Origin of the sequence: Mycobacterium sp. (assembly GCF_050700595.1) — a bacterium.
Taxonomy (GTDB): Bacteria; Actinomycetota; Actinomycetes; order Mycobacteriales; family Mycobacteriaceae; genus Mycobacterium.
On the sequence record NZ_JBOHHI010000105.1, the window covers coordinates 1 to 55,807 of the forward strand.

The window sequence follows — 55,807 nt, forward strand, 5'->3', positions numbered from 1 at the left end:
CCTCATAGGCGTCGAGGATCTCCTGCTTGCCCGGCGGCACCAACACATCAGCCATGGCGACCGTGACTCCGCTTCGGGTGGCCCAGTAGAAGCCGGCGTCCTTGAGCTTGTCCACGGTCTGGGCGACCACGATCATCGGGTAGCGCTCGGCCAGGTCGTTGATGATCGCGGCCTGTACCTTCTTGTGCATCTGCTCATTGACGAACGAGTAGCTCATCGGCAGCAGCTCGTTGAACATCACCCGGCCCAGGGTGGTAGCAGCTCTCCAGGAATCACCGGGCCGCCAACCGTTTTGGCCGAACAGCTCGGTCTCGATTTCCACCGGCGGGCGCAGCTGGGAAAGACGCACCCTGATCTTGGCCCGAACCGACAACACACCGCGGTCGGCGGCCATGATCGCCTCGGCCGGCGACGCGTACACACCCGACTCCGGGCGGTCCTTGGCAGCCGGCCGGTATTCGCCGGTGTCGCCTTCGATCTCGGTGGTCAGGAAGTAGAGCCCGGTCACCATGTCCAGTCGCGGCATGGCCAGCGGACGACCCGACGCCGGCGACAGGATGTTGTTACTGGACAGCATCAGGATGCGGGCCTCGGCCTGCGCCTCGGCGCTCAAAGGCAGGTGCACCGCCATCTGGTCGCCGTCGAAGTCGGCGTTGAACGCCTCACACACCAGCGGGTGCAGCTGAATAGCCTTACCTTCCACCAGCATTGGCTCGAAAGCCTGGATACCCAGCCGGTGCAGGGTGGGTGCGCGGTTGAGCAGCACCGGGTGCTCGGCGATGACCTCTTCGAGCACGTCCCACACCTGCGGACGCTGGCGCTCCACCATTCGCTTGGCGCTCTTGATGTTCTGCGCGTGGTTGAGGTCGACGAGCCGCTTCATCACGAACGGCTTGAACAGCTCCAGCGCCATCAGCTTGGGCAGGCCACACTGGTGCAGCTTGAGCTGCGGGCCGATCACGATGACCGAACGGCCCGAGTAGTCGACGCGCTTACCCAGCAGGTTCTGCCGGAACCGGCCCTGCTTGCCCTTGAGCAGATCGGAAAGCGACTTGAGCGGCCGGTTGCCCGGTCCGGTGACCGGGCGACCGCGGCGGCCGTTGTCGAACAGCGCGTCCACCGCCTCCTGCAGCATCCGCTTCTCGTTGTTGACGATGATCTCGGGCGCACCGAGGTCGATCAGCCTCTTGAGCCGGTTGTTGCGGTTGATCACCCGGCGGTACAGGTCGTTGAGGTCGCTGGTGGCGAAGCGGCCACCGTCGAGTTGCACCATCGGCCGCAGTTCCGGCGGAATCACCGGCACGGCGCCGAGCACCATGCCCATCGGCGAGTTGCCGGACTGCTGGAACGCCGCAACCACCTTGAGCCGCTTGAGGGCGCGAAGCTTCTTCTGCCCCTTGCCACTTCGGATGACCTCGCGCAGCGCGTCGGCCTCGGCCTCGATGTCGAAGGTCTCGATGAGCTTCTGGATCGACTCCGCACCCATCGCGCCGGTGAAGTACTCGCCGTATCGGTCGACCAGCTCGCGATAGAGGTTCTCGTCGACGATCAGCTGCTTGGGGGCCAGCTTGGTGAAGGTGTTCCAGATCTCGTCCAGCCGTTCCAGCTCACGCTGGGCACGGTCGCGGGTCTGCCGCATCTCGCGCTCGCCGCCGTCGCGCACCTTGCGCTTGGCATCGGCTTTCGCGCCTTCGGCCTCCAGCTCGGCCAGGTCGGCCTCCAGCTTCTGGGCGCGGGCCTCCAGGTCCGCATCGCGCTGGTCCTCGACCGCCTTGCGCTCCACGGTCATCTCGGCCTCGAGCGTGGAAAGCTCGTTGTGCCGCAGCTCCTCGTCGACGCCGGTGATGACGTAGGCGGCGAAGTAGATGATCTTCTCGAGGTCCTTCGGCGCCAGGTCGAGCAGGTAGCCCAACCGCGACGGCACGCCCTTGAAGTACCAGATGTGGGTGACCGGTGCGGCCAGCTCGATGTGGCCCATCCGCTCGCGACGCACCTTGGCCCGCGTCACCTCGACGCCGCAGCGCTCACAGATGATGCCCTTGAAGCGGACCCGCTTGTATTTGCCGCAATAGCACTCCCAGTCGCGAGTCGGTCCGAAGATCTTCTCGCAGAACAGACCGTCCTTCTCCGGCTTCAGCGTGCGGTAGTTGATGGTCTCCGGCTTCTTGACCTCGCCGAACGACCACCGCCGAATGTCGTCGGCGGTGGCCAGGCCGATGCGGAGTTCATCGAAGAAGTTGACGTCTAACACGTAACTCCCTTTCGGATTGCGGGACTAGAAATCAATCAGCCTAGATCTTCTACGGACGCGGATTCGTTGCGGGACAAGTTGATTCCCAGATTCGCGGCCGCGCGCTCCAGATCCTCGTCGTCGCCGTCGCGCATCTCGATCGCCGCGCCGTCACTCGACAGCACCTCGACGTTGAGGCACAGCGACTGCAGCTCCTTGAGCAGCACCTTGAACGACTCGGGAATGCCCGGCTCGGGGATGTTCTCGCCCTTGACGATCGCCTCGTAAACCTTGACCCGCCCGACGGTGTCGTCGGACTTGATCGTCAGCAGCTCCTGCAGCGTGTAGGCCGCGCCGTAGGCCTGCATGGCCCAGCACTCCATCTCGCCGAACCGCTGGCCACCGAACTGCGCCTTACCGCCCAGCGGCTGCTGGGTGATCATCGAGTACGGGCCGGTGGAGCGGGCGTGGATCTTGTCGTCGACCAGGTGGTGCAGCTTCATGATGTACATGTAGCCGGTCGTCACCGGGTACGGGAACGGCTCACCGGACCGGCCGTCGAACAGCACCGCCTTGCCGTCGCCGTCGACCAGCACATCGCCGTCGCGGTTGGGCAGCGTCGAGGACAGCAGACCCTGCAGCTCCTCCTCCCGAGCGCCGTCGAACACCGGGGTCGAGACGATCTTGTTCGGCTCGGCGTCCAACAGCTCGTCGGGCAACCGCGCCGCCCAGTCCGGGACACCCTTGGACCTCTCGATCTTCCAGCCGCTGTGGGCGCACCAGCCCAGATGGGTTTCCAGGATCTGGCCGATGTTCATGCGTCGCGGCACCCCGTGGGTGTTCAGGATGATGTCCACCGGGGTGCCGTCCGGCAGGAACGGCATGTCCTCGACCGCCAGGATCTTGCCGATCACACCCTTGTTGCCGTGCCGCCCGGCCAGCTTGTCGCCGTCGGAGATCTTGCGCTTCTGGGCGACGTAGACGCGGACCAGCTCGTTGACGCCGGCCGGCAGCTCGTCGTCGTCCTCGCGGGAGAACACCCGGATGCCGATCACCTTGCCGGATTCGCCGTGCGGCACCTTCAGCGACGTGTCGCGGACCTCACGGGCCTTCTCCCCGAAGATCGCCCGCAGCAGCCGCTCCTCCGGAGTCAGCTCGGTTTCCCCCTTCGGGGTGACCTTGCCGACCAGGATGTCGCCGTCACGGACCTCGGCACCGATACGCACGATGCCGCGCTCGTCGAGGTCGGCCAGCACCTCGTCGGAGACGTTCGGGATGTCCCGGGTGATCTCCTCGGCACCCAGCTTGGTGTCGCGGGCGTCGACCTCGTGCTCCTCGAGGTGAATCGAGGTGAGGATGTCCTCCTCGAGGAGGCGGTTGGACAGGATGATCGCGTCATCGTAGTTGTGCCCCTCCCACGGCATGATCGCCACCAGCAGGTTCTTGCCCAGCGCCATCTCGCCGTCGGCGGTGCACGGGCCGTCGGCGATCACCTGGCCGGCCTCCACCCGCGCTCCGGTGTCCACGATCGGGCGCTGGTTGGCGCAGGTGCCGTGGTTGGACCGGGCGAACTTGCGCATCCGGTAGGTATGCCGGGTGCCGTCGTCGGCCATCACCGTGATGAAGTCGGCCGACACCTCCTCGATGACACCGCCCTTGTCGGCGACGACGACGTCACCGGCGTCGATCGCGGCGCGCAACTCCATGCCCGTGCCCACCAACGGCGCCTCGCTGCGCACCAGCGGAACCGCCTGGCGTTGCATGTTGGCGCCCATCAGGGCTCGGTTGGCGTCGTCGTGCTCGAGGAACGGGATCATCGCGGTCGCCACCGACACCATCTGGCGCGGCGAGACGTCCATGTACTCCACCTCGGCGGAGGACACGTACTCGACCTCGCCGGCCTTGCGGCGGACCAGCACGCGGGCCTCGGTGAATCGGCGGTCGTCGTCGATCGGCGAGTTGGCCTGCGCGACGACGTGACGGTCCTCCTCGTCGGCGGTCAGGTACTCGATCTCGTCGGTGACCACGCCGTCGACCACCTTGCGATACGGCGTCTCGATGAACCCGAAGGGGTTGACCCGCGCGTACACCGACAGCGACCCGATCAGACCGATGTTCGGTCCTTCCGGGGTCTCGATCGGGCACATCCGGCCGTAGTGGCTCGGGTGGACGTCGCGGACCTCCAGCCCGGCCCGCTCCCGGGACAGACCACCCGGGCCCAGCGCGGAGAGCCGCCGCTTGTGGGTCAGGCCCGACAGCGGGTTGTTCTGGTCCATGAACTGCGACAGCTGGCTGGTGCCGAAGAACTCCTTGATCGCGGCGACCACCGGCCGGATATTGATCAGCGTCTGCGGCGTGATCGCCTCGACGTCCTGCGTGGTCATCCGCTCGCGGACCACCCGCTCCATCCGGGACATGCCGACCCGGATCTGGTTCTGGATCAACTCTCCGACCGTGCGCAGCCTGCGGTTGCCGAAGTGGTCGATGTCGTCGGTTTCCACCGGCACCTCGACGCCGCCCGGAACGGTCATCGTGGTCTGACCCTCGTGCAGGCGCACCAGGTACTCGATGGTGGCGACGATGTCCTCTTCGGTCAGCGTGGTCGTCGTGATCGGGTTATCGCTGCCTTTCGCGCTCAGGCCAAGCTTCTTGGTGATCTTGTAACGACCGACTCGGGCCAGGTCGTAGCGCTTCTCCTTGAAGAACAGGTTCTCCAGCAGGGTCTGCGCGGACTCCTTGGTGGGCGGCTCGCCCGGGCGCAGCTTGCGGTAGATGTCCAGCAGCGCCTCGTCGGTGCCGAGGGTGTTGTCCTTCTCCAGCGTCGACATCATGATCTCGGAGAAGCCGAACCGCTCGGTGATCTGCTCGCCGGTCCAACCCAGCGCCTTGAGCAGCACGGTGACGGGCTGGCGGCGCTTGCGGTCGATGCGCACACCCACGGTGTCGCGCTTGTCGACGTCGAACTCCAGCCACGCGCCGCGGCTGGGGATCACCTTGACCGAATGCAGCGTCTTCTCGGTCGACTTGTCGATCGTCTCGTCGAAGTAGACCCCGGGCGAGCGCACCAGCTGGCTGACCACCACCCGCTCGGTCCCGTTGATGATGAACGTGCCTTTTTCGGTCATCATCGGGAAGTCGCCCATGAACACCGTCTGGCTCTTGATCTCGCCGGTGTTGTTGTTGATGAACTCGGCCGTGACGAACAGCGGGGCCGCGTACGTCATGTCCTTGTCTTTGCACTCGTCGACCGGCGCCTTGACCTCGTCGAACCGCGGGTCGGAGAACGACAGCGACATCGAGCCGGAGAAGTCCTCGATCGGCGACAGCTCGGAGAGCACCTCTTCCAGACCGCCGACCGGCTTGCGGTCCCCTCGCCGCTCGCCACGGGCGGCGGCGGCCTCGCGCCAGCGCGGCGCGCCGATCAGCCACTCGAACGACTCGGTCTGCACGTCGAGCAGCCCCGGAACCTCCAGCGGTTCGTGCAGCTTGGCGAATGAAATTCGGTTAGGTGCTCCGGGAACAGAGTTGTAGGAAGAAGCTTGAGTCTTTGAGGGATTTTTCTTGCTCTGGCGGGAGACTGCCAAGATGCATCCTTCCAGCACCTCGTGCGGCTGACTGGTTATAGGACCTGTTCGCCGCGATCACTTTGTCGGTTCGGCTGGCGGACGATCTGTCCGCATCTCACGCACGCAGCTAGCTCGCTGAGGGGAAAGCGAGTCAGGCCAGGACCACGGTGTCAAATGGCGGGTGAGATGGGCAGGAAGTAGCCAGCGCAACGTCCAACAATAGCGCACGACTGCGCATTCCTCAACTACCGTGCACAAACTATCGGCGCTGGCCGGCGTCTTGACCTTCCCGTGCACGCATACTGCCCAACAGATTGACCTGTTCGAGGCCGTCCGTCAAGGGTTGACGCGCCAACTTGTCAGCGAAGCTCCCTTCCACCTGCCGCCGGTGTCAGTAGTTCCGCCGGGTGGGGATCGACGCGGTGGTTGACTCGTCCTCGCGCCGGTGGCCGCCGCCGACCTCATCGCCGAACTCGTGCCCAGCGAACTTGCCGGTGCCCTCCAGCGAGTCGAGGATCGCCGCCTGGGCGTTCTTCGGCAGCAGGTGCAGATTCTCCCGGACCCGGGCCTGACGACGGGCGACCGCCTTGCGCTCCGGCATACCCGGGGTGACGGTGATCTGCGGCGGCACGCCCTCGATGTCCTCGACACCGCCGTCGAGGTGGCCGGCGTCCAGGTGGGCCTGCTCCTCGGCCATCGTGGCCTCGTCCTTTTCCTCGGACATCCCGATCGGACCGATCCGCCGCCCGTTGAGGAATTGCCGCACGACCGGCTCGTCGCTGGTCAGCAGCACTTCACGCGGGCCGAACATCACCAGCTTGCGACGGAACAGCATGCCCATGTTGTCCGGCACCGTGCGGGCGATGTTGATGTTGTGCGTGACGATCAGGATGGTGGCGTCGATCTGCGCGTTGATGTCGAGAATCAGCTGGCTCAGATAGGCGGTGCGGACCGGATCCAGACCCGAGTCGGGCTCGTCGCAGAGGATGATCTGCGGGTCGAGCACCAGCGAGCGGGCCAGCCCGGCGCGTTTGCGCATACCGCCGGAGATCTCACCGGGGAACTTCTTCTCATCCCCGCCCAGGCCGACCAGGTTCAGCTTCTCCATGACGATGTCACGGATTTCGCCTTCCTTTTTCTTGGTGTGCTCGCGCAGCGGGAACGCCGTGTTGTCGTAGAGGTTCATCGATCCGAACAGCGCGCCGTCCTGGAACATCACCCCGAACAGGGTGCGGATCTCATAGAGCTCCTTGGCTGTGCACTCGGTGATGTCGGTGCCCTCGACGACGATCGAGCCGCGTTCCGGGCGCAGCAAGCCGATCAACGACTTCAAAAACACCGACTTGCCGGTACCCGACGGCCCCAGCAACACACTGACCTCGCCCGGCGGGATGTCCATTGCGACGTCTTCCCAGATTCGCTGGGACCCGAAGGACTTACTCAGCCCCTCAACCTGGATACCGATACCCATGCGAAGTCCTTCCGACGTTGCTCCCCTGCGCTGTGGTTTGAGTCACTTTAGCTTACCCAGGCAGCAGACGACACACCTATCGATCGCTAGCGCTGCGGCGACCAGTTGCCGTGAAAACCCATCGGGACCCGTTGCGGCAGGTGCACGGTGGCCATCGACTCCAGTGTTGCGGCATCGAGCAACAGCAGTTGGCCCTCGTCACGGCCGCGGTGATAGCCATAGCCGATCAACGTGCCGTCGTCCTCGGCGCCGGCCGTGGGGGCCGGGATGAACGACATCTCGCCGATCAGCAACTCGGGGTCGAGTGTGGCCGTGGCGGTGGATCCGGTCGCGTAGTCGTGCTTGTAAAGCGCGGTGCGCATCGCGGATGCCCCCGCGTCCAGGAATCCGCCGTCGATACCGACGGTGTAGCCGAACCGGTGCCTGCCGCCGAGCAGGGACTCGTTGATCCGGGGGAATTCCTGGGGCCGGTCGTCGCGGCGTTCGCCGCTCACCGCGCCGGTGGTCAGGTTGATCGTCCAGCGGTCCAGGGTGGGTCGGCTGTCGCCGGGGCCGCGGCGGTCACGGTCGAACATGCGGGAGTAGCGCACCACGTCGAGCACCATGACCTCGGCGCCATCGCGTGTTTCGGTGTAGGCGTTGAGCGGGTGGTAGACGTAGCACGGTTCGATGTCGAACCATCTGATGTCTGCGGCTGCGCCCTCGCGGGGCATGACACCGATGCGCGCCGGGTATTTGGGATTCCAGGCGTATGGCATCTTGTTGAGCGGCTGGCGGTTCCGATTGATCATTGCCGTGACCGGGCTGAGCATCCGGACCCGTCCGATCACCGACTGCAGCGCCAGCCGGGCCGGGCCGCTCAGCCAGCGCGGCACGGTCGTCGGCAGTACCTGGACCGGGTCGAAGGTGACCGGCAGGTCGTAGATCACCACATACTTCTCGGTCAGCGAGAAGTCGTGCATCATCGGCGACCCCGACACCTTGATGTCGACCGTGCGACGGGCCCGTCCCCCGGTGTCGATCACCGAGTACTGCACGCTGCGTCCGCGGGCGAACGAGTACGACACCGCGTGCAGCTCGCCGGTGGCCGGATCACGGTGCGGGTGGGCGGTGTAGCCGCCGGTCAGGGTGCCGTCGAAGTCACACGGGCCGACGGTGTCGAGGTCGTCGGTGAGCCGGTAGTTAGCGCCGCCGCCCTCGACCAGTGCCAGCGTCTGGCCGGCATGGCTCAGCACGTTGGTGTTGGGACCGACCGACAGCATGCCGGCGCGCGGGTCCAGCCCGCTGGGTGCGGGTTCGCCCCGCGCGGCGCAGACGTGCGGGGTGCGGACCCAGCGGTTGCGATACCAGCGGGCCTGCCCGTCGCGCAGCGCGACGCCGTGCACCATCGCGTCGCCGGTGAACCAGTGGTAGGTGGCCGGGTCTACCTCGGCAGCCGGGTTGGGTCCGTTGCGCAGGTAGCGCCCATCGAGGTGCTCGGGGATGTGCCCGGTGACCGGCAGGTCAGTCGCGGTCAGCTCGGCATCCACCGGCGCCAGGAAACCGTCGAGATAGGGGTTCGCCGATCGGGTGGTGGCGGTAGTGGTCATTGCCAACTCCTATAACATTGATATTACGATGTTATGGGAGCCTACGCCCTGTGTGCCAAGATGGCAACGATGACTTCCTCGCAGACCGAACGCAGCGTGCGCGACGAACTGGTGCACGCGGCCGTGAGCCTGCTCAACAGCGACGGGCCCGACGCGTTGCAGACCCGCAAGATCGCCAGCGCGGCCGGAACCTCGACGATGGCGGTGTACACCCATTTCGGCGGGATGCAGGCGTTGATCGCCGCGGTGGCCGAGGAGGGCCTGCGGCAGTTCGACGCCGCGCTCGCGGTTTCGCAAACCGACGATCCGGTCGCCGACTTATTCGCAGTCGGTACCGCCTACCGACGCTATGGCATCGAACGCCCACACATGTACCGGCTGATGTTCGGCAGCACCAGCGCACACGGCATCAACGCGCCCGCGCACAACATGCTCACGCTGAGCCTGGCGGAGATCAGCGAGCGTTACCCCAGCTTCGCGCACGTGGTGCGGGCCGTGCACCGGTCGATGCTGGCGGGCCGCATCACGGCGGGATCGGCCGAAGATGACGCCGCAGTGGTGGCCGTCGCCGCCCGGTTCTGGGCGGCGATCCACGGGTTCGTGATGCTGGAGTTGGCCGGCTACTACGGTGACGACGGCGCGGCCGTCGGACCGGTACTCGGCTCGATGACGACGAACCTGCTTGTCGCGCTGGGTGATTCGCCCGAGCGGGTGTACCGGTCGCTTCGCTTGACTACTTGACCGTGACGGTGGCGCCGGCAGCTTCGAGTTTGGTCTTGGCCTCCTGGGCGGCCTCCTTGGCGACCTTCTCCAGCAGCGGCTTGGGCGCGCCGTCGACCAGATCCTTGGCCTCCTTGAGGCCCAGGCCCGAGACGATCTCGCGCACGACCTTGATGACGCCGATCTTCTTGTCGCCGGCGGCTTCGAGAATGACGTCGAACTCGGACTGCTCTTCGGCAGCCTCCGCCGCAGCGGGAGCAGCCCCCGGCGCAGCGGGCGCGACGGCAACCGGGGCGGCGGCGGTGACCTCGAAGGTCTCCTCGAACTTCTTGACGAACTCGGAGAGCTCCAACAAGGTCAGGTCCTTGAAGGCGTCGAGCAGCTCGTCGGTAGACAGCTTGGCCATGTGTGTGTCCTTCCTCGGGGTGGGGTACGGGGTTACTCGGCGGTTTCGGTTACCGGAGCTTCAGCGGCCTTCTTCTCCTGCAGCGCGGCAGCCAGGCGGGCCACCTGCGACGCGGGCGCGTTGAACAATGCGGCAGCATTGGCGAGGTTGGCCTTCATCGCGCCGGCCAGCTTGGCCAGCAGCACCTCGCGCGACTCCAGGTCGGCGATCCGCTCGACCTCGGCGACGCTGAGCGGGTGGCCATCCATGTAGCCGCCCTTGATGACCAGCGCCTTGTTGCCCTTGGCGAAGGTCTTGATGGCCTTGGCGGCATCAACGGTCTCACCGGTGACGAACGCGATCGCGGTCGGGCCGATGAACAACTCGTCGAGACCCTCGATGCCCGCCTTCGCCGCGGCCCGTTTGACCAGCGTGTTCTTGGCGATCGCGTAGGTGGCCGATCCGGCCAGCGAGCGGCGCAAGTCGGCCAGGTTGGCCACCGTCAGGCCGCGGTACTCGGTGATCACGGTCGCAGTGGACGCCTTGAACTGCTCGGCGATGTCTGCAACGGCGGTGGCCTTGTCAGCCCTGCCCATGCATACCTCCTTGGAGTCTCGGCCCGGGAACGACGAACGCCCCGACGCAGGAAGCGGTCGGGGCGTGCCAAAGCTGCCTCGTCCTCCTGCGTGGGCCGCCGGGTGTTCCCGGACCTTCGACCGATTGCTCGGTGACCGACGGTCTTCGGTGGATCGGCAACCACAATAGCGTGGCGCTGGTTATCAGCAGCCGCCACCCTCGTCGAGTGGCCAGTTGTGTCACGCAAAAAGCTCTGGAGCGTGTCATAAGTGGCCGGTCGCGGAGAGTTCGGCCAGCCTTGCCGCCCCGATCAAACCGGCGTTGCCGCCGAGTTCGGCGGGCACAGCACGCACGCCGCAAATGAAATCCAACCCGGCGTATCCCGCCAACGCCGCGCGCAGTGGGTCGAACAACACCGGGCCGGACTTGGCGACTCCCCCGCCGATCACCGCGAGGTCCAGGTCGCAGACCGCCGCCACCGAGGCGATCATCGCGGCCAGTGCGGTGGCGCCGCGGCCGAATGCCCGCACGGCTATCGCGTCACCGGCGGAGGCCGCCTGCGCCAGCGCCCTCGCGTCGGCCCCGGTCCAGCCGTTGGCCTGCGCCCACCGCGTCATCGACGGGCCGGACGCCACGGTCTCCACGCAGCCCCGGCCGCCGCAGACGCACGGTGAGCCGTCCGGCTCGGCGACCACGTGCCCGACGTGCCCGGCGTTGCCGGTCCGCCCGTGATAGGGGGTGCCGTCGAGCACCAGCCCACCGCCCACGCCGGTGGACACCACAATGCCGACCAAAAAGCGGACGCCGCGTCCGGCGCCGCGCCAGTGCTCGCCCAGCGCCATGCACAGCCCGTCGCCGCCGAGCCGCACCGGCACACCGGGCACGGCTGCGGCGACCCGGTCGCGCAGCGGGAAACCGCGCCAGCCCGCGATGTTGATCGGGCTCACCGTGCCGGCCCCGACGTCGATCGGGCCGGCCGACGCGATCCCGACCGCCTCGGCCGCACCGCCGGCAACATCCAGCGTCTGGGTGATCATCGCGTGAACCGCGTCCCATACCTGGTCTTTCGGCGTCGGCCGCCTTGTGACATGTACCAGCGTGCCGGCGGAGTCGACCAGGCCGGCGGCGATTTTCGTGCCGCCGATGTCGAGGGACAGGGTGAGCATGGCTTTAGTGCCGATGGGTGTTGTCGGGTTGACGTGGGTCGCCGGGGTGTTCGTAGCCGGGCGCCAGCCGCACCTGCGCGGCGCGGCGCACGTCTATCCACACCCGGAAAGCCCGGCGCCGCGCGGCGGCCCGCAGGTGCTCGGCGATCATCGAACGCACCTGCTCCAACGGCGGCGCGGCGAAGGCGGCACCGCGCCAGCCGTTCCGGCCCGGCGGCACCGTGGCGAACCGCAGCGGGTTGCGGGCGTGGTAATCGGCGACATCGTCGTCACTGACGTCGATCGCGGCGGTCACCCGGGCGAACAGGGCGCGGGCCAACTCCTGGCCCAGCACCGCGGCGGCCATACTGCCGAGCTCCAGTCGGGCCGTCACATCGGGCAGCAGCTCCGCCTCGCTCGGTGCGTCCGCAGCGGTCACTTTCAGCGCGTCCGCCTCGACGGCGATCACCCGCTCGGTCACGATCAGCTGGGTCAGCCAGCGGCGTAGCTGCCGTCCCTCGCTGGTACCTGCCCGCGGCAGCGCGGCTGCCAGCGGGCCGTCGCGCAGCCGCGCCTCGCGCGCGTCGACCTCGCTGATCGGGACCGCGATACCGCCGACGGTCGCGGCGATCATCGGACTGTGACCTGGACCGCAGGTGAATACACCAGGCTGCCGGCGCAGCCGACCCGGACCAACGCCCACCATTGGCCGGGCTCCAGCCAGGGGGGCGGGGCCACGTCGAAGCCGAGCTCGACCGTGCGGCGTGCGGGCAGCACCGCGCCCAGCGCGGCCGGACCGATCCACTCCCAGGTTCCCCACGGGCTGATCAGGTGGGCCTCCAGTGCCAGCTCGGCGCAGGCGGTGGTGCCGACCGTGACCGTCAACCTCGCCGAGTCACCGGCAGCGACCGCGACGTCGGCCGGGTCATCGACGAGATACAGCAGCCCCCGGTCGTGGGGCGCGCCGACCGACACGATGCACACGTCTTCGATCACCTGTCGCCAGGCGGGTGGCACCTTGCCGCTGAGTTGCAACTGGGCTCGGATCGGGTAAAGACCGGGCTCGGCGGGTGGCATCGTGACAATGACGTCGGCCTCCAGGTGTTCGCCGGGCGGCAGCTCGAACGGCAGCTCGGCGGGTCTGGCAGTCCACCCGTCGGGGCACACCAGCGCGACAACACCGACCAACGGCGTATCGCTAGCGTCGCTCGCCGCAGTCAAGCGCAGCACCACCTCAGTGCCGACGGCGTCTACGTGCTGGGGGTGCAGGTAGGCGACCGCCGGTAGCCCGCCCAACGGCGCGGGGCCGCGGTTGTGCAGCCAATACCGGGCGTACAGCGGCTGGGCGGCCTCGGCTTCCGATGCCAGCAGACCGCCGTCCAGGACGCGGGGCATGTCGAGCCGGGCCAGCACGGTGGCGATCTGGTAGCCGTGCAGCGTGCTGACCCGCGGACGTGCCACCGGCCGTTCGAGCAGATCCGCCGGCACAAGCTCCGACACGGTGCCCAGCGGAGAGCGCACCACGACGTCGGTGTCGGCGCCGTGCGGTTCGACCAGCCGGATGGCCACGGCATGCGGGTCGACCGGCCGGGCGCGGCCGCGTGCCAACGGGTTGCCGGCCGGCTTGAGGGCGCCGACCTGCACCGCAGGATCCACCTGTAGCAGCGATCCGGCCGCCGGCAGCCCAGCGCCCTTTCCGGGCGCGCAGAGCAGCGGGTGGGAGAACTCCGCGCTGCGCGCCGGGATCCGCGCCGGCCGCCAGTCGCCGGCGCCGGCGACCAGCGCGTAGTCGAATCCGTGGGTCCAGTGCTGCAGTTGGAAGTTCGACCCGTCGGGCGCGGCGCGGCGCGGCTCGTCGATCCAGGTGCCCGATGGCCAGCCGGTGCACGACCGCATCAGCGCGGAATGCAGCGTTCCGTCGGTGTCGACGGCGAAACTCGGCACCCCGCGGTTGAGCAGCGCAACCGTGTATGGCTCGTAGCGCCCCAGCCCCGACGCCGCCTGCTGGGTGACGACGATCTCGGCGTCCGCGAGGTCGTCGGCCACCGCCGCGATCGCCGGCACGAGGTCGACCTCGTCGCGGCCGGCGATCACCAGCACCGGCAGCGCCCGCGGGTCACGCAGGTCGGCGCCCGGCACCCAGGCCGACGCCAACGGTACTGCCGCCGGCACCCACACCCGGGCTCGCCCGGTCGCGGTGAGCTGGCGGTCCAGCTCGCTGCTGTAGTCCGGGTCGGCGGCCGCCAGCACGGCTTTGGTGAACGCGTTGTCGCCCGGCCCGCCCAGGGCGATCCGGGTGTCCGGCAGGTTGGAGTCGACGCCCAGATGTCCGTAGCGGGGCTTGTCGGCGCTGCTGCAGGTCGCGGTGACCCCGGCACGCACCAGCGCGACCATCAGGCGGCGCGCCAGCTCGCCCGATGCCGTCTCGGACGGTGTCACCACCTCGGCCACCGACACCGCAGCCACGGCATTGCCGACCCGGACCCGCGCTGCGGACGACAGCCCGAACCAGCCGTACGCCGGGTTGTCCAGCGTCCACGGGTGTTGCCCGCTGTCCACCGACCGCCCGGTGCGCGGGTCGTGCAGCAACGCGAAACCGCGCCCGACGACGGCGTCGCCGACCTCGCTGACCGGCATGGCGCCCGGCACCGGGCAGGGCCAGCGCAGCCGCAGCAGCCGGTCCTCGCCGGTGAACTCGTCGATGACGGTGCGGCAGTCCACCCGCGCGACGCCGTGCCACAGCGTCAGCGTCTGGGTGTAGCGCAGCAGTGTGTCGATCCGGCCGCGCACGACCAGCCGCTGTCCCAGCGGGCACTGGTACGCCTGCATGTCGGCGCGGGTTTCCGACGAGCAGACGACCGGCCCCTTGGGCAGCAGGTGCCACGGGCCCTCACCGCCGGTCGGGTGGGCCGGGTATTCCTGGTAGACGGCCAGCTCGTTGCCGACCTTGCCGTCGGCGATCAGCTCACGGCCGTCCTGCCGCAGCGAGCACACCCCGCCGCCGCGGGCCGGGTCGACCGTCAGCCGGTAATGCTCGTTGGCGATCTGCGACCCGGGCACCGGTTCCCAGCCGGCCGGTTCGCCGGCACCGGCCAGCCGGTAGGCCCGCCAACCCAGCGATGGCACGTCGCGCGCCAGGAACGTCACCGACCGGCCGTCGTGCTCCACATACGGCGCCTCGACGCCGTCGGCATCCAAGATCCGCGCGCCGGTGTCTAGCCGAGCGGTTACCACGTCGGTTCGGCTGTGCGCCAACGGATTCCACACCACCACGTCGCCGGGGACGGCACGGGACAACAGCGCCAGCGCGTTGTCCCGGACGGTGTGGCCCAACTCCCACGCGTCGCGCCAGCCGGTCAGCAGGTCGAGATAGACCTGATCGGATTCCGAGCCGGTGATGCCGTCGTGGTGCGCGCCGTACGCCAATTGCACCCACGCCTTGGCCAGCGCCGCCTGCGGGTAGTCCGCACCGGCCAATACCCCGGCGAACACCGCGAAGCGTTCCGCGTCCAGCACGGCGTTCTCGGCGGCCCGGTTGGCCTGCTTGGTGTCGATGTACGACACGTCCTTGCCGGTGTAGACCGGGTTCATGTCCCGGGTTTGCGGCGACGGCCTCAGCCCGCGGGCACCGAGTTCGGCGCGCACCGCGGCGAAGAACTCGCACGGCAGCGCACACACGAACTTCGGCCAGGTGTAGCGCGCACCCCAGTCCCGGTGAATCTCGGTCACCCACTTGTTCGGCGGCGTGTAGTCGGCGCCGACCGGCAATAGCACGTTGCGGGTCAGCGCGACCTTGCACAGCTCCTCGAACAGCCGGTACGTGGCCTGCTCGGCCTCGGCAAGCGACGCCGCGTCGTCCATCCCCCAGCCGGCCCCGTAATGGGCGGGCATGTAGTGCGTGAGCAGGCCGCGCCCGGACGGGGCGATCCACTCGAACTCGCTGCAGAACTGCATGCCGGCCACGCCGCCCTCGCTGTGCATCGGCCCCCACTGGTGGTGCGGCCCGCGGGCCCACGAACTCGACGTCAGCCCGGCGTCGGCGGCCATCCCCGGAAACTGCGGGTCGTGGCCGAACACGTCGAGCTGCCAGGCGGTCGCCGGGTCAGCGCCGAGTATGTCACGTTGGAAACCCATGCCGTGCACCAGGTTTCGGATGGTTGTCTCCGGGCTGGTGAGGTTGGTGTTGGGCTCGTTGTAGGTGCCGCCCATCACCTCCACCCGGCCTTCGGCGATGAAGCGGCGCAGATCGGCGCGGTCCTCGGGATGGGTGTCCCAGTACGGCTTGAGGTAGTCGACTTCGGCCAGCACGAATTTGTACTCGGGTTCGCGGCGGGCCATCTCCAGATGCGCGTGAACCAGCTCGAAGCCATTCCGGCACCTGCTGGGCGGGTCCGCCTGCCACATGCTGGTGTAGGCGCCCTGGGTGTTCCACCACACCGGGTCGTAGTGGAAATGGCTGATCATGAACATCGTCCAGCCGGGTTCGGCGACGGTGAACGGGAAGAGCATCGAGGCGCTTTCGGCGTGCACGTTCGCGGTGCGTCGCTGCCCGGTCACCGGGTGGTCGACGACAACCGGGATCTCGACGACGTCCTGGGCATCGTTGACGGTTGCTTGCCCCGTGAGGCCTTGACCGTCGATGCGAAGCAGCGTCGGCTCGGCGCAGCCGCTGACGGTGACCCGGGCCAGCTGCAGCGGTGCGTCCGGCGGGCCGACGAAAAGTTCCGTCGACTCCGCGGAGATCACCTGCATGTCCGCACCTTACGACCGGGACGGTCAGCGTCGCATGGTAAGGACTACCCATGCCCGCCCTCGCCCCGCCCGTGACCGATGAACGCAACGCCCTGCGCGAATTCCTGGCCTATCACCAGAGCGCGTACTTCGCGGTGGCCTACGGTCTCACCGACGAGCAGGCCCGGTCGACGCCGTCGGTCAGCGCATTGTCGATCGGCGGGCTGGTCAAGCACGCCACCGGCGTACAGCGCACCTGGATGGCGCGGGTCGCGGCAGCCCCCGACGCACCGCCGAAGGACACCCGGCCGTTCGAGGAGATCGCCAAGGAGTTCGGCGACCAGCACGTGATGCGCCCCGACGAGACGCTGACCGGGCTGCTGCGCGGGTTCGAGGAGCAGAACGCGAAATCACTGCGACTGGTGGACACGGCGGACCTGGACGCCGTCGTACCGGTACCCGACGACATTCCGTGGTTCCCGCAGAACATCAAGGCCTGGTCGGTGCGCTGGGTGATCCTGCACGTGATCAACGAGCTGGCCCGCCACGCCGGCCACGCCGACATCATCCGGGAAACCATCGACGGCGCCACCATGTACGAGCTGATCGCCGGCCTGGAGAACTGGGAGCCGCGGCCATGGGTCACGCCGTGGAAAAAACCCTGACCCGCAACGGCATCGCGCGCCGCCAAACCCCGGAAGGCGCCGTCGAGATCTATTACGAGGACCTCGGCGACCCGGCCGATCCGCCGGTGCTGCTGATCATGGGGCTGGCCGCCCAGTTGCCGATGTGGCCGGACGGCTTCTGCGCGCAACTGGTCGACGCCGGCCACCGGGTGATCCGGTTCGACCACCGCGACACCGGCCTGTCGGCCAAGATGCACGGCCTGCGCGCCGACGGCTCGGTCTACCGGCGCGCATGGCGCTACCTGCTGGGCAAGACCAGTGCGGTGCCCTACACGCTGCTCGACATGGCACACGACAGCACCACGCTGCTCGACCATCTCGGCATCGCCCGGGCACACGTGGTCGGCGCGTCGATGGGCGGCATGATCGCGCAGATCCTGGCCGCCACCGAGCCGGACCGGGTGGCGTCGCTGGGCATCATCATGTCCACCACCGGCAGGCGGTTCTTCGCGTCGCCGCCGGCGTGGCCGGTGATCCGACTGGCGTTTCGCGCGCCGGCCAGGGACGCCCCGCTCGAGGAGAAGCTGGCCTTCGAGGCGCGCAACGTCGCGGTGCTCAACGGCCCCAACTTCCTGCCATCCGAGCGCGACCTGCGCAAGCGTGTGCAAGAACTCGCCGAGCGGTGCAGCTATCCGCCCGGGCGGCGGCGCCAGGTCGACGCGGTGCTGGGCACCGGCAGCCTGCTGGCCTACAGCAGGGCGATCACCGCGCCGACGGTGGTGCTGCACGGTTCGGCGGACCCGATGCTGCGGCCGCGCAACGGCCGGGCGGTCGCCGCCGCCATCGGCGGTGCGCGGTTCGTCGTGGTCGACGGGATGGGGCATGACCTGCCCGAACCGGTGTGGCGCCCGATCGTCGAAACGCTCCGGGAGAACTTTGGCACACTGCAGTGATGAGTTCCAACGATCATCGTCGGGTCGCCAAGCTCGATCGGGTGCCGTTGCCGGTCGAGGCGGCCCGCATCGGCGTCACGGGTTGGCAGCTCACCCGCGCCGCTGCCCGCGTCCTCACCAAGCTGCCCGCGCGCGGTCCCTGGCAGCAGAAGGTGATCAGGGAAATCCCGCAGGCCTTCACCGACCTGGGTCCCACCTACGTCAAATTCGGGCAGATCATCGCCTCGAGCCCGGGCGCGTTCGGCGAACCGCTGTCCCGGGAATTTCGCGGCCTGCTCGACCGGGTGCCACCGGCCAACAAGGACGACGTGCACAAACTAATCGTCGAAGAACTCGGCGCCGAGCCGGCACAGTTGTTCGCCAGCTTCGACGAGGAGCCGTTCGCGTCGGCGTCGGTCGCCCAGGTGCACTACGCGACCCTGCGCAGCGGCGAGGAGGTCGTCGTCAAGATCCAGCGGCCGGGTATTCGCCGCCGGGTCGCCGCCGACCTGCAGATCCTCAAGCGGTTCGCCCAGGCCGTCGAACTGGCCAAATTGGGCCGTCGGCTCTCCGCCCAGGACGTCGTCGCCGACTTCTCCGACAACCTGGCCGAAGAGCTGAACTTCCGCCTCGAGGCGCAGTCGATGGAGGCGTGGGTTTCGCACCTGCACGCTTCCCCGCTGGGCCACAACATCCGGGTGCCAGAGGTGTACTGGGACTTCACCACCGAGCGGGTGCTGACGATGGAGCGGGTGCACGGCATCCGCATCGACGACGCCGCCGCGATCCGCAAGGCCGGGTTCGACGGTGTCGAGTTGGTCAAGGCGCTGCTGTTCAGTGTGTTCGAGGGCGGGCTGCGGCACGGTTTGTTCCACGGCGACCTGCACGCCGGCAACCTGTACGTCGATGAGGCGGGCCGAATCGTGTTCTTCGACTTCGGGATCATGGGCCGCGTCGATCCGCGCACCCGTTGGCTGCTGCGGGAGCTGGTCTATGCGCTACTGGTCAAGAAGGACCATGCGGCGGCGGGCAAGATCGTCGTGCTGATGGGCGCGGTCGGCACCATGAAGCCCGAGGCGCAGGCGGCCAAGGACCTGGAAAAGTTCGCCACCCCGCTCACCATGCAATCGCTCGGCGACATGTCCTACGCCGACATCGGCCGGCAGCTCTCCACGCTCGCCGACGTCTACGACGTCAAGCTGCCCCGCGAGCTGGTGTTGATCGGCAAGCAGTTCCTGTACGTGGAGCGCTACATGAAGCTGTTGGCACCGCGTTGGCAGATGATGTCCGACCCGCAGCTCACCGGCTACTTCGCCAACTTCATGGTCGAGGTCAGCCGTGAGCATCAGACCGACGTCGGGGTCTAGGTGCCGTGGAAATCCGAAGCGGCACAGCATGTTCGGGTGAGATTGAGCTTTACTACGAGGACATGGGTGCCCCGAACGACCCGGCGGTGCTGCTGATCATGGGACTGGGCGCGCAGCTGCTGCTGTGGCGCACCGCGTTCTGCGAGAAGCTCGTCGCCGAAGGTCTGCGCGTCATCCGATACGACAACCGCGACGTCGGGCTGTCCAGCAAGACCGAACGCCGTAAAGCCGCCGGCGCGCTGATCCCCCGGATGCTCAGGTTCTGGCTGGGAATGCCCGGCAGGTCGGCCTACACCCTGGAGGACATGGCCGACGACGCCGCGGCGGTGCTCGACCACCTCGGGATCGAGCGGGCGCATATCGTCGGTGCCTCGATGGGCGGCATGATCGCCCAGATCGTCGGAGCACGGTTCAGTGAGCGGACGCGGTCGCTGGCGGTGATCTTCTCCAGCAATAACCGGCGGTTCCTGCCGCCTCCGGGCCGGCGCCAGCTGCTGGCGCTGCTCAACGGGCCGCCGCCGGGGTCACCTCGGGAGGTGATCGTCGACAACGCCGTGCGGGTCACCCGGATCATCGGCAGCCCGGCCTACCCGGCGCCGGAGGAACGGATCCGCAAAGAGGCGATCGAGAGCTACGAACGCAGCTACTACCCGTGGGGCATACCCCGGCATTTCAGCGCGGTCTTGGCCAGCGGCAGCCTGGTCCGCTACGACCGGCGGATCACCGCGCCCACCGTGGTCCTGCACGGTTTGGCCGACAAGTTGATGCGGCCCTCGGGCGGGTGTGCGGTGGCACGGGCCATCCGCGGGGCGCGGTGGGTGACCTTCGACGGCATGGGCCATGAGCTGCCCGAGCAGCTGTGGGACCAAGTGATCAGGGAGTTGACAGCCACGTTCGCCAGGGCCTGACGCACGTCTGATATACGTGGGAAACATGGCGGAGCTGAAGCCGAACTACGAATTGCTGCAGTCGATTTACGACATTTCGAATAAGTTCTTCGAGCTGTTCTTGGGTCCCACGATGGGCTACACCTGCGGGTACTTCGAACGCGACGACATGACCACCGACGAGGCCCAAAACGCCAAGTTCGACCTGGCGCTGGATAAGCTCGATTTGCAGCCCGGGATGACGCTGGTCGACATCGGCTGCGGCTGGGGCGGCGGCATGCAGCGGGCGCTGGAGAACGACGACGTCAACGTCATCGGCCTGACGCTCAGCGAGCGTCAGCGCGAGTACGCCCTGGCCAAACTCGGCAAGGTCCCGACGACACGCACTGTCGAGGTACGACTGCAGGGTTGGGAGGAGTTCGACGAGAAGGTCGACCGCATCGTGTCGATCGGCGCGTTCGAGCACTTCCGTCACGAACGTTATCCCGATTTCTTCGAGATGGCCTACCGCGCGTTACCTGACGACGGATCGATGCTGCTGCACACCATCACCGCCATCACCCAGGAAGAATGCCAAAAACGGGGTTTGCCGCTGACGCTCGGGATGGCCCGTTTCGTCAGATTCATTTGCACCGAGATTTTCCCGGGCGGGCAGCTGCCGACGGTGGCCATGGTCGAGGAACAGGCCGCCAAGGCCGGTTTCAGCCTGACCAGAAAACAGGAGATCGGGCCGAACTACGTGCGGACCCTGCAGCTGTGGGCGGACGCGTTGGAGGCGCACCGGGAGGAGGCCATCGCGGCGCAGTCGCAGGAGATCTACGACCGCTACATCAGGTACCTCACCGGCTGTCCGGGCCTGTTCCGCGACGGGTACACCAGCGTCCACCAGTTCACCCTGCAGAAGTAGCGCCGTCGCCGACGCGTCGATTCGGCTGTCAGACACTGATCGTCTAGCATTACTGGGCGAATAGGGGAGGCGCAGACCGATATGACCGAGAAGCTCGAGCCGTATTTTAACGACGTGCAGGCGCATTACGACCTGTCCGACGACTTCTTCCGGCAGTTCCTCGATCCGACGCAGACCTACAGCTGCGCCTACTTCGAACGCGACGACATGACGCTGGAAGAGGCGCAGATCGCCAAGGTCGATCTTGCCCTGGGCAAACTGGGCCTGCAGCCCGGCATGACGCTGCTCGACATCGGCTGCGGCTGGGGCGCCACCATGCGACGTGCGGTCGAGCGCTACGACGTCAACGTCATCGGCCTGACTCTGTCCAACAACCAGGCCGCCCACGTGCAGAAGCTGTTCGACCAGATGGATACTCCGCGCAGCAGGCGGATACTGCGGGAGGGCTGGGAGCAGTTCGATGAACCCGTCGACCGGATCGTGTCGATCGGGGCGTTCGAACACTTCGGCCACGAACGCTACGACGGCTTCTTCAAGATGGCCTACGCCGCCCTGCCCGACGACGGGGTGATGTTGCTGCACACGATCACCGGCTTGACCGGGCCGCAAATGGTCGAGCGCGGCCTGCCGTTGACCTTTGAGCTGGCCCGTTTCACGAAGTTCATCCTCACCGAGATCTTCCCGGGTGGCCGGCTGCCGTCGATCGAGAAGGTGCAGGACCACTCATCGGAGGCGGGCTTCACGCTGACTCGCCGGCAGTCACTGCAGCCGCACTACGTCAGGACGCTCGATCACTGGGCCGCGGCGCTGGAGGCAAACAAAGACAACGCCATCGAAATCCAATCCGAAGAGGTCTACGAGCGTTACATGCACTACCTCACCGGCTGCGCGAAGAGATTTCGGAGCGGCTACATCGACGTCAACCAGTTCACACTGACAAAGTAATTTTCGGCAACGTCAATCAGCGCGTGTGCCAAACAGGGCCGTTCGAGGCCAGGTATTGTGCTTTCACCGATCGTGACTTGTGCGGACATCGCTGCACGCGGAGCTGCGTGCGGCGCTCACCAGGAAGGGCGACGAGAACAGATGCCTGACAAGCCGACTACTCCGACGAAGACCCGCCCCGAAGACATCCAGGCCCATTACGACCTGTCCGACGACTTCTTCGGCCTGTTCCAGGACGCGACCAGGACCTACAGCTGCGCCTATTTCGAACGCGACGACATGACGCTCGAAGAAGCCCAGATCGCCAAGGTCGACCTGAACCTGGACAAGCTGGACCTCAGGCCGGGCATGACGCTGCTGGACATCGGCTGCGGCTGGGGCACCACGATGAAGCGTGCCATCGAGCGCTACGACGTCAACGTCATCGGCCTGACCCTGTCGAAAAACCAGCAGGCCCGCACCCAGCAGGTGCTAGACGGCCTCGACACCAACCGCTCACGCCAGGTGCTGCTGCGCGGCTGGGAGGACTTCAGCGACCCCGTGGACCGGATCGTGTCCATCGAAGCGTTCGAGCACTTCGGCCACGAGAACTACGACCATTACTTCAAGAACTGCTTCAACATCATGCCCGACGATGGGCGGATGACCGTGCAGAGCAGCGTGAGCTTTCACCCGTATGACATGCATGCCCGCGGCATGAAGATCACCTTCGAAACCGCGCGGTTCATCAAGTTCATCGTCACCGAGATCTTCCCGGGCGGTCGGCTGCCGTCCACCGACATGATGGTGGAGCGCGGCGAGAAGGCCGGTTTCATTGTCCCCGAACCGCTTTCGCTGCGTGACCATTACGTCAGGACGCTGCGGATCTGGGGCGACGCGTTGGAGGCCAACCACGACAAGGCCGTCGAATTCACCTCCGAAGAGGTCTACCAGCGTTACATGAAGTACTTGCGCGGCTGCGAGCATTACTTCGATTACGGGCTGCTCGACGTCAGCCTGGTCACCTACCTCAAGCCGGCGGCCGCCTAACTGTCGGATCGGGGTCGCCTCGTTCGTCGAAGAGGTAGAGAGTGGAACACCGGGTTCCGCTCACGACCGGAGGTGACCACAATGCAGTACTTCGCCCTGTTGATCAGCCAGGAACGCGACCTCACACCCGACGAGGGTGCCGCGGTGATGACGGCCTACCAAAACTTCCACGCCAGGGCCGGTTCGGCCATCCGGGCGGGTGACGCGTTGTTGCCGGCGGCCGGCGCGGTGCGCATCACCGGCGGCCCGGACGCACCGATCGTCACCGACGGCCCGTTCGCCGAGTCGGCGGAAGTCGCCGGTGGGTATTACGTCTTCGAAGCCGACAACCTCGACGATGCGCTGGCGCTGGCCCGCGACATTCCCGCCGCCACGCATGGCGCAGTGGAAGTCTGGCCGATGGCCGCCCCAGGGGCGCAGAGCGAACCGCTGGAGGGCACCAACTGGATCGCCCTGCTGCTGGAGCCGCCAGACCGGCCAGTGCCGCCCGGCACCCCGGAGTGGGAGGCGATGGTGGCCCTGCACCAGACGTTCTTCGCCGGGGCAGGCCAACACATCAAGGCCGGCGCGGGCCTGCACCCGCCGTCCACGGCGACCACGGTGAAGGTGCGCGACGGTGAGGTGATCATCACCGACGGGCCCTACGTCGAAGGCGCCGAGGTTGCCAACGGTTTCTATGTGCTGTCCGCCACCGACCGCGACGAAGCCGTCAAGCTCGCGTCGCAGATACCGGCGTCCGTGGTGGAGTTGCGACAGTTGGCCGGAGTGTCAGGGCTGTAAGCCCGCAATGGCCGACCTGGACGGCGTCTTCCGTCGGGAATGGGGCCCGGCCGTCGCCACGCTCGCGCGGTGGTCCGGCGACCTGTCCGTTGCCGAGGACGCCGTCCAGGAAGCCTTCGCCGAGGGGCTGCGGGTGTGGCGGCGCGACGGCCTGCCGGACAATCCCGCTGCGTGGCTGCTGACCGTGGCACGCAACCGCGCCCGGGACCGGTTGCGCCGCGAATCAATCCGTCCCGGAAAGGAATTGGCCGCCGTGATCGACGACGTCCGGGCACGCACCGATCACACCGAGCCGTACCCGGTCCGCGACGACGAACTGCGGATGATGTTCACCTGCGCGCATCCGGCACTCGACCGGACCTCCCAGCTGGCACTCACGCTGCGGCTGGTGTCCGGACTTACCGTCGCCGAGATCGCCCGGGCGGTGTTGCAGACCGAGACCGCGATCGGTCAGCGAATCACCCGGGCCAAGAACAAGATTCGGCACGCCCGGATTCCGCTGCGGGTACCGCCGGCCGAGCTGCTGCCCGAGCGCACCCCACACGTGCTGGCCTGCATCTACTCGGTCTTCACCGAGGGGTACTGGTCGACAGCGGGTCCGTCGGCGATCCGGGACGAACTGTGCGACGAGGGTGTCCGACTGGCCGGCGAGCTATGCACGCTGATGCCCGACGAGCGTGAGGCGCAGGCGTTGGCCGCCCTGGTGCTGCTACACGATTCGCGGCGAGCGGCCCGGATCGACGCGGCCGGGGCGCTGGTGCCGCTGGAGGAACAGGACCGCCATCGCTGGGACCGCGGCCGCATCGCCCGCGGCCTGGACCGACTGCGGCTGGCCGCCGGCTCGACCGGCCCATATCTGCCGCAGGCGGTGATCGCGGCACTGCACGCGACTGCGCCATCGTGGGAACAGACCGACTGGGCGGCGATCTGCGCGGCATATGACCGGTTGCTGGTGATCGCCGACTCCCCCGTGGTGCGGGCGAATCGGGCGCTGGCGGTGGGCTTTCGCGACGGCCCCGGCGCCGGCCTGGCCGCGCTGCAGGAGGCGGGCGACGATCCGCGGGTAGCGCGTCTGGTGCCGGCCATCCGCGCGGATCTGCTACGCCGCGACGGCCGACCCGCTGAAGCGTTGAGCTGGTATCGAAAGGCGTTGGCCGCCAGCGGCTCCGAACCGGCCCGGGTATTCCTGCAGCGCAGGATAGCTGAATGTATTTGACCGCGAAGGTGCAACTACCGACGTGTTTCCCGACGAGAACAACCGTCGCCAGTTGCACTCTCGCGAGCTTAAGATTCCGCGGTGAAGTTGCGGGTGATTGACGGGTCGACCGGAATGCCCGGTCCGGTCGTCGTCGAGACGGTGACCTTCCTCAGGTAGCGGCCCTTTGACGCCGACGGCTTGAGCCGCAGCACCTCGTCGATCGCGGCGCCGTAGTTCTCCGCCAGGCTCTTCTCGTCAAACGACGCCTTGCCGATCACGAAGTGCAGGTTGGCCTGCTTGTCGATCCGGAAGTTGATCTTGCCGCCTTTGATGTCGGCGATGGCCTTGGTGACGTCGGGTGTGACGGTGCCGGTCTTGGGGTTGGGCATCAGGCCGCGCGGCCCCAGGATCCGGGCGATACGCCCGACCTTGGCCATCTGGTCCGGAGTGGCGATCGCGGCGTCGAAGTCCAAGAACCCGCCCTGGATTTTCTCGATCAGGTCGTCGCTGCCGACCACGTCGGCGCCGGCGGCGGTCGCCTGCTCGGCTTTCTCCCCCACCGCGAACACCGCCACCCGGGCGGTTTTACCGGTGCCGTTAGGCAGGTTGACCGTGCCGCGGACCATCTGGTCGGCCTTGCGTGGGTCTACACCGAGCCGGATCGCCACCTCGACAGTTGCGTCCTGCTTGGTCGACGACGTCTCTTTGGCCAGCTTGGCCGCCTGCAGTGGGGTGTAGAGGCTGGTGCGGTTCACCTTTTCGGCGGCGGCGCGATATACCTTGCTGTTCTTGCTCATCGGCTATCCAATCTCGTGGTTGGTTGTGGTTGCGAAACGGACCGAAGCTGGTCCTCCCACCGGTCAAGAGCTACTCGACCGTGATGCCCATCGACCGGGCGGTGCCGGCGATGATCTTCGCGCCGGCCTCGATGTCGTTGGCGTTGAGGTCGGCCTTCTTTGTCTCGGCGATCTCGCGGAGCTGGTTCCAGGTCACCTTGGCGACCTTGTCCTTGTGCGGCTCGGCCGAGCCCTTGCCCACGCCGGCCGCCTTCAGCAGCAGCCTGGCGGCGGGCGGCGTCTTGAGGGTGAACGTGAAGCTGCGGTCCTCGTAGACGGTGATCTCCACCGGGATGACGTTGCCGCGCTGGTTCTCCGTAGCGGCGTTGTATGCCTTGCAGAACTCCATGATGTTGACGCCGTGCTGGCCCAGCGCAGGGCCGACCGGCGGCGCGGGGTTGGCCTGCCCGGCCTCGATCTGCAGCTTGATCAGCCCGGCGACCTTCTTCTTCTTCGGGGCCATGAAATGGTGGTCCTTTCGTGCGTTAGATCTTGGAGACCTGGTTAAAGGTCAGTTCCACAGGTGTTTCGCGGCCGAAGATGGACACCAGCACCTTGAGCTTTTGTTGTTCGACGTTGACCTCGTTGATCGATGCCGGCAGCGTGGCGAACGGCCCGTCCATCACGGTGACCGATTCGCCGACCTCGTAGTCGACTTCCACCCGCGGGCGTTCCAGCCCGCCCTCGGCGGCGGTGGTGGCAGCGGCGGCTGCCCCCTTGGCGGGCTTCTTCGCGGCCCCCTGCGGCAGCAGGAACTTCACCACGTCGTTGAGCGACAGCGGCGACGGACGCGATGTCGCGCCGACGAACCCGGTCACCCCCGGGGTGTTGCGCACCGCCGACCAGGAGTCGTCGGTCAGGTCCATCCGCACCAGGATGTAGCCGGGCAACACCTTGCGATTGACCTGCTTGCGTTGGCCGTTCTTGATTTCGGTGACCTCTTCGGTGGGCACCTCCACCTGGAAGATGTAGTCGCCGACGTCGAGATTCTGCACGCGGGTCTCAAGGTTGGCTTTGACCTTGTTCTCGTATCCGGCGTAGGAGTGGATCACATACCAGTCGCCCGGTTTGGTGCGCAGTTCCACTTTCAGCGCGGCGGCCGGGTCGAGCTCTTCGGGGGCAGCGGCTGACTCTTCGGCAGCCACCGCCTCCGGGCCGGCCTCTGCGCCGGCCTCTTCCGGGTCGACCGCTTCACCCACGGGCATATCGCCGTCGGAGGTAGTCACGGTTGTTTGTCCTCTCTATACCGTCTGCTCAGCCGAACACCAGCAACACCAGCTTGGCCAGGCCCAGGTCGGACAGGCCAATCAACGCCACCATGAACACCAGGAACGCCAGCACCACCGACGTGTAGGTGATCATCTGCTTGCGGTTCGGCCAGATCACCTTGCGCAACTCGGCAACGACCTGCTTGAGGTAGTTGTAGAGGTAGACGATCGGGTTGGGGCCGGGTGACTTCTTGGCCTGCTTGGCCTTCTTGGCCCTTTTGACCTTGACATCCGCGGCGCCTTCGGCGGCCGTCGAGCCGGTGTCGTCGTCGGTGTCCACGCGCTGGCGTGACCGCTTGCCGGTCGGGCGTTGCGGTCGGGTCACCACCGCCGTGCGGCCGCCGCGCTGCTCCTCGGTGTCGTTGCCGTCGGCAGCGTCGCGCTCGTCGCTCACCGCATGCTCCTTAAGTTCGCTCGTCTCGGGTGCTTTCCAGTGTCCACCATTGCAGGTATCGATGTCAGCAGGGGCGACAGGACTTGAACCTGCAACCTGCGGTTTTGGAGACCGCTGCTCTGCCAGTTGAGCTACGCCCCTTCGCCGGTCGGCAGACCAACCTGCGGGGTCTTACATGACGCACGCGCTCTCCGCTCGTTCGACCCGCGGAAAGCGCGCTAGTGCTGGGAAAACCCCGAGGTCGAGTGTACATCGACGTCGGTCTCGGTTACCAATCAACCGGTTCTGACGACCTGCCCGGACTCCATGTCCCACTTGAGCTGGACCGAGTTGTCGCCCTCGTGACCCATTACCGTGGTGTAGGCCTCCAACACCACCTCTCCCGCGTCGTTGGTGCAGGTGTTCCTGGTGACCACGATGACGGCGCCGAACCGCTCGTCGACGGAGTGGACCTCCATCTGGGCGTGCAGCACCTCGCCGGCAACGATCGGCTTTTGGAATATCAACCGCTGGTCAACCTGGACGATCTGCATCGTCTCGTAGCCGGTATCGACCTTGCGCATGAAATCGGCCCGGACCAGCTGCGCCAGGATAGTCACGAACGTCAGAGGCGCGACGAGGCGGTCATATCCGAGTTCGGCGGCCGCGTCCTCGTACAGACAGGCCGGGTCGTCGGCCTTGATCGCCTTGGTGAATTCCCGGATCTTCTCCCGGCTTACTTCGTAGGTGTCCGGGTAGGTCCAGACCAGCCCGAGGATGTCGGTTTTGAGCGGCATGGTTACGCCAGCGTCGCCGACGCGATCGCCCGGCCGAAGATCTTCTTGCCGCCGGTGGTGGCGGTCAGCGCGATCGTCACCGACTTGGTGTCGGGATCGACCGACTTGACCCGGCCGGTGAAGGTGATCTCGGCGCCCTTGCCGTCGTTGGGCACCGGTACCACCGCGGTGAACCGCACGTTGTACTCGGTCACCGCCCCGGGGTCGCCTATCCACGACGTGACGTAGCCGCCGCCGAGGCCCATGGTCAGCATGCCGTGGGCGATCGCGGTGTCCAGGCCGACGAGCTTAGCCATCTCGTCGTCCCAGTGGATCGGGTTGAGATCACCGGAGACGCCCGCATAGTTGACCAGATCCTGTCGGGTCAATGGATAGACCTTCTCGGGAAGCTGGTCACCCACCTGCACCGAACTGAACTCACGCAGTGGCATCGCTGAAACCCTTTTCTCCCTCTTCGCCCGCACGACCCGCCAGGGTCGTGTAGGTCTCCTGTACTACGTCACCGGCTTCGTTGGTGATGGTTTGTTTGGTCATGATGATGTCGGTTCCGTGTGCGCGGCGTACCGATTCGATAAACACATCGCAGTACAGGCGATCACCTACCCTGATCGGCGCCAGGAACTTCAAGGTCTGGTCGACCTGCACGATCTGCGCGTCGTCTGTCGCGATGTTGACTTGATCGAAGAACGTCGTCACAGCCTTGTAGCCGAACACCGAGATGAACGTCAGCGGTGCCGGTAGCCCGTCGTAGCCGACTTCGGCGGCGGCCTTCTCCTCGCAGAAGAAGGCATCGGCGTTTTGGACCGCGACCGCGTATTCGCGGACCTTTTCCCGCTCGACGACGTAATAGTCGGGGTAGCGGTAATGCATCCCGATGATGTCTTTGCCCAACGACACGTCTGGAGAACCTAGCGTGTCTCGCGGTGCGGCTGATGCTTGCCGCAGTTGGGGCAGAATTTCTTCAGCTCCATCCGATCGGGGTCGTTGCGGCGATTCTTCTTGGTGATGTAGTTGCGGTGCTTGCACACGTCGCAGGCCAAAGTGATCTTCGGCCGTACATCGGTACTGGAGGCCACGTCAGCTTCTCTTTCCGGAGTCGTTGTTGATTTGTAGCGATGGCCGGACTCGAACCGGCGACCTAACGATTATGAGTCGTTCGCTCTAACCGACTGAGCTACATCGCCTCAGGGCCACACTGCCTTCGTTCAGGGCCGCCAGCCTGCCCGGCGTCCGCCGAGCCCCCTAACGGAATCGAACCGTTGACCTTTTCCTTACCATGGAAACGCTCTGCCGGCTGAGCTAAGGGGGCACTCACCCCGAGCGACCAGTCGGGCCGTGCCGGGGGCCTAAAAGAGGGTACAGCCTGGCCCGCAGGGCCACCAAACCGCACGGGTCATAGGCTGGAACGGTGCCTGACTCGGATCGGTTGTACTTTCGCCAACTGCTCGCCGGCCGCGACTTCGCCGCCGGCGACATGTTCGCGGTGCAGATGCGCAACTTCGCCTACCTGATCGGCGACCGGCAGACCGGCGACGCCGTGGTGGTCGACCCGGCCTACGCGGCCGGCGATCTGCTCGACGCGGCCGAAGCCGACGGCATGCACCTGTCCGGGGTGCTGGTCACCCACCACCACCCCGATCACGTCGGCGGCTCGATGATGGGGTTCCAGCTGAAGGGGCTGTCCGAGCTGCTGGAGCGCGTCAGCGTGCCAGTGCACGTGAATTCGCATGAGGCACTTTGGGTTTCGCGGGTGACCGGGATTCCCATGGGCGACCTCACCGCGCACGAGCACGGCGACGTGGTCAGCGTCGGCGCAATCGACATCGAGCTGTTGCACACCCCCGGCCACACGCCGGGCAGCCAGTGCTTTCTGCTCGACGACCGACTGGTCGCCGGTGACACGCTGTTTTTGGAAGGTTGTGGGCGCACCGACTTCCCCGGCGGCGACTCCGACGAGATGTACCGCAGCCTGCAACAGCTCGCCCGGCTTTCCGGTGACCCGACGGTGTTTCCCGGGCACTGGTATTCGGTCGAGCCGAGTGCATCGCTGTCGGAGGTCAAGGGGTCCAACTACGTTTACCGGGCCGCCGATCTCGATCAGTGGCGAATGCTGATGGGCGGGTGATCTGCTGGTAGGAGCACGCCAGCGAATTTTCGGCTCCGTCACTGTGATATAAGCATCCAATGGCATGGCTTCAAGACCGATGGTACGAGTTGACCGATACGGGCTCGGGAACCTGGCTGGCGTGGGCGGCGTGGGCTGCGCTCGCGTTGGGAGTGGTCGCCCTGATCTACACCCACCGGCAGATCCAGCGCGGCCGTCGGCTGGCGGCCGAGCAGGCTCGCCCGCACGTGGCCATGTTCATGGAGCCGAACGCTTCCGACTGGCATCTGATCGAGCTCGTGGTGCACAACTTCGGCAAGACCGCGGCGCACAACATCCGGTTCTCGTTTCCGCACCCGCCCACCGTGCCCGAATACGAGGACGTCCACGACGGCTACGCGAGCGTCGCCGAGCTGAAACTCCCGAGCGAATTGGCGACGCTGGCGCCCGGCCAGGAGTGGCGCATGGTGTGGGACTCGGCGCTGGACCGCGTCGAGCTCGGCGAGAACATCGCGTCGCGCTTCGCCGGCACCGTGACCTACTACGACCGCCCCGACGACCGGCCCGGCTGGAAGTTTTGGCAGCAGCGGCGGCGTCCGCTGGCGACCGAGGTGGTGCTGGACTGGGATTCGCTACCGCCGGTTCAGCGGATCGAGTTGTTGACGACGCACGATCTGGCCAGGCGGGAAAAGCAGAAGCTGCAGCTGTTGCGTGGCGTGCTGAGCTACTTTCACTACGCCAGCAAGGAAACTCGCGCCGACGTGTTGCGCACTGAGATCGAACGCATCAACCGCGTGGTGGCCGAGGTCCAGGAGCGGTGGCGCACCCACCAGCTCGACGAGCCTACCGATGTCAGCCTGCGGTGGGGCGACGCGGTGAATGAGCTGGGTAAGCATCGGGTCGAGCGGGTCTGATTCAATCGACTCCCATGAGCGGCCCGGTCACCTATCGCTACGACGAACCCATCGCGATCATCACGATGGACGACGGCAAGGTCAACGCGCTCGGCCCGGCCATGCAACAGGCATTGCAGGATGCGCTCGACAGCGCCGACCGCGACGACGTCGGGGCGGTGGTGATCACCGGAAACCAGCGGGTGTTCAGCGGCGGGTTCGACCTGAAAATCCTGACCTCCGGCGAGGTGCAGCCCGCGATCGACATGCTCAAAGGCGGTTTCGAGCTCACCCACCGGCTGTTGTCCTATCCCAAGCCGGTGGTGATGGCCTGCACCGGTCACGCGATCGCGATGGGCGCGTTCCTGCTGTCCACCGGTGACCACCGGGTGGGTGCTCCCGCCCACAACATCCAGGCCAACGAGGTCGCGATCGGAATGACGCTCCCGTATGCGGCTTTGGAGATCATGAAGCTGCGGCTGACACCGTCGGCCTACCAGCAGGCCGCCGGGCTGGCCAAGACGTTCTTCGGCGAAACCGCCGTCGCCGCCGGCTGGCTCGACGAGATCGTGCTGCCCGAGGCGGTGCACGAGCGTGCCGAGGAGGCCGCGCGGGAATTCGCCACCTTGCGTCAGCATGCCCATGCCGCGACCAAGCTACGCACCCGCGCCGAGGCGCTCGCCGGTATCCGCGCCGGGATCGACGGCATGGCAGCCGAATTCGGGCTCTAACGTCATCGCCCACCTCGTCGAAACTTAACCCATTGCGAACCGCATCGGCGTGTCGTCGCAACCGTTTAAGTGTCGCGAACTGGTCAACGCGATGCTAGCTAGTGTCCCTGGTAGCGGCGGAACCGTTTGAGGTATTTCGGGAAGTCCCACGTCAACAGGAACTCCCGTGCAGCCACATAACCTCTGTCGTACTGCTGCTCAAGGCGCTCTCGCGAGATACCGAAGTCGAGGGCGCTCACCTCGGTCGAGACCACCCGGATGGCGCGAGCGCTGACCCAGGGCTCGTTGAGGTGGGTCTGATCGTGACCGATCAGCATGGTGGTGATCAGATGTTCCAGCAGCGACGGCGGTCCGAGGAGGCGCCGCAGCGGTTTCAGGACAGGGATCGCGCTCTCAACGCCCTCGAATAGCTTGGGGATCACCGTGATTCCGAACGTGGGCCAGCGCGGGCGTTTGGCGTCGGGCCGGTCCAGCGAGTCGATCGGAAAAGTCGACAGCAGGCCGCCGTCGACCAGGGTGGACGCCAGCCCGGTGGCGCTGGTCAAGGTGACCGGGCGATAGAAAAACGGGATGGCCATCGACGCCCGGACCGCGTCGGCGACCGATTGCTCGTCGGGATCCAGACCGTAAACCCGCCGATAATCCCACGGTAATCGCACGAGTTGCCCGGTGGTCAGGTCGGCGACGGTGACCACGGCCCGGTAGCGCCGCTCCGGCAGCAGGTGGTCGTCATCGACGGCCAGATCACCGAATGTGGTCACGCCCAGGTTCTTCAACTCGCCGCGGATCCAGTCGTGCGCGAAGTCGCCGCGGTAGAGGCCGGTGTCGCGAACCAGTCCCCAGGCCGGACCGAGAAATGGGATTGGCGCTGCATCGCGCCATTGGCGCAGCGGCACCGACAATCCGAGTTCCCTGACTTCCGCACTGGTCAGCTGGTCACCCTTGGACGCGGCCGCGATGATCGCGGCCACCACCGAGCCGCCCGAGACGCCGGATGCTCGCTGGAACGAATATCCGGCATCCATCAGCGCCACAACGGCGCCCACCAGCCCGATGAACTTGACGCCTCCCCCGGAGAGGATCAGGTCAGCGCAATCGGGTGGCTGGTTTACCGATCGATCGTCGGCCATAGGATCCCTTTCATCGCCGGAAGTCCTGGAGGTATTGCGGCCAGTTCCAGGTCGACAAGAATGCCTGCGCCGCCAAATAGCCTCGTTGGAACAACTCTTCTTTCTGCCTGGCTGAGATGCCGAAGTCAAGAAAGCTGACATCGGTGGAGTCCACCCGGATCACCCGTGCGCTGACCCAGGGGTGATTGAGATAGGCCTGATCGCGGCCGACGATCATCGTGGTGATCAGGTCTTCCAGCAGGGTCGGGCCGCCGAAGTAATGCAACGGCCCCAGCGCGGGGATCACCTTGTCGTTGCCCTGCGGGAGGTTGGGTAGCAGGGTGACGCCGAAGGTGGGCCAGCGGGGGGTTTTGCCGTCGGGTCGGTCAAACGAGTCGAGCGGGAAGTTCGACAGCACGCCGCCGTCGACGAGCGTGGACGTCAACCCGGCGGTGCTGGTCAGCTTGGCGGTGCGGAAGAAGAACGGAATCGACATCGAGGCCCGCACGGCGTCGGCGACCGGCTGCTCGTCCGGGTCCAGGCCGTAGACCCGCCGATAGTCCCACGGCAGCCGCACCAGCTGACCCAGTGTCACGTCGGCCACGGTCACCACCAACCGGTAGCGTCGCTCCGGCAGCAGGTTGTCGTCGTCGATGGCCAAATCGCCAAAAGTCGTGACGCCCAGCTTCTTCAATTCGCTGCCGATCCACTGGTGCGCGTAGTCGCCTTTGTACATGCCGTCTCCGCTGAGCAGGTCCCAGGCAGCGCCGAGCACCGGGATGCGCGTCAGCGGCTCGGCGTCGAGGAATTTGCGGTACGGCAGCTTCATCGCAAGTTCTTTGACCTGCTCGGGGGTCAGCTGGTTGCCCTTTTGGGCGGCGGCCAGGATCGCGCCGACGACCGAGCCCGCCGAGGTCCCCGACACCCGCGGGATCGAGTACCCGGCCTCCATCATTGCGACGACGGCGCCGACCAGGCCGATGCCCTTGACGCCGCCACCGGATAACACAAGGTCGGCCTTCAGCGGTGCTTCGGTCATGACGCTCCCTCCCGTTCGAACGTAACCTTTCAGTCCTCGCCCGAAACCCAATCGTAGGGAAGGAATTTCCCATCGAATGTGACCACGACACGGTCGCCGGAGGGATGCGGTTTCTTTTGCACGTCGACGCTGAAGTTGATCGCGCTCATGATGCCGTCGCCGAACTGCTCGTGGATCAGCTCCTTGATCGCCGGCCCGTACACCTGCAGGGCCTCGTAGAAGCGGTAGATGGTCGGATCGGTCGGCACCGCGGTGGGCAGCCCGCCGCGCATCGGCGGTGCGGCCAGCACCGCCACCGCCGACTCGTCGAGACCCAGCATCTCGACGAGCATCTTGCCCAGCTCGGCCGGGATCGGCTGCTGACCCAGCAGCGCCGAGGTGGTCCACGCCACCGGCCGACCGATGGCGTCGGCCAGCTCCTGCCAGGTCAGGCCCTTGGCCAGTCGCGCGACGACGATTTGTTCGGTGAGTTCGTTTCTGGTCATGCGTTCCAGGATGCGCCCTCGCCCTACCTACTATCTAGGTACGTATGTAGTAGTGCGGCCCGCACCGTACCGTGGACCCGGGAGGAATCGCGTTGACACGTCGCTTGCTAGCCTTGCTCGCCTTGCTCGCCTTGCTCGCCGCCACGTTCGTCGTCGCGGCGTGCGGTTCGCAAACCGCGTCGCCCACCTCTGGGCCGGCCCGGTTGCAGTTCACCGCCAAAACCCTCGACGGCGGAGGGTTCTCCGGCCAAAGCTTGCTGGGTAAGCCCGCGGTGTTGTGGTTTTGGGCACCGTGGTGCTCGCACTGCCAACAGGCGGCGCCGATGGTTTCCCGCGTCGCCGCCGCGAATCCGGCAGTGACGTTTGTGGGTGTGGCCGCGCGGGCTGACGTGCCCGCCATGCGGGTGTTTGTCGACAAGTACCACCTGGGCGGGTTTACTCAACTGGCCGATACCGACGCGGCGGTCTGGGCGAAATTCGGTGTGACACAACAACCGGCGTACGCGTTCGTCCGTCCGGACGGCAGCGTCGACGTCGTCAAAGGCGACCTGCCCGAATCGGGGCTGACCGAGCGGGTCAGCACGCTGGGTCAGCGATGATCGACACCGCGGCACTGAGTTTCGCGCTGGCCGCCGGGCTGGTGGCCGCCCTCAACCCGTGCGGCTTCGCTTTTTTGCCCGGCTATTTGGCATTGGTGATCGCCGGCAGTCAGCAGACCTCCCGTCCGGCGGCCATAGCGCGCGCCGGCATGGCCACCGGGGCGATGGCCGCCGGATTCCTCACGGTGTTCGGTGTTTTCGGCCTGGTGATCTCGCCCGTGATTGCCTCGGCCGAGAAGTATCTACCGTTCGCCACCGTGGTGATGGGTGTTCTACTGGTCGTGCTGGCCGGCTGGTTGCTGGCCGGCAAGGACATCAACGTGCTCATGCCCAAGCTGGGCGGCGGGGCGCCGACGGCGCGATTGGGTTCCATGTACGGCTATGGCGTCGGCTATGCGACTGCATCGCTATGTTGCACTGTCGCACCGTTTCTCGCGGTGATCAGTACGACGTTCAAACAGGGGTCGGCGCTCTCCGGCATCCTCGCGTTCGCCGCCTATGCGGCCGGAATGAGCATCACGGTCGGCGTGGCCGCGCTGGCGGTGGCGCTGGCCGGCTCGTCGGCCACCGCGGCGTTGCGCCGAATCCTGCCGTACGTGAACCGGATCGTGGGTGTCGTCGTCTTGCTGACCGGACTCTATGTGGCCTACTACGGCTACTACGAAATCCGGTTGAACTTCACCAACGCCGGCCCGGACGACCCGGTCATTCACGCCGCGGGTACGGTGCAGGGTTGGCTGGCAAGCCAGGTCGAGGCGTTGGGTGTCTGGCCGTTATTGGGTGTCGCCGCCGCGCTGATTGTGGCGGGGGTGGGCTGGCGCGCTGTCGCGGGCCGGCGCGTGCGAAATCGCAACGTCGCCAACGCACTCACGGATGTTCCTCGTCGATGATGCGGCGCAGCGCGGCCCGCACCCGGGACGACTCCTCGGCGTCCATCTGGTTGATGAAGAAGGCCAGGACGCGGTCGGAATCGCCGCCGGTGTCGAACGCATCGCGCATCAGGGCTGCCGAGTGTTCTTCGCGGGTCATGGTGGGCCAGTACCGGAATGCCTTGCCCGCACGCTCACGCTGTAGCCAGCCCTTGCGGTGCAGGTTATCCATCGTCGACATCACGGTGGTGTAGGCGATCTCACGGTCGCGCGCCAGATCGTCGAAGATCTCGCGGACCGTGGTGGTCTGGCACAGGTCCCAGACCCGGTCCATGATGACGGCCTCGAGCTGACCGAAACGCCGAACGCGCACGGCCCTATGCTATCGGCTTCGTCGCGGTCACCAACCGCGTCGACGCCCACGGCCCGCCGTACCACATCCGCCATCCGAGGTTGCGGCGCCGCACGTCCAGCCAGCCCAATTCCCGCAACCCGGCGGCGTGCCGGCGGGTTTCCCAGAGGTCCGCAATCACAAGACGCCCGCCGGGACGTAGCACCCGAGCCGCCTCACCCAGCGCCTGGCGCCGGCCCGCATGCGTCGGAATGTTGTGAATTGCAAGGCTACTGACGATCACGTCGACGCTGTTGTCCTCGAACGGCAACGCCGTGATGTCGGCGGTGCGCACCTCGATGCGGTCGGTGACGTTTTCCAGATCGGCGTTCTTCAGCGTGGCCGACGGCGAGTTGTCGGTCTGATCGGCGCGCCACAAGTCGATGCCGATCGCGTGACCGCGCGGCAGCCGCTTCGCCGCGGCCAGCAACACCGCCCCGCGCCCACAGCCCAGGTCGAGCAGCGTCTCGTCGCCCCGCAACCGGAGATCTTCGAGAATCCGGTTCCACGCCGCGAACTTGCCGACTTTCGTCGCATAGATGTAAAGCGCTGTGCTGGCGATGATTCCGAGACCTCCGGCTCCGCTCAGCGCTGCGGTCAACCGCTTACCCCGCGACCGGCTGACCGCGGCCCACGCCAGCAGCGCAACCGCCTGGACACCCAGGACGGTCGCCTGTGCCCCCGCCGACACCGTCTTGAACGACCCGTCGATCCCGTAGTCGCCCTTGTGTTCGCGCATCACCAGTGTCCGTGGTGGACGACCTCGGCGAACGGCCGCCGGTTCGGTTTGCGGATCGGGACAAGTGCACGATCGGCGGGATACCCGATACCGAGCAGATAGGCCACCAGGCGGTCGTCGGGCACGCCCAGGATCGCGCGTGCTTTGTCCTGGTCCCCCACCGACGAATGGCCGGTGCCGATTCCCAGGTCGGTGGCCGCAATCATCATCGCCATCGTCGCCTGGCCGACATCGTACTGGTCCGTCACCTTGCGACGCTCGCTCGCCGGTACGGGCACCACCAAAGCGATCGCGGCCGCTGCCGAGGCGATATGACCGGCGCCCATCCACACTGTGGAAAGTTCTTGCAGCGCAGCCTTGTCGGTGACGATGACGAAGTCCCACGGCTGGCGGTTTTTCGCCGACGGCGCCCGCCATCCGGCCTCGGCGATCCGGTCCAGGTCGGCGTCGGCAACCGGTTCCGGCCGGTACTGCCGGACATTGCGCCGCGCGCAGATCGCATCCCAGGCTTCCATGTCGTCCTTCCTCGTCCGTCGGATCAGGCGGATTCGCCGATCTCGTGTTCCAGCGCGTCGATCACGTCGCGGAGTTCGTCGACCATCCAGTTGTCGATGCGGTCGGTGTATACCTCCAGCAGCGACCGGTAATACCACAGGTGCTGCTGCGGGTCGGCGACGTTGAACCGCTGCCACAGTTCGTCGCCGAGATCGCGGAAGTCGCGCAGGATCGCGCGGGCGTTGTGCAGTTTGTCGGCCAGCGAGACCAGGATGGCCTCGTCCGAGGCGTCCACCAGGCAGCGGATGTAGTATTCCTTGCGCTCGCGCCAGGGTGGTTTCGGCGTCTCGAACGTGTCGCTGCATTCGGACACGATCAAGGCCACGTCGGCGCCGAACCTCTCCCGGATCTGGGCCAGCGTCTCCTCCCCGCCCTGATCCTCGCCGGCGTCGTGCAGCAATGCGGCGATGGCCTGCGTTTCGGTGCCGTCGGCCTCGATGACCAACCCGGCGACCGACAGCAGATGGCCGAGATACGGGGTGCCATTGCCTTTGCGTGTCTGGGTGGCGTGCTTGTCCGCGGCGTATTGCACGGCCTCGATGAACGTGGGCGTTAGGCGTGCTGACGCTGTCTGATTGGCCATGACCCTCACTGTGGCACACACCGTGACAGTTCCCCGAACCCCCGGCAGGTGTCGGTGGGGCCGTCTATGGTGGCCCGCGATGGGCCTTCATCTGCACCGTGCCGAGCGCACCGATCTACTGGCCGACGGGCTCGGCGCGCTGCTGGCCGACCCGCTGCCCGACCCGTTCGCCGAGGAACTGGTGTTGGTGCCGGCGCGCGGGGTGGAGCGCTGGCTGAGCCAACGACTCTCGCATGTCTTAGGCCGCAGGCCCGGAGGTGCGAGCGGTGACGGGGTGTGCGCCGGGGTGGCGTTCCGCAGCCCGGCGTCGCTGATCGCCGCGATCACCGGCACGGTCGACGACGATCCCTGGTCGCCGGAGGCGATGACCTGGCCGTTGCTGGAGGTCATCGACTGTTCGCTGGACGAGCCGTGGTGCCGGACGCTGGCAACGCATTTGGGTCACTTCGACGATGACGAGTTACGCCGGGGCCGCCGCTATTCGGTGGCGCGCCGGCTGGCCGGGTTGTTCGCCTCCTACGCGCGGCAGCGCCCGCAGCTGCTGGTCGACTGGCTGGATGGGAATGTAGGTGACCTCGACGCCGACCTGGCCTGGCAGCCGGAACTGTGGCGAGGGCTGGTCGCGCGTACCGACGCCGATCCCCCACACATCCGTCACCAGAAAACCCTGGCCCGGCTGCGCGAAGGCCCGGCCGACCTGCCGGCCCGGCTGTCGCTGTTCGGGCACACCCGGCTGGCCTGCACGGAGGTGGAGCTGCTCGACCCGCTGGCCACCCATCACGAGCTGCACCTGTGGCTGCCGCATCCCAGCGACGAGTTGTGGCAGAAGCTCGTCGGCACCCACGGCCCGATCCCCCGTCGCGAGGACACCAGCCACCGTCAAGTCGGCCATCCGCTGCTGGCGACGCTCGGACGAGACCTGCGCGAGCTTCAACGCGGTCTGCCAAGAGAACTACAGACCGACGAATACCTGCACGGCCTCCGTGATCACGTGCATCCGGACACGCTGCTCGGCTGGCTGCAGTCCGATATCGCCGCCAATGCTATTCGGCCACAGGGGCGGAAGCTGTCGGTGGATGACCGCTCCGCGCAAATACACAACTGCCATGGCCCGGCCCGTCAGGTCGATGTGCTGCGCGAAGTCCTGCTCGGCCTCCTGCAAGACGACCCGACGCTCGAGCCGCGCGACATCCTGGTGATGTGCCCGGACATCGAAACGTACGCGCCGCTGATCGTCGCCGACTTCGGGCTCGGCGACATGGTCCGGGGTGCCCACCCTGCACATCGATTGAGAGTGCAGCTCGCGGACCGCTCGCTGATCCAGACCAACCCGCTGCTCGGCGTGGCCTCGCAGTTGCTGGTGCTGGCCGGCAGCAGGGTGACGGCCAGTGAGGTGCTCAACTTCGCGCAGGCCGCGCCGGTGCGCGCACGCTTCGGCTTCACCGATGACGATCTGGAGAACATCACCCGCTGGGTGCGGCAGGCGAACATTCGGTGGGGCTTCGACCAGCAGCATCGGCGGCCGTATTACGTCGACTTCGTCCACAACACCTGGCGTTTCGGCCTTGACCGGATACTGGCCGGCGTTGCGATGTCCGATGACGCGCATGCCTGGATCGACGCCACACTGCCACTCGATGACGTCAGCAGCAACCGCGTCCAATTGGCCGGCCAGTTGGCCGAATTCGTCGACCGGCTACAGCATGTGATCGACTCACTCGGTGGCGCTCGGCCGTTACGTGAGTGGCTGGCCGCCCTCGCCGACGGAATCAACCTGTTAACGAGCATCGACGATTCCGACATGTGGCAGACCACCCAGATGCAGCGTGAGTTCGCCGAGGTGTTGGCGCAGGCCGGTTCTCGCGCTGACACGGTCTTGAGGCTGCCCGATATCCGGGCATTGCTCGACCGACACCTGGCCGGGCGCCCAACGCGGGCCAACTTCCGCACCGGCACCCTGACCGTCTGCACCATGGTGCCCATGCGCTCGGTGCCCCACCGGGTGGTCTGCCTGGTCGGCCTCGACGACAGGGTCTTCCCGCGCCTCGGTGTCGTCGACGGTGACGACGTACTGGCCCGCAACCCGATGACCGGAGAACGCGACATCCGTTCCGAGGACCGGCAATTGCTGCTCGACGCCATCGGCGCGGCCACCGAGAAACTGGTGATCACCTATACCGGCGCCAATGAGTACTCGGGCCAGCCGCGCCCACCCGCGGTGCCGCTGGCCGAACTGCTGGATAGTCTCGACATGACTACGCCACACAAAATTCGCAAGCGCATCGTCATCGAGCATCCGTTGCAGCCGTTCGACGTTCGCAACGTCATCCCCGGAGAGCTGGTGCCGAAAGTTCCGTTCAGCTTCGACCCGACCGTTTTGCGGGCGGCGCGGGTGGCCACCGGCGAACACAGCGAGCAGCCCAAGTTCATTTCCGGACCGCTGCCGCCATCGCCGCGTGACGACGTCATCCTCGCCGATCTCGTCGGCTTCTTCAAAGACCCGGTGAAGGGCTTCTTCAGCGCGCTGGAATTCACGCTGCCGCGCGACGTCGACGGTGTTCAAGACGCGATGCCGGTCGACATCAACAGCCTCGAGGAGTGGACGGTCGGCGACCGGATGCTGGGCGACATCCTGCGCGGGATGACCCGCGATGACGCGCGGCAAGCGGAGTGGCGCCGCGGCACTCTTCCGCCCGGTCAGCTGGGTTGGCGCAAGGCAACCGAGATTCGCGATCAGGCGGACCTGCTGGCGACCGCGGCACGACAACATCGTCAGGCCGACGCGCAGGCCTATGACGTCGACATCGATCTCGGCTGTGGGCGACGCCTCACGGGCACGGTGTCGCCGGTGTACGGGCAGCGCCTGGTGTCGGTGACCTATTCCAGGCTGGACGGCAAACACCTGCTCGAGTCCTGGATTCCGTTGCTGGCGTTGATCGCCCATGATCCAGGCTGCGACTGGTCGGCGGTGTGTATCGGCCGTCTCAAAAGAGGCACCACTCCACGCGTGGAGGGGCTGGGACGGCCACACGGCCCGGATCATCAAGCCGTCGAGGTGTTGCGTGAGCTGGTCGCGATCTACGACGCCGGCCGCCGCGAACCGATTCCATTGCCCATCAAGACGTCCTATGCCTGGGCAGTCGCCCGGCGCTGCGGTGACGATCCGGTAAAAGAGTCCCTTTACCGATGGAAATCCAGCGACCGATACCCCGGCGCTGAGGACCAGGCGCCTGCCCACGTGCGGGCGTGGGGCAAAAACACGCCACTGGCCGCCCTGATGCAACCGCTGCGGCCGGGCGAGGAGTACGACGGCGAAGACAACCGGCTCGGCGCCTATGCCGCGCGGCTCTGGCTGCCGCTGCTGCGCGCTGAGAGGAAGCCGGCCTGATGGAGCGCTTCGATCTGCTCGGTCCGCTGCCGGCCGCACACTCGACCACGGTCCTGCAGGCCAGCGCGGGGACCGGCAAGACATTCGCGTTGGCCGGTCTGGTGACCCGCTATCTCGCCGAGGGTGCGGCGACGCTGGACCAGATGTTGCTCATCACGTTCGGTCGGGCGGCCAGTCAGGAGCTGCGGGAGCGTGTGCGAGGTCAAATCGTCGATGCCGTCGCGGCTTTCGATGATCCGTCTACCGTCGGCGACAACCAGTTGGTGGCGTATCTGCTGGACGGCACCGCGGACGAGCGTGCGGTCCGCAAGCAGCGGCTTCGCGATGCGCTGGCCGACTTCGACGCGGCGACGATCGCGACCACGCACCAGTTCTGCCAGCTGGTGCTGAAGTCGCTCGGTGTGGCCGGCGACACCGCGGCGAGTGTCACGCTGCTGGAGAGCCTCGATGAGTTGGTCGCCGAGATCGTCGACGACCTCTACCTGGCCCACTTCGGGCAGCAGCGCGACGATCCGGCGCTGGCCTATCGCGATGCGCTGCGGCTGGCGCGCGAGGTGGTCAAGAACCCGTCGACGCAGCTGCGGCCCCGCGACCCACAACCCGGCTCGGCGGCTGCAGTACGTGTCGGCTTCGCGAACGACGTTCTGGCCGAACTGGAAATACGCAAGCGGCGGCTGGGTGTCCTCGGCTACGACGACTTGCTGAGCCGACTGGCCGGCGCGCTGGCCACCGACGACTCCCCCGCACGGGCCCGCATGCATCAACGCTGGCCGATCGTCATGGTCGACGAGTTCCAGGACACCGATCCGGTGCAGTGGCAGGTGATCGACCGCGCGTTCAGCGGGCACTCCACGGTGGTTCTCATCGGCGACCCGAAGCAGGCCATCTATGCGTTCCGCGGCGGCGACATCGTGACGTACCTACGGGCCGCCGAGACAGCAGGCGACAAGAAGACACTGAGCACCAACTGGCGCAGCGACGGCGCGCTCGTCGAGCGCCTGCAGGTGGTGTTGCGCGGCGCCCAACTCGGTGACCCCGAGATCGTGGTGGACGACGTCGAGGCGTACCACCAAGGCCATCGGCTTGCGGGTGCGCCGCGCAACCATCCGTTCCGGTTGCGGGTAGTGCAGCGGCCTACCCTGGGCCGTAGCGGTATTCAGAATTTGCCCATCGACGAACTGCGGGAACACGTCGGCACCGACCTGGCCGTCGACATCGGCGCGCTGCTGGCCAACGGTGCGACATTCGACGGTAAGCCGCTGCGGGCCCGCGACATCGCCGTGATCGTGGAGAAGCACAAGGATGCCAGTGCCTGCTTCAAGGCGCTGTGCGATGCACGTATTCCCGCGGTCTACACCGGCGACTCCGACGTGTTCAACTCGGATGCCTCCGAAGACTGGCTCTGTCTGCTGGAGGCATTCGACCAACCGCATCGCCCGGGAATGGTACGAGCGGCCGCGGCGACGATGTTCTTCGGCGAAACCGCGGAATCGCTGGCAGCCGGTGGTGATGCGCTGACCGATCGAGTCGCGGAGACTTTGCGCGAATGGGCCGGACATGCGCGCGAACGCGGCGTCGCGGCCATCTTCGAGGCCGCACAGTTAAAGGGCATGGGTGATCGCGTGCTGTCCTGGCAGGGCGGCGAGCGTCACATGACCGACCTGGCGCACATCGCGCAGTTGTTGCAAGACGTCGCGCACCGCGAGCGGCTGGGCTTGCCGGGGCTGCGCGACTGGCTGCGCACGCAACGCGACGAGCGCAGCGGCGCAACGGAACGCAACCGGCGACTGGACAGTGACGCCACCGCCGTCCAGATCATGACGGTGTTTGCGGCCAAGGGCCTGCAATACCCGATCGTGTATCTGCCGTTCGCGTTCAACCGCAGTCCCAGCCAGGAGCGCGGTGTGGTGCTGTTCCACGACGAGGGGGTGCGCTGCCTGCACATCGGCGGCAAGGACAGCCCGGACTTCACCACCGTCGAGGAACTCGGTCGCCGCGAGGACGCCAGCGACGACAGCAGGCTGACCTACGTCGCGATGACGCGTGCGCAGGCGCAGGTGGTGGCGTGGTGGTCGCCGGCCTATTACGAGCCCAACGGCGGCCTGTCGCGGTTGCTGCGCGGCCGCCGACCCGGGGAGCCGTTCGTGCCCGACCGGTGTGAGCCCGCAAAGATCTCCGACGAGGATGCGATGGCCCGGTTGCGCGAGTGGGAGGCCGCCGGTGGGCCGGTGATCGAGGAGTCGGTGATGGTCGCCGCGCCGTCGGTGCCGCCCGTGTCGGTGCCGTCGAACCTCGACAGCCGTCACTTCCACCGCGGTATCGACACCACGTGGCGGCGCACGTCCTACTCCGGTCTGATCCGGGTAGCGGAGACCATCGGGGTGACCAGCGAACCCGAGGTCAGCGAGTTGGACGACGAAGCCGGCGATATCCCGTTGACCCAGGCGGTGTCCGGTCCGGACGTGCCGTCGCCGATGGCCGACCTGCCCACGGGCGCAAAGTTCGGCTCCCTGGTGCACGCGGTGCTCGAGACGGCCGACCCGTTCGCCCCCGACTTGGCCACTGAGTTGGAGTCGCACATCCGACGGCATTCGGCGTGGTGGCCGGTCGATGTGGCACCGGATGTGCTGGCCGCGGCGATGGTGCCGATGCACGACACCTCGTTGGGCCCGCTGGCCGGCGGCGTGACGCTGCGACAGATTGGGTTACGGCACCGGTTGCGGGAGCTCGGCTTCGAGTTCCCGCTTGGCGGTGGGGATCTACGTTCGGCGGCACCCGATATTCGTCTGGCGGATGTGGGGATGTTGTTGCGCGAGCACCTGCCGGCTTCTGATTCGCTGGCCTCCTATGCCGACCGGTTGATGGGCCCCGCGCTTGGGGACCAGTCGTTGCGCGGCTATCTCACCGGCTCGATCGATGCTGTGCTACGTATTGCCGACCGGTATCTGGTGGTCGACTACAAAACCAACTACCTGGGTGGCTCCGCGTCCGACTACACCCAGCCTCGGTTGGCCGAGGCCATGCTGCACTCCGACTATCCATTACAGGCGCTGTTGTATGTAGTTGCGCTGCATCGGTTTCTGCGCTGGCGACAGCCGGCCTACGACCCCGCCGTGCATCTCGGCGGGGTGCTGTATCTCTTCGTGCGCGGCATGTGCGGTGTCGATACACCGGCCGGCGGAGTGTTCAGCTGGAAGCCGCCTGCTTCGTTGGTTGCGGCGTTGTCGGACCTGCTCGACGTGGGGAGGTCGGCCGCGTGACGGTGGAGGCGATTGCGGCCACGGGATTGCTGCGGACGTTCAGCGAAGCGGGCGTCTTCGAAGCTGCTGATGTCCATGTGGCGCAGCGACTTACGGTGCTCACCGGTGAATCTGACGAGCGAGTGGCGCTGGCAACCGCTTTGGTGGTACGCGCGTTGCGGGGCGGTTCGGTGTGCGTGGATCTGGCAGAGATCGAAACGCAGGTTGGCATAGCTGACCTGCCGTGGCCCGATGCCGGTGACTGGCTGGCGGCGGTGCGGGCCAGTCCGTTACTCGGGTCGCCGCCGGTGCTGCGGCTGTTTGGTGATTTGCTCTACCTCGACCGGTACTGGCGCGAGGAAAAACAGGTGTGCGATGACCTGCTCGCACTGCTGCCGTCCAGGTCGACACCCAAAATGCCCGCCTTCGAGCGACTTTTCCCGGCCGGATACGAGGAGCAGCGGCAGGCGGCGGAAATCGCGCTGTCGCAGGCGGTCACGGTGCTGACCGGCGGCCCGGGCACCGGCAAGACCACCACGGTTGCGCGGTTGCTGGCGCTGGTGGCCGAGCAGACCGAACTGTCGGGCTCGCCGCGGCCGCGGATCGGGTTGGCGGCGCCCACCGGCAAGGCCGCTGCACGTCTGCAGGAAGCCGTGCAGCACGAGGTGGCCAAGCTGGACACGGCCGATCGCGAGCGGCTGGGTGAGCTGCAGGCGATGACATTGCATCGGCTGTTGGGCAGCCGGCCCGACACGTCCTCGAGGTTCAAGCACGATCGCGGTAACCGGTTGCCGCACGACGTGATTGTGGTCGACGAGACGTCGATGGTGTCGCTGACCATGATGGCGCGGTTGCTGGAGGCGGTGCGCCTGGACACCCGGCTGGTCCTGGTCGGCGATGCCGACCAGTTGGCGTCGGTGGAAGCCGGTGCCGTGCTGGCCGACCTGGTGGACGGTCTGTCGGCGCGCGACGGCGTGCGGGTGGCGGCGTTGCGCACGTCGCACCGCTTCGGCGAGTCGATCGGCGCCCTTGCCGACGCGATCCGGGCGGGCGACGCCGGCGGTGCGGTGTCATTGTTGCGCTCGGGTGACGAGCACATCGAGTTCGTCGAGGACGACGACCCGACCGACCGGTTGCGTCCGATCCTGATGCCGCACGCGGTTCGGCTGCGGCAGGCCGCGGTATTGGGCGCCGCCGACGAGGCGTTGGCGACGCTGGACGGGCATCGGCTGCTGTGCGCGCACCGGCGGGGGCCGTTCGGGGTGCGGCACTGGAACCAGCAGGTGCAGAACTGGCTTTCCGACGAGACCGGCCTGCCGCCGTGGTCGGAGTGGTACGCGGGGCGACCACTGCTGGTGACCGCGAACGACTACGGGCTGCGCGTCTACAACGGTGACTCCGGAGTTGTCGTTGCGGCTCCCGACGGCCTGCGTGCCGTCATCGCCAGTGCGACGGGGCCGCTGGAGTTTTCGACCAGCCGGCTCTCCGACGTCGAGACCATGCACGCGATGACCATTCACAAGTCCCAGGGCAGCCAGGCCGACGAGGTGACCGTGCTGCTGCCGTCCGAGGATTCGCGGTTGTTGACCCGGGAATTGTTCTATACCGCGGTGACTCGGGCGAAGGCCAAGGTCCGGGTGGTCGGGTCGGAGGCGGCGGTCGGTGTGGCGATTGAGCGACGGGCGGTGCGGGCAAGCGGATTGGCGGCGCGGCTGCAGTCAGTGGCTGAACTCAGCGCGTGACGCCGATTCGGCGCCCCGGTGCTTAATAGCGCCTGAGCTGCAGTCGCCGCGCGTACCGTGGGGTTCCTTCTGATCGCCTCGGCGGTCCTGGAAACGGGACGCCCAAATACCTGGAGCGCGCAATGGCATCTTCATCTCGCAGCAGACTTCTTCAGATCGCACTCGTGGTCTTTGGCGTCGTCTTTCTCCTCGTCTACCCCGTGGCCGTGGTCTGGCCGTCGGGGTGGACGTGGCATTCCGGAGCTCCTTACCAGTCCAATTACTTCTTGATGATCGTTGGCGTGTACGCGACGCTGGGTGTCTTCTTGATCAACGCCGCGCGAAACCCGCAAGCCAATCTCAGCCTGATTTGGTTCACCGTGTGGTCTAGCGTCGTGCACGCCGCAATCATGACGGCGCAATCGTTCGGCAGCGGACACCATATGGGACACCTAGTGGGCGATGTCCCTGCGCTGCTTCTTGTGGCCATCGTGCTGTCGGTACTCGTGTCTTCATCCGGCCTCAAGCAACCTCCCGCGAGGCCACAGCCCCTGCAACCACCGCCAACTACGGGCACGCCCGGTCATCCCGTCGTGAATGCGTAGGTAGAGCCCGACCGCCAAACGAAGGGCGGCTCGAGCCGCAACGAGGTAAAGCGGCTAGGGCTGCTGATGTGTCGGACCACGCGGGGATCTTCTCAGGTCGCGGTGTCAGCCGGGCACCCGATGGGATGATGTCCATCTCGGCTTGGCGGGCATATATCCGCTCCCGCAACACATCCCAGCTGTCGTCGAACTGGCCGGCGAACCGGTCCGACCACTGCGGCCACACGTGGTGGGGACTCTGTGTGGCGCCGGGCGCGAAGTACACGAAGAACGGCTTGTCGGGCGCCGACGTCTTTTGCAGTCGGATCCATTCGATCGCCTTGTCGGCGAGATCCTCGGTCAGGTGGTAGTCGTCGCGGCCGAGGTACGGCTCGACCGGGGTGGTCTGGTCGTAGAGCGCCGGTTCGTACTGTGAGGTGTCGCCGCCCAGGAAGCCGTAGAAGCGTTCGAATCCGAGTCCGGTGGGCCAGCGGTCGAACGGGCCGGCGGGGCCGATCTCCCAGTTCGGGGTGATGTGCGCCTTGCCGAACAGCGCTGTGCTGTAACCGTTCATGCGCAGGACATCCGCAACCGTGGCCGTGCTCTGCGGTATCACGCTGTCGTAACCGGGGAATCCATAAGCGATTTCGCAGATGGTGCCCATGTGCGCACTGTGGTGGTTGCGTCCGGTCAGCAGTGCGGCCCGCGTCGGCGAACACAGTGCGGTGGTGTGGAACTGGTTGTAGCGCAGGCCGGCACCGGCGACCCGGTCCAGCGCCGGTGTTGCGACCGGCCCGCCGACCGTGGCGGCGGTCCCGAAGCCGACGTCGTCGAGCAGCACGACGACGACGTTCGGCGCGCCGGACGGAGGGTAGACGATCGACCGGGCTGGGGTCGCTCATTGCGGACACTCTACGGTCGCGGCGCCCGCGCCGTCGGCCCTTTCGCAGTAGGCTCCCGTCATGACACTTCCACCACCATCGGCAGGATCGGTCGCCATCGTCACCGGCGCATCCTCAGGCATCGGCGAACAATTCGCCCGTCAACTCGTGGCCCGCGGCTACCGCGTCGTCGTCACTGCGCGCCGGGAGGACCGGCTGCAAAAGTTGTGTACGGAACTGGGCGGCGACGAGCACGCCGTCGCGGTGGGTACCGATCTCGCGGTTCCACAGGACCGGGACCGGTTGGCCGCACGCATCGACGAGCTGGGCGCGCAGGTCGACATCCTGGTCAACAATGCCGGACTGGGCATCTACACGAAGTTCGGCGCCGAGGGTCGCGACAAGGAACTGCAGATGCTGCGTGTCGATGTCGAGGCGGTCGCGGACCTGATGCTGCGCTATCTGCCCGGCATGGTGGATCGCGGTCGCGGCGCGATCATCAACCTGTCGTCGGTGTCGGGATTTCAGCCGGCGCCCTACAACGCGGGCTACGCCGCCGCGAAAGCCTATGTGCTGTGGTTGTCGGAGGCGGTCAACGCCGAGGTCGCCGGCAGCGGTGTGACGGTCACCGCGGTCTGCCCCGGTCCGGTGCCGACGGAGTTTCAGGCGACCAACGACGCCGAAGTCCTGGTCAGCCGGCTCCCGGGGTTCGTCAAGGTTTCCGCCGAGCGAGTGGTCACCGACGCCCTGAAGGCCGTCGACCACGGCCGCGGATCGGTGGTCCCGGGCGGACCGCAGGTGCGATTCACCCTGGGGTCCTCACGGTTCATCCCGGCTCCGTTGGCCTTGCCGGTGCTGACGCGAATGTTGAAGCCCTAGAGGGTCTTTCAGCGGGCCAGCGGCTTGTAGAAGACCAGGCCGTTGCCTTTGTTGTCGTACACCACGGCACGGCGTTCGTGCGCGTCGTCGTACGGGCCTTTCACGATGCCGCCACCGCTGGCCTCGATGGCCTTTGCCGCGGCGTCGACGTCAGCTGTTTTGATACCGACGACGACCTGCCCGGGTATGGGATGGTCCACCGCGGTCGCCAGGGCGAGAGTGACCGCCCCACCGTCGAGGGCGGCGAAGTGGGCGCCGTCGCGGAACTTCAGCGACATTCCCAGGGTCTCGCTGTAGAACCGGATCGATTCGTCGAGGTCGTCGGTCGACAAGACGATCATCTTGACTTCGTGCTCGCTCATGGTTCCTCCTGTCGCTAAACGCCGTACTACGAGAATGTACTACAATTGCCGGCATGCCTGAGGTGCCGGTGCGTGAGTTGAATCAAAATACCGCCGGAGTGCTCGCACGGGTCAAGCGCGGCGAACATATCGAGATCACCGAACGCGGAGCCGTCGTCGCCCGCCTGGTGCCGGCCCAAGAGAATCCGTTAGCCGAAATGATCAGCGCCGGACGGCTTCATCCCGCCAGCCTCAGCGGACCGGCGCCACATCCCCCCGGGCCGGTCCACACCGACCATGAGGCCGGCCAACTACTCCGCGAGTTGCGCGACACCGAGCGCTATTGATGCTGTATCTGGATACGTCGGCCCTGATCAAACTGATCCGGCGGGAACCCGAAAGTGACGCGCTCGCTGACTGGCTCGACGCGCAAACACCGGCACCGTGGGTGTCGTCGACGCTGATCGACGTTGAACTTCCCCGCGCACTGCGCCGGGTAGATCCCTCGTTGCTGGCCGAGGTTCCGGCAATGCTGGCTCGAGTGTCGCGATACGAAGTCGACGAGCTGGTCCGGGCCGCCGGCGCGGCGTATCCGGACGCCACGCTACGGTCGCTCGACGCGATCCATCTTGCAACGGGGGACGCGGTTTTCGGCACCACGTTGACCGCGTTCGTCAGCTACGACGAACGCATGCTCGCGGCGGCCGCTTCTGTCGGCTTGCCAACCGCTGCCCCGGGATGCTGAGAGACTGGGCTCATGACAGATCCCGGCGAGGGCCGTGTTGCGGTCTACCTCGACTTCGACAACATCGTGATCTCCCGCTACGACCAGGTGAATGGCCGCAGTTCGTTTCACAAGGACAAAGCCAAGGGACTCGACAAGTATCCGGATCGGCTGGCGCGGGCCACCGTGGACGTCGGCGCCATCATCGACTTTGCGTCGTCGTTCGGCACACTGGTGCTCACCCGCGCCTACGCGGACTGGTCCGACGAGGTCAACACCGGCTACCGCCAGCAGCTGGTGGGCCGTGCGGTCGATCTGGTGCAGCTGTTCCCGGCGGCGGCCTACGGCAAGAACGCCGCCGACATCCGGCTGGTCGTCGACGCGGTCGAGGACATGTTCCGGCTGCCCGACCTGACCCATGTGGTGATCGCGGCCGGCGACTCCGACTACATCCCGCTGGCGCAGCGCTGCAAGCGGCTCGGCCGCTACGTGGTGGGCGTCGGGGTGGCCGGTTCGTCGAGCCGGTCGCTGGCGGCCGCCTGCGACGAGTTCGTCACCTACGACGCGCTGCCCGGGGTTCCGGTGCCCGAACCTGCGTCTGCCGAGGGCGCCCCGAAGCGCCGCCGCACCAAAGACGCCGACGCTGAGGAGCCGCCACCTCCCGACCCGCAAGACGCGGCCACCGGTCTGCTGACCCGCGCGCTGCGGATCGGGATGGAAAAAGACGACGCCGAGTGGCTGCATAACTCCGCGCTCAAGGCGCAGATGAAGCGGATGGACCCGTCGTTCAGCGAAAAGTCTTTGGGATTCAAGTCTTTCAGTGACTTCCTGCGCTCCCGTACGGACCTGGTGGAGCTCGACGAGAGTTCGACGACGCGGATGGTGCGACTCCGCTAGGTCCCGCGCTGCGCGGACACCAACCGGTGCGACGGGGCCGGGTCCTCGATCTTGGGCGGCTTGCGGCCATAGCCGGCCATCAGTTCACCGGACGGGGTCACCGTCGCCTCCCAGCCGTGCCGGCGCAGCCAGTCGCCGACGTCGTCGCGTTCCTCGAAGTACCACAGCTCGTCGACTCGGGGAACCTCACGCCGCGGGTCCGCCTGCGCCATCAACGCCCGGACACGATCCATCCGCTCCCGGCGCCTCGCGCGGCCCTCGGGGTCGGCAAAGTTGGGTGCGAGCCCCTCGACAGCGAGCCGGCTGCCGGTGGCGGTGAGCCCCTGAACGCGGTCGAACAGCAGCTCTTGGGCCGCGGCCGGCAGATACGGCAGCAGCCCCTCGGCTGACCACGCGCTCGGTGTTGACGCGTCGAAACCGGCCTGGCGCAAGGCCGTCGGCCAGTCCTGGCGCAGGTCCACCGGGACGGCGATGCGGTTGCAGGCCGGTTCCGCACCGTGCTCGGCCAACGTCGATGCTTTGAACTCCAACACCCGGGGCTGGTCGAGCTCATAGACCGTGGTGCCGTCGGGCCACGGCAACCGCCAGGACCGCGAGTCCAGGCCCGCGGCCAGGATCACCACCTGACGGATGCCCGCGCTGGTCGCGTCGAGGAAGAACGTGTCGAAAAATTTGGTCCGCGACGCGAAGTAATCGACCATCGCCCGCATCCGCAGCGGCATATCGGGTTCGGCCTCGACGACAGCGGCGGGCAGGTCAGGCGCGGTGTACCAGCTCCACACTCCTTCGCCAACCGCATCGAGGAAGACCCGCGCGAACGGGTCGCTGATCAGCGGGTTGTCGCTCTCGGTGTCGGCCGCGCGCGCCGCCGCCACCCCCAGCGCCGTCGCCCCCACACTCTCGGTGATCTCCCAGGTGTCGTTATCGGTTCTCGCCACGCCCCGACCCTACGTGAGGCGCGTGGGCATCACCCCTTGAGGAATGCCCGTGCCGCCACGAGCACCGCCTGTTCGGCTTCGCCAACGGGTTGAGTGGAGAGCACGACCAAGGGCGCTTCGTCGTCAAGTTGAGGGTTCGACGACCTGAGAAAGGCAGCCGCTACCGTCGGGGTGTAGATGGATTCAATAGCCCTGACCGCCCGAAACAACACGGCGAGTCGACTGACAACGTCATGTTCGCGTGGCTCGGCTTGCCGCTCGACCCAGCCGCGAACAGTACGGGCGTCTTTCAACCCAAGAGCGGCGGTCGTGTAGCGCACCCCCACAGACCCAATCAGGTGACGTGCCTGTTCCCACGGCGGCGTTACCACGGACTCCTTGTATGCCGCCTCCCAGGCGTCGGCGACGGCAGACGAGGGATGCACCACAGCCTTGTCCATCATGTACCTCCTAACCGCGATGCTAACGCAATCACTCGCGCAAATATTGTCTGGAGCGCAGGCGTTCACCGCCCGGCGACGGCGTTGACCTAGTGCTGTCAGCCGCCGTACAGACGCAAGGCCCGGGCCGTCGCCGTCGCCGCGTCACCCCGCAGATCCGAGATCGGTGTACTGCCGCGCAGATGGATGGCGTTCGTGAGCAGAATTACGTAGGTGTCTGAGCCAGGGTCCACCCACAGCGAGGTTCCGGTAAAGCCGGTGTTGCCGAAGCTGCCGATCGGAAAGAGCCTGCCGCGCGGCATGGAATAGGCCGTATCGATATCCCAGCCGAAGCCGAACAGGTTTTGCCCCTTGATTGCCGGATACTTGGATTCTCGGGCGGCGGCGTTGGCTGCTTGGAGTTGTTGAGCGGTATGCCCGGGCTGCTGCGGAGTCGTCATCAACTCCAGAGTCGCTTGCCTCAGCGGAAATTCGCTGGGGCGGTCTGCCAGCCGATCAAGCAGAGCCTGCGCATAGCTGCTGACATCGTGCGCCGTCGAGAACACCCCGGCATTGCCTGCCACTCCGCCCATGCGGCGTGCCGTCGGGTCATGCACGGTGCCCCGAAGCAGGTAACCATAATCTGGATTCTTGCCCGGATCGGCTCTGCTTTCCTCGTCAAGTGCCGTGGGTGCGACACGCGGCAAAATATCGATACTCCAGGTACCTGCCGGACAAGTCACGCGCCCTGGTGGCGTGGGCGCCCACGCGATCGCAGCTCCTCTGATCGTGTGTGGGCCACATGCTTTGGCCGGCGGAAGAAAGTGGGTGTCTTCCATGCCGAGCGGCGCAAACACGTTGCGCTGAACGTAAACGTCTTCTGCCTCGCCGGTGACTTTCTCGAGCAGCGCGCCAAGCAGAATGTAGTTGATGTCGGAGTAGCGGAAACCCGCACCCGGACCCGACTGCAGCGGCGTGCTGAGCGCACGATGAATGCCTTCTGCTTTGTCGGCCCGGTCCAGTCCCCACGGATCTGCGAGGCTTACGTCTATCGGTTCGCCTGAAGTGTTGGTCAGCAACATGCGAACCGTCACCTTGGCGCGTTGTGGATCGTTCGCCGTGTTGAAGTCGGGCAGATACTTCTGCACGGGATCGTCAAACTGAACCTTGCCGTGTTCGTAGAGCTGCATGACGGCAGTGGCCGTTGCGAGGCACTTCGTCAGCGACGCCATGTCGAAGATCGTGTCCTCGGTCATCGGCTCTGCAGGTGCAGGCGATCCATCGAGCCCCTGTTCGCCGGCAAGCTTGCGCGAGCCATAAGCCTGATGGAAGACAACCTTGCCGGCGTGCCCGATCACCACCACAGCACCCGGCAACCGCTCTGCCGCAATGGCATCGTTGATCAGCTTGGAGACTGTTGCGAAGTCAGCTGTGGGAGGCGCATCTGGCGCCTGCGTTGTGTGCGGGCCACTGGTTACTGCTGTGCGCTCGGCACAGCCGACCGCGCACGCCGCAGCGAGCGTAAGCAAGATAATCCCAACGGCAATGGCCTTGCGCACAGGTGGCTCCAGCGTAGCGAATCGGGCGGATAGTCGTGGCCACTGCCGGTGCGGAAGAATCGCGGTCAGCATGAACGACGCTTCCGCACCGACATCGCGACGACGCCACCTCGTGCGGCTCGCCGCGTTCGCGGCCTTCCTTCTTGGGTTGTTCTATCTGGTAGCCGTCAAGCGCGTGATCGACGTCGAGGAGGTGCGGCGCGCGGTCTCGGCGACGGGGCCGGCGGCGCCGCTGACCTACGCCGTGGTGTCGGCGGTCCTCGGCGCATTGTTCGTGCCGGGCCCGATCCTGGCGGCGGGCAGCGGGCTGCTGTTCGGTCCGCTACTGGGCGTCTTCGTGACGCTGGGTGCGACGGTGGGCACCGCGATCGTGGCGAGCCTGGTCGGTCGTCGGGCCGGCCGAGACAGCGCGCGGGCTCTGCTGGGAACCAAGCGCGCCGACCGCATCGACGCGCTGATCGACCGAGGGGGCCTGTGGGCGGTCGTCGGGCAGCGCTTCGTGCCCGGCATCTCGGACGCGCTCGCCGCCTATGCGTTCGGCGCGTTCGGAGTTCCGTTGTGGCAGATGGCCGTTGGCGCGTTTATCGGTTCGGCGCCGCGGGCCTTCGTCTACACCGCGCTGGGCGCCTCGATCGCGAATCGGTCACCTGCGTTGGCATACGCAGCGATCGCAGTGTGGTGCGTAACCGCCGTCGTCGGCGCGTTCGCGGCGCGGCGCGCATACCGAAAATGGCGTGCGCCCGCCGGATGACGGCGGGAGCGGTCAGCCGTCGGGTCGGCTGAAGCGGAACAAGATCTTCCGGTTGTAGTAGTAGTCGAGCCACTCGAGTAACCGGCCTTCGCTGAGGTCCGCAGCAGCGATCGGGACAAAGCGTATGCGCAGTCGCCCGGCGGCAACCTGGAACCCTGCGTCGGAGAACCACGCGGTCACTTGTTCGAGGTCGTAAAGCGCGGGCAGGCCCATCTCCCCGGCGTTCTCCGCATGCCAGGTCGCCATCAGGGGGCTGGCGGTATGCACGCCCATCACGGCGTAGTACACCCCGCCGGGCTTGAGGACCCGGAAAATGGACGTCGCATGCGCCGGCAGATCATCAAGCAGGTAAAGCACCTCGTGGCTAAACGCCACATCGAAGCCACTCCACGCCGCGGGCGGCGCTGCGGCGGTCTCGAACCGCAGCGGGCGCGTCCCCGCCAGGCGACGTGCGTCCTCGATTGCGCCGGCCGCGGGGTCGTAGCCGAAGCCCTCGTGGATACCACAGTCGTCGACGAGCAGCCGCAGAAAGCCTCCCCGGTTGCAGCCGACGTCGAGGACCCGCGTGCCGGCGAGGTCGACGTCGATGGTGTCCAGCATCGCTCCCCAGGCGAAGCGGTGCTCGTCCTGCATCGCCTCGTCCTCGGCCGCGCCGCGCCAATAGCTGGTACCCATGACGATCGCCGATGGTAGACCCCGGTGAAACCGTAGCCTTTGTTGCTATGCCGGTGGCTGTTCGGGCGGTGTCTGCGATGTTCGCATTACTGCTGCTGGGGGTTACCGGTGTTGCTGCGGCAGCGGTTGCGCCTGCCGAACCGGTTATCACCGGACCCGGCTCCAGGTTGGTGGGCTGGGACACCTACCGGCGATTGGATCGCTTGCCGTATCTGAGCGCCGACACGCAGAGTCTGCAGGTGTCGAGTTTCGATCGCAGCGGCGGTGATTTCGACATCGCCACCGGTAACCGGAACGGCACCGGTGGCTGTCTGGCGCCCGGTGGTGCCGGATGTGTCATCGTCGAGGATCGCGGT

General features: G+C 66.7%; 54 protein-coding genes, 3 tRNA genes and 1 pseudogene (1 of these 58 cut by a window edge). 25 read left to right on the top strand and 33 right to left on the bottom strand.

From position 1 onward, the window contains the following. From rpoC to ACRDTL_RS10215, 4 genes are all read right to left on the bottom strand, one after another. A partial coding sequence (gene rpoC / locus ACRDTL_RS10200; RefSeq protein WP_431506587.1) for a DNA-directed RNA polymerase subunit beta' occupies window positions 1-2,251 on the bottom strand: 2,251 nt, incomplete at its 3' end. A 35-nt stretch (window positions 2,252-2,286) separates the two neighbouring features. After that, on the bottom strand, window positions 2,287-5,814 hold the full coding sequence (locus ACRDTL_RS10205) for a DNA-directed RNA polymerase subunit beta (RefSeq protein WP_431506588.1): 3,528 nt from the start codon (window positions 5,812-5,814) through the stop codon (window positions 2,287-2,289). 373 nt (window positions 5,815-6,187) lie between these two features. Then, entirely contained in the window at window positions 6,188-7,267 is a 1,080-nt protein-coding gene (locus tag ACRDTL_RS10210) for an ABC transporter ATP-binding protein (protein WP_431506589.1), read from the bottom strand. Between the two features lie 86 nt (window positions 7,268-7,353). Beyond that, complete coding sequence (locus ACRDTL_RS10215; protein ID WP_431506590.1) at window positions 7,354-8,856, bottom strand: carotenoid oxygenase family protein; 1,503 nt, start codon at window positions 8,854-8,856, stop codon at window positions 7,354-7,356. Between the two features lie 60 nt (window positions 8,857-8,916). On the opposite strand from ACRDTL_RS10215, the gene ACRDTL_RS10220 reads away from it, so the two are divergent. After that, on the top strand, window positions 8,917-9,597 hold the full coding sequence (locus ACRDTL_RS10220; RefSeq protein ID WP_431506655.1) for a TetR/AcrR family transcriptional regulator: 681 nt from the start codon (window positions 8,917-8,919) through the stop codon (window positions 9,595-9,597). Here ACRDTL_RS10220 and rplL read toward each other — a convergent pair. From rplL to ACRDTL_RS10245, 5 genes are all read right to left on the bottom strand, one after another. Next, a complete protein-coding gene (gene rplL, locus ACRDTL_RS10225; RefSeq protein WP_431506591.1) occupies window positions 9,590-9,982 on the bottom strand; it encodes a 50S ribosomal protein L7/L12 in 393 nt (130 codons plus the stop codon). The two genes, ACRDTL_RS10220 and rplL, sit on opposite strands and share 8 nt — an antisense overlap. Window positions 9,983-10,014: 32 nt before the next feature. Then, window positions 10,015-10,557 (bottom strand): 50S ribosomal protein L10, encoded by a 543-nt coding sequence (gene rplJ / locus ACRDTL_RS10230; RefSeq protein WP_431506592.1) that lies wholly within the window; start codon window positions 10,555-10,557, stop codon window positions 10,015-10,017. A gap of 243 nt (window positions 10,558-10,800) precedes the next feature. Next, window positions 10,801-11,703: an ROK family protein gene (locus ACRDTL_RS10235; protein WP_431506593.1), complete on the bottom strand. Its 903-nt coding sequence runs from the start codon at window positions 11,701-11,703 to the stop codon at window positions 10,801-10,803. A 4-nt stretch (window positions 11,704-11,707) separates the two neighbouring features. Then, window positions 11,708-12,316, bottom strand: coding sequence for a DUF7158 domain-containing protein (locus ACRDTL_RS10240; RefSeq protein ID WP_431506594.1), 609 nt, complete (start codon window positions 12,314-12,316; stop codon window positions 11,708-11,710). Beyond that, window positions 12,313-16,434 (bottom strand): NEW3 domain-containing protein, encoded by a 4,122-nt coding sequence (locus tag ACRDTL_RS10245; RefSeq protein ID WP_431506595.1) that lies wholly within the window; start codon window positions 16,432-16,434, stop codon window positions 12,313-12,315. The genes ACRDTL_RS10240 and ACRDTL_RS10245 overlap by 4 nt, the downstream gene beginning before the upstream one ends. A 71-nt stretch (window positions 16,435-16,505) precedes the next feature. Between ACRDTL_RS10245 and ACRDTL_RS10250 the strand changes: the two genes are divergently transcribed. The 9 genes from ACRDTL_RS10250 to ACRDTL_RS10290 all read left to right on the top strand — a co-directional run bounded on the left by ACRDTL_RS10250 (window position 16,506) and on the right by ACRDTL_RS10290 (window position 25,102). After that, the gene (locus ACRDTL_RS10250) at window positions 16,506-17,078 is read left to right on the top strand and encodes a DinB family protein (RefSeq protein WP_431506656.1); all 573 of its coding nucleotides are present in this window, start codon (window positions 16,506-16,508) and stop codon (window positions 17,076-17,078) included. After that, window positions 17,051-17,992 carry an alpha/beta fold hydrolase gene (locus ACRDTL_RS10255; protein ID WP_431506596.1) on the top strand — a complete coding sequence of 314 codons (942 nt, stop codon included), beginning with the start codon at window positions 17,051-17,053 and terminating at the stop codon, window positions 17,990-17,992. The genes ACRDTL_RS10250 and ACRDTL_RS10255 overlap by 28 nt, the downstream gene beginning before the upstream one ends. Then, window positions 17,992-19,338 (top strand): ABC1 kinase family protein, encoded by a 1,347-nt coding sequence (locus ACRDTL_RS10260; protein ID WP_431506597.1) that lies wholly within the window; start codon window positions 17,992-17,994, stop codon window positions 19,336-19,338. The genes ACRDTL_RS10255 and ACRDTL_RS10260 overlap by 1 nt, the downstream gene beginning before the upstream one ends. Before the next feature lie 62 nt (window positions 19,339-19,400). After that, on the top strand, window positions 19,401-20,246 hold the full coding sequence (locus tag ACRDTL_RS10265; protein ID WP_431506598.1) for an alpha/beta fold hydrolase: 846 nt from the start codon (window positions 19,401-19,403) through the stop codon (window positions 20,244-20,246). A 25-nt stretch (window positions 20,247-20,271) separates the two neighbouring features. Then, a complete protein-coding gene (locus tag ACRDTL_RS10270; protein WP_431506599.1) occupies window positions 20,272-21,132 on the top strand; it encodes a cyclopropane mycolic acid synthase family methyltransferase in 861 nt (286 codons plus the stop codon). 81 nt (window positions 21,133-21,213) lie between these two features. After that, the gene (locus ACRDTL_RS10275) at window positions 21,214-22,077 is read left to right on the top strand and encodes a cyclopropane mycolic acid synthase family methyltransferase (protein ID WP_431506600.1); all 864 of its coding nucleotides are present in this window, start codon (window positions 21,214-21,216) and stop codon (window positions 22,075-22,077) included. Between the two features lie 141 nt (window positions 22,078-22,218). After that, complete coding sequence (gene mmaA4, locus ACRDTL_RS10280) at window positions 22,219-23,106, top strand: hydroxymycolate synthase MmaA4 (RefSeq protein WP_431506601.1); 888 nt, start codon at window positions 22,219-22,221, stop codon at window positions 23,104-23,106. A gap of 81 nt (window positions 23,107-23,187) precedes the next feature. Further along, window positions 23,188-23,886 (top strand): YciI family protein, encoded by a 699-nt coding sequence (locus ACRDTL_RS10285; protein ID WP_431506602.1) that lies wholly within the window; start codon window positions 23,188-23,190, stop codon window positions 23,884-23,886. Between the two features lie 7 nt (window positions 23,887-23,893). Then, complete coding sequence (locus ACRDTL_RS10290; RefSeq protein ID WP_431506603.1) at window positions 23,894-25,102, top strand: RNA polymerase sigma factor; 1,209 nt, start codon at window positions 23,894-23,896, stop codon at window positions 25,100-25,102. A 68-nt stretch (window positions 25,103-25,170) separates the two neighbouring features. Here ACRDTL_RS10290 and rplA read toward each other — a convergent pair whose 3' ends face one another. From rplA to ACRDTL_RS10345, 11 genes are all read right to left on the bottom strand, one after another. Next, complete coding sequence (gene rplA, locus ACRDTL_RS10295; protein ID WP_431506604.1) at window positions 25,171-25,881, bottom strand: 50S ribosomal protein L1; 711 nt, start codon at window positions 25,879-25,881, stop codon at window positions 25,171-25,173. Between the two features lie 70 nt (window positions 25,882-25,951). Next, window positions 25,952-26,383, bottom strand: a complete 432-nt coding sequence (gene rplK / locus ACRDTL_RS10300) for a 50S ribosomal protein L11 (RefSeq protein ID WP_431506605.1) — start codon at window positions 26,381-26,383, stop codon at window positions 25,952-25,954. A 22-nt stretch (window positions 26,384-26,405) separates the two neighbouring features. Further along, entirely contained in the window at window positions 26,406-27,146 is a 741-nt protein-coding gene (nusG, locus tag ACRDTL_RS10305) for a transcription termination/antitermination protein NusG (protein WP_431506606.1), read from the bottom strand. Window positions 27,147-27,174: 28 nt separating this feature from the next. Continuing rightward, the gene (secE, locus tag ACRDTL_RS10310) at window positions 27,175-27,582 is read right to left on the bottom strand and encodes a preprotein translocase subunit SecE (protein ID WP_431506607.1); all 408 of its coding nucleotides are present in this window, start codon (window positions 27,580-27,582) and stop codon (window positions 27,175-27,177) included. 68 nt (window positions 27,583-27,650) lie between these two features. Further along, window positions 27,651-27,723 (bottom strand) — tRNA-Trp (locus ACRDTL_RS10315). A gap of 134 nt (window positions 27,724-27,857) precedes the next feature. Continuing rightward, on the bottom strand, window positions 27,858-28,358 hold the full coding sequence (hadC, locus tag ACRDTL_RS10320; protein WP_431506608.1) for a (3R)-hydroxyacyl-ACP dehydratase subunit HadC: 501 nt from the start codon (window positions 28,356-28,358) through the stop codon (window positions 27,858-27,860). Between the two features lie 2 nt (window positions 28,359-28,360). Further along, a complete protein-coding gene (hadB, locus tag ACRDTL_RS10325; RefSeq protein WP_431506609.1) occupies window positions 28,361-28,789 on the bottom strand; it encodes a (3R)-hydroxyacyl-ACP dehydratase subunit HadB in 429 nt (142 codons plus the stop codon). Further along, window positions 28,776-29,228 (bottom strand): (3R)-hydroxyacyl-ACP dehydratase subunit HadA, encoded by a 453-nt coding sequence (hadA, locus tag ACRDTL_RS10330; RefSeq protein ID WP_431506657.1) that lies wholly within the window; start codon window positions 29,226-29,228, stop codon window positions 28,776-28,778. The genes hadB and hadA overlap by 14 nt, the downstream gene beginning before the upstream one ends. 38 nt (window positions 29,229-29,266) lie before the next feature. Continuing rightward, on the bottom strand, window positions 29,267-29,434 hold the full coding sequence (gene rpmG / locus ACRDTL_RS10335) for a 50S ribosomal protein L33 (protein WP_431506610.1): 168 nt from the start codon (window positions 29,432-29,434) through the stop codon (window positions 29,267-29,269). A 34-nt stretch (window positions 29,435-29,468) separates the two neighbouring features. Continuing rightward, window positions 29,469-29,542 (bottom strand) — tRNA-Met (locus tag ACRDTL_RS10340). Window positions 29,543-29,594: 52 nt separating this feature from the next. Further along, window positions 29,595-29,667: transfer RNA gene (locus ACRDTL_RS10345), tRNA-Thr, on the bottom strand. A 99-nt stretch (window positions 29,668-29,766) separates the two neighbouring features. On the opposite strand from ACRDTL_RS10345, the gene ACRDTL_RS10350 reads away from it, so the two are divergent. Genes ACRDTL_RS10350 through ACRDTL_RS10360 form a run of 3 tightly spaced genes read left to right on the top strand, consistent with a single transcriptional unit; the run spans window position 29,767 to window position 32,086 of the window. Then, window positions 29,767-30,483, top strand: coding sequence for an MBL fold metallo-hydrolase (locus tag ACRDTL_RS10350; protein ID WP_431506611.1), 717 nt, complete (start codon window positions 29,767-29,769; stop codon window positions 30,481-30,483). A gap of 59 nt (window positions 30,484-30,542) precedes the next feature. Beyond that, window positions 30,543-31,376, top strand: a complete 834-nt coding sequence (locus ACRDTL_RS10355) for a hypothetical protein (protein WP_431506612.1) — start codon at window positions 30,543-30,545, stop codon at window positions 31,374-31,376. A gap of 14 nt (window positions 31,377-31,390) precedes the next feature. Continuing rightward, window positions 31,391-32,086, top strand: coding sequence for a crotonase/enoyl-CoA hydratase family protein (locus tag ACRDTL_RS10360; RefSeq protein WP_431506613.1), 696 nt, complete (start codon window positions 31,391-31,393; stop codon window positions 32,084-32,086). Between the two features lie 98 nt (window positions 32,087-32,184). Here the strand turns inward: ACRDTL_RS10360 and ACRDTL_RS10365 are convergent, their stop codons facing one another. Genes ACRDTL_RS10365 through cynS form a run of 3 tightly spaced genes read right to left on the bottom strand, consistent with a single transcriptional unit; the run spans window position 32,185 to window position 34,731 of the window. After that, window positions 32,185-33,216 carry a patatin-like phospholipase family protein gene (locus tag ACRDTL_RS10365; RefSeq protein ID WP_431506614.1) on the bottom strand — a complete coding sequence of 344 codons (1,032 nt, stop codon included), beginning with the start codon at window positions 33,214-33,216 and terminating at the stop codon, window positions 32,185-32,187. 10 nt (window positions 33,217-33,226) lie between these two features. Further along, window positions 33,227-34,234, bottom strand: coding sequence for a patatin-like phospholipase family protein (locus ACRDTL_RS10370; protein ID WP_431506615.1), 1,008 nt, complete (start codon window positions 34,232-34,234; stop codon window positions 33,227-33,229). 29 nt (window positions 34,235-34,263) lie between these two features. Then, window positions 34,264-34,731 carry a cyanase gene (gene cynS / locus ACRDTL_RS10375; protein ID WP_431506658.1) on the bottom strand — a complete coding sequence of 156 codons (468 nt, stop codon included), beginning with the start codon at window positions 34,729-34,731 and terminating at the stop codon, window positions 34,264-34,266. A gap of 101 nt (window positions 34,732-34,832) precedes the next feature. On the opposite strand from cynS, the gene ACRDTL_RS10380 reads away from it, so the two are divergent. Next, window positions 34,833-35,318 carry a protein disulfide oxidoreductase gene (locus tag ACRDTL_RS10380; protein WP_431506659.1) on the top strand — a complete coding sequence of 162 codons (486 nt, stop codon included), beginning with the start codon at window positions 34,833-34,835 and terminating at the stop codon, window positions 35,316-35,318. Then, window positions 35,315-36,208, top strand: coding sequence for a cytochrome c biogenesis CcdA family protein (locus tag ACRDTL_RS10385; protein WP_431506616.1), 894 nt, complete (start codon window positions 35,315-35,317; stop codon window positions 36,206-36,208). Before ACRDTL_RS10380 ends, ACRDTL_RS10385 begins: the two co-directional genes overlap by 4 nt. On the opposite strand, the gene ACRDTL_RS10390 is transcribed toward ACRDTL_RS10385, so the two are convergent. The 4 genes from ACRDTL_RS10390 to ACRDTL_RS10405 are packed head-to-tail and all read right to left on the bottom strand — an operon-like array spanning window position 36,186 to window position 38,455. Next, on the bottom strand, window positions 36,186-36,560 hold the full coding sequence (locus ACRDTL_RS10390) for a BlaI/MecI/CopY family transcriptional regulator (RefSeq protein WP_431506617.1): 375 nt from the start codon (window positions 36,558-36,560) through the stop codon (window positions 36,186-36,188). The genes ACRDTL_RS10385 and ACRDTL_RS10390 overlap by 23 nt on opposite strands. Window positions 36,561-36,564: 4 nt before the next feature. Next, window positions 36,565-37,317 carry a class I SAM-dependent methyltransferase gene (locus tag ACRDTL_RS10395; RefSeq protein ID WP_431506618.1) on the bottom strand — a complete coding sequence of 251 codons (753 nt, stop codon included), beginning with the start codon at window positions 37,315-37,317 and terminating at the stop codon, window positions 36,565-36,567. Then, on the bottom strand, window positions 37,317-37,832 hold the full coding sequence (locus ACRDTL_RS10400) for a nitroreductase family protein (protein ID WP_431506619.1): 516 nt from the start codon (window positions 37,830-37,832) through the stop codon (window positions 37,317-37,319). The genes ACRDTL_RS10395 and ACRDTL_RS10400 overlap by 1 nt, the downstream gene beginning before the upstream one ends. Window positions 37,833-37,855: 23 nt before the next feature. Further along, complete coding sequence (locus tag ACRDTL_RS10405) at window positions 37,856-38,455, bottom strand: HD domain-containing protein (protein WP_431506620.1); 600 nt, start codon at window positions 38,453-38,455, stop codon at window positions 37,856-37,858. 79 nt (window positions 38,456-38,534) lie between these two features. On the opposite strand from ACRDTL_RS10405, the gene recC reads away from it, so the two are divergent. From recC to ACRDTL_RS10425, 4 genes are all read left to right on the top strand, one after another. Then, window positions 38,535-41,843: an exodeoxyribonuclease V subunit gamma gene (recC, locus tag ACRDTL_RS10410; protein ID WP_431506621.1), complete on the top strand. Its 3,309-nt coding sequence runs from the start codon at window positions 38,535-38,537 to the stop codon at window positions 41,841-41,843. Further along, complete coding sequence (recB, locus tag ACRDTL_RS10415) at window positions 41,843-45,103, top strand: exodeoxyribonuclease V subunit beta (RefSeq protein WP_431506622.1); 3,261 nt, start codon at window positions 41,843-41,845, stop codon at window positions 45,101-45,103. Before recC ends, recB begins: the two co-directional genes overlap by 1 nt. Continuing rightward, complete coding sequence (recD, locus tag ACRDTL_RS10420) at window positions 45,100-46,824, top strand: exodeoxyribonuclease V subunit alpha (protein WP_431506623.1); 1,725 nt, start codon at window positions 45,100-45,102, stop codon at window positions 46,822-46,824. The genes recB and recD overlap by 4 nt, the downstream gene beginning before the upstream one ends. A gap of 122 nt (window positions 46,825-46,946) precedes the next feature. After that, the gene (locus ACRDTL_RS10425) at window positions 46,947-47,408 is read left to right on the top strand and encodes a DUF6632 domain-containing protein (protein WP_431506624.1); all 462 of its coding nucleotides are present in this window, start codon (window positions 46,947-46,949) and stop codon (window positions 47,406-47,408) included. A gap of 70 nt (window positions 47,409-47,478) precedes the next feature. On the opposite strand, the pseudogene ACRDTL_RS10430 reads toward ACRDTL_RS10425, so the two are convergent. Then, window positions 47,479-48,270, bottom strand: a pseudogene (locus ACRDTL_RS10430) (sulfatase-like hydrolase/transferase); the annotation flags it as partial. A 79-nt stretch (window positions 48,271-48,349) separates the two neighbouring features. On the opposite strand from ACRDTL_RS10430, the gene ACRDTL_RS10435 reads away from it, so the two are divergent. Further along, window positions 48,350-49,147, top strand: a complete 798-nt coding sequence (locus ACRDTL_RS10435) for an SDR family NAD(P)-dependent oxidoreductase (protein WP_431506625.1) — start codon at window positions 48,350-48,352, stop codon at window positions 49,145-49,147. 8 nt (window positions 49,148-49,155) lie between these two features. Here ACRDTL_RS10435 and ACRDTL_RS10440 read toward each other — a convergent pair whose 3' ends face one another. After that, complete coding sequence (locus tag ACRDTL_RS10440; protein WP_431506626.1) at window positions 49,156-49,509, bottom strand: VOC family protein; 354 nt, start codon at window positions 49,507-49,509, stop codon at window positions 49,156-49,158. Window positions 49,510-49,562: 53 nt separating this feature from the next. Here ACRDTL_RS10440 and ACRDTL_RS10445 point away from each other — a divergent pair, with 53 nt between their 5' ends. The 3 genes from ACRDTL_RS10445 to ACRDTL_RS10455 are packed head-to-tail and all read left to right on the top strand — an operon-like array spanning window position 49,563 to window position 51,109. Beyond that, entirely contained in the window at window positions 49,563-49,835 is a 273-nt protein-coding gene (locus ACRDTL_RS10445; protein WP_431506627.1) for a type II toxin-antitoxin system Phd/YefM family antitoxin, read from the top strand. Then, on the top strand, window positions 49,835-50,233 hold the full coding sequence (locus ACRDTL_RS10450) for a type II toxin-antitoxin system VapC family toxin (protein ID WP_431506628.1): 399 nt from the start codon (window positions 49,835-49,837) through the stop codon (window positions 50,231-50,233). The genes ACRDTL_RS10445 and ACRDTL_RS10450 overlap by 1 nt, the downstream gene beginning before the upstream one ends. Before the next feature lie 12 nt (window positions 50,234-50,245). Next, window positions 50,246-51,109, top strand: a complete 864-nt coding sequence (locus tag ACRDTL_RS10455; RefSeq protein WP_431506629.1) for an NYN domain-containing protein — start codon at window positions 50,246-50,248, stop codon at window positions 51,107-51,109. Here the strand turns inward: ACRDTL_RS10455 and ACRDTL_RS10460 are convergent. The 3 genes from ACRDTL_RS10460 to ACRDTL_RS10470 form a co-directional block, all read right to left on the bottom strand. Beyond that, on the bottom strand, window positions 51,106-52,047 hold the full coding sequence (locus ACRDTL_RS10460) for a class I SAM-dependent methyltransferase (RefSeq protein WP_431506630.1): 942 nt from the start codon (window positions 52,045-52,047) through the stop codon (window positions 51,106-51,108). The genes ACRDTL_RS10455 and ACRDTL_RS10460 overlap by 4 nt on opposite strands. Before the next feature lie 29 nt (window positions 52,048-52,076). Continuing rightward, window positions 52,077-52,490, bottom strand: coding sequence for a hypothetical protein (locus tag ACRDTL_RS10465; RefSeq protein WP_431506631.1), 414 nt, complete (start codon window positions 52,488-52,490; stop codon window positions 52,077-52,079). Window positions 52,491-52,585: 95 nt separating this feature from the next. After that, the gene (locus ACRDTL_RS10470) at window positions 52,586-54,097 is read right to left on the bottom strand and encodes a serine hydrolase domain-containing protein (protein WP_431506632.1); all 1,512 of its coding nucleotides are present in this window, start codon (window positions 54,095-54,097) and stop codon (window positions 52,586-52,588) included. Here ACRDTL_RS10470 and ACRDTL_RS10475 point away from each other — a divergent pair. After that, entirely contained in the window at window positions 54,096-54,776 is a 681-nt protein-coding gene (locus ACRDTL_RS10475; protein WP_431506633.1) for a TVP38/TMEM64 family protein, read from the top strand. The genes ACRDTL_RS10470 and ACRDTL_RS10475 overlap by 2 nt on opposite strands. 12 nt (window positions 54,777-54,788) lie before the next feature. Here the strand turns inward: ACRDTL_RS10475 and ACRDTL_RS10480 are convergent, their stop codons facing one another. After that, complete coding sequence (locus tag ACRDTL_RS10480; RefSeq protein ID WP_431506634.1) at window positions 54,789-55,451, bottom strand: class I SAM-dependent methyltransferase; 663 nt, start codon at window positions 55,449-55,451, stop codon at window positions 54,789-54,791. A gap of 77 nt (window positions 55,452-55,528) precedes the next feature. Here ACRDTL_RS10480 and ACRDTL_RS10485 point away from each other — a divergent pair, with 77 nt between their 5' ends. Beyond that, on the top strand, window positions 55,529-55,807 hold the 5' end (the start) of the coding sequence (locus ACRDTL_RS10485) for a glycoside hydrolase family 172 protein (RefSeq protein WP_431506660.1). 1,740 nt of this gene lie beyond the right edge of the window; only the first 279 of its 2,019 coding nucleotides appear in the window; it begins with the start codon at window positions 55,529-55,531; its stop codon lies beyond the right edge, outside the window.

Coding starts and splice junctions, on each gene's coding strand:
- ACRDTL_RS10470 (WP_431506632.1), bottom strand. CDS start 54,097: ATGCTGACCGCGATTCTTCCGCACCGGCAGTGGCCACGACTATCCGCC.
- rplL (WP_431506591.1), bottom strand. CDS start 9,982: ATGGCCAAGCTGTCTACCGACGAGCTGCTCGACGCCTTCAAGGACCTG.
- ACRDTL_RS10425 (WP_431506624.1), top strand. CDS start 46,947: ATGGCATCTTCATCTCGCAGCAGACTTCTTCAGATCGCACTCGTGGTC.
- recC (WP_431506621.1), top strand. CDS start 38,535: ATGGGCCTTCATCTGCACCGTGCCGAGCGCACCGATCTACTGGCCGAC.
- ACRDTL_RS10445 (WP_431506627.1), top strand. CDS start 49,563: ATGCCTGAGGTGCCGGTGCGTGAGTTGAATCAAAATACCGCCGGAGTG.
- ACRDTL_RS10440 (WP_431506626.1), bottom strand. CDS start 49,509: ATGAGCGAGCACGAAGTCAAGATGATCGTCTTGTCGACCGACGACCTC.
- ACRDTL_RS10450 (WP_431506628.1), top strand. CDS start 49,835: ATGCTGTATCTGGATACGTCGGCCCTGATCAAACTGATCCGGCGGGAA.
- ACRDTL_RS10290 (WP_431506603.1), top strand. CDS start 23,894: ATGGCCGACCTGGACGGCGTCTTCCGTCGGGAATGGGGCCCGGCCGTC.
- recB (WP_431506622.1), top strand. CDS start 41,843: ATGGAGCGCTTCGATCTGCTCGGTCCGCTGCCGGCCGCACACTCGACC.
- ACRDTL_RS10210 (WP_431506589.1), bottom strand. CDS start 7,267: ATGGGTATCGGTATCCAGGTTGAGGGGCTGAGTAAGTCCTTCGGGTCC.
- ACRDTL_RS10360 (WP_431506613.1), top strand. CDS start 31,391: ATGAGCGGCCCGGTCACCTATCGCTACGACGAACCCATCGCGATCATC.
- hadC (WP_431506608.1), bottom strand. CDS start 28,358: ATGCCGCTCAAAACCGACATCCTCGGGCTGGTCTGGACCTACCCGGAC.
- rplJ (WP_431506592.1), bottom strand. CDS start 10,557: ATGGGCAGGGCTGACAAGGCCACCGCCGTTGCAGACATCGCCGAGCAG.
- ACRDTL_RS10285 (WP_431506602.1), top strand. CDS start 23,188: ATGCAGTACTTCGCCCTGTTGATCAGCCAGGAACGCGACCTCACACCC.
- ACRDTL_RS10220 (WP_431506655.1), top strand. CDS start 8,917: ATGGCAACGATGACTTCCTCGCAGACCGAACGCAGCGTGCGCGACGAA.
- ACRDTL_RS10370 (WP_431506615.1), bottom strand. CDS start 34,234: ATGACCGAAGCACCGCTGAAGGCCGACCTTGTGTTATCCGGTGGCGGC.
- ACRDTL_RS10400 (WP_431506619.1), bottom strand. CDS start 37,832: ATGGAAGCCTGGGATGCGATCTGCGCGCGGCGCAATGTCCGGCAGTAC.
- ACRDTL_RS10365 (WP_431506614.1), bottom strand. CDS start 33,216: ATGGCCGACGATCGATCGGTAAACCAGCCACCCGATTGCGCTGACCTG.
- hadA (WP_431506657.1), bottom strand. CDS start 29,228: ATGCATTACCGCTACCCCGACTATTACGTCGTCGAGCGGGAAAAGGTC.
- ACRDTL_RS10395 (WP_431506618.1), bottom strand. CDS start 37,317: ATGCGCGAACACAAGGGCGACTACGGGATCGACGGGTCGTTCAAGACG.
- ACRDTL_RS10240 (WP_431506594.1), bottom strand. CDS start 12,316: ATGATCGCCGCGACCGTCGGCGGTATCGCGGTCCCGATCAGCGAGGTC.
- ACRDTL_RS10405 (WP_431506620.1), bottom strand. CDS start 38,455: ATGGCCAATCAGACAGCGTCAGCACGCCTAACGCCCACGTTCATCGAG.
- ACRDTL_RS10235 (WP_431506593.1), bottom strand. CDS start 11,703: ATGCTCACCCTGTCCCTCGACATCGGCGGCACGAAAATCGCCGCCGGC.
- ACRDTL_RS10265 (WP_431506598.1), top strand. CDS start 19,401: ATGGGTGCCCCGAACGACCCGGCGGTGCTGCTGATCATGGGACTGGGC.
- ACRDTL_RS10270 (WP_431506599.1), top strand. CDS start 20,272: ATGGCGGAGCTGAAGCCGAACTACGAATTGCTGCAGTCGATTTACGAC.
- ACRDTL_RS10435 (WP_431506625.1), top strand. CDS start 48,350: ATGACACTTCCACCACCATCGGCAGGATCGGTCGCCATCGTCACCGGC.
- ACRDTL_RS10465 (WP_431506631.1), bottom strand. CDS start 52,490: ATGATGGACAAGGCTGTGGTGCATCCCTCGTCTGCCGTCGCCGACGCC.
- hadB (WP_431506609.1), bottom strand. CDS start 28,789: ATGCCACTGCGTGAGTTCAGTTCGGTGCAGGTGGGTGACCAGCTTCCC.
- ACRDTL_RS10245 (WP_431506595.1), bottom strand. CDS start 16,434: ATGCAGGTGATCTCCGCGGAGTCGACGGAACTTTTCGTCGGCCCGCCG.
- ACRDTL_RS10215 (WP_431506590.1), bottom strand. CDS start 8,856: ATGACCACTACCGCCACCACCCGATCGGCGAACCCCTATCTCGACGGT.
- ACRDTL_RS10255 (WP_431506596.1), top strand. CDS start 17,051: ATGGGTCACGCCGTGGAAAAAACCCTGACCCGCAACGGCATCGCGCGC.
- ACRDTL_RS10260 (WP_431506597.1), top strand. CDS start 17,992: ATGAGTTCCAACGATCATCGTCGGGTCGCCAAGCTCGATCGGGTGCCG.
- ACRDTL_RS10385 (WP_431506616.1), top strand. CDS start 35,315: ATGATCGACACCGCGGCACTGAGTTTCGCGCTGGCCGCCGGGCTGGTG.
- ACRDTL_RS10275 (WP_431506600.1), top strand. CDS start 21,214: ATGACCGAGAAGCTCGAGCCGTATTTTAACGACGTGCAGGCGCATTAC.
- ACRDTL_RS10455 (WP_431506629.1), top strand. CDS start 50,246: ATGACAGATCCCGGCGAGGGCCGTGTTGCGGTCTACCTCGACTTCGAC.
- rplK (WP_431506605.1), bottom strand. CDS start 26,383: ATGGCCCCGAAGAAGAAGAAGGTCGCCGGGCTGATCAAGCTGCAGATC.
- ACRDTL_RS10355 (WP_431506612.1), top strand. CDS start 30,543: ATGGCATGGCTTCAAGACCGATGGTACGAGTTGACCGATACGGGCTCG.
- ACRDTL_RS10475 (WP_431506633.1), top strand. CDS start 54,096: ATGAACGACGCTTCCGCACCGACATCGCGACGACGCCACCTCGTGCGG.
- ACRDTL_RS10480 (WP_431506634.1), bottom strand. CDS start 55,451: ATGGGTACCAGCTATTGGCGCGGCGCGGCCGAGGACGAGGCGATGCAG.
- rplA (WP_431506604.1), bottom strand. CDS start 25,881: ATGAGCAAGAACAGCAAGGTATATCGCGCCGCCGCCGAAAAGGTGAAC.
- mmaA4 (WP_431506601.1), top strand. CDS start 22,219: ATGCCTGACAAGCCGACTACTCCGACGAAGACCCGCCCCGAAGACATC.